The organism is Ruegeria sp. G10 (assembly GCF_056533645.1).
Genome location: NZ_JBQFOQ010000008.1, coordinates 167,896 through 222,371, shown reverse-complemented (window position 1 = coordinate 222,371; position 54,476 = coordinate 167,896). Strand labels below are relative to the sequence as shown.

Here is a 54,476-nt window from a genome sequence, read left to right as displayed (position 1 = left end):
CCAGGGAACAGGCACGCATATTGCTCCCCGTCTCCGATATCGCAGATAGATGCCTGGAACAGCCGAGAACCTGCATCAAGGGAACCTTCCAGGAAGGCGCTGCGCACCCTTGACGCAGAACCTCAGCCGCCCCTTAGACGGCATCAGCGATGGCGGCTCCGGGGAACAGGCTACAGTTCGAAGCCTTCATCACGCTCACGATCTTTGACGGATCGTTCCTTGTCGACGGATGCAACAGGTCTGTCGGAATTAAGCGCGGCGTCTTCACCACGGACATCGAGATAACTAGCTACGTCTGAACGCAAGGCGGTAACCTCATTGCGGTGCTTTTCTCTCGCTTCGTTCAGTTGATCTTGCAGGGCTCGACGCTCCTCGAGCTGTTCCTGGCGCTGATCTTCGCGTTCCTTATCGTCACGCTTCATTGCCTGAAGCGCTTCTTGCTCATTTTCTTTTGCCGTTTTCCTGGATTTGCCGGTGATCCAATCCCAGAGGGCCGCAACACCCCGGCGGAAACGAGCTGACCGGACTTTGGTTTCCTCTACCCAACGCCGCGCATGTTGTTCGTTGAGTTTCTCACGCGCCGTGACATGGCGTTCCTTTATTCGGGCTTTCTGCTGGCGGATGTTGTCTTCCTTAGCCTTCAACGCCTCTTCCGCATCACGAATGTAACGCTTGATCAGAACGGTCATGCGTTCTGCGATCATTGCTTTTGTCTGATCGACACTCGAAAGCGAACCGGGATCGCCTAGCTTGGCTTTCAGATCTTTTGTCTTTTGCACTGTCCACCTGGAGACAGCGTAGACTTCGCCCTTGTAATCCAGTGCCACAAAACCGCGTTTGCCGTTCGCAAGATAGAACCCGCGCTCTTCAAGGGCTTTCTCAAACGCAACGCGTCCGTCAGAGGATCGCCAGCATTCCTGGAACATCGCCTTGAGCGCCTTCGGGTCTTGCTTTGCACGCCTTGCTTGTTGCCATTCCTCTCGCGTGAAGCTGAGAGGGTCTTTCGCTGATTTGTACAGCAGGCCGTCCGGCAGGTCCCAACCATGTTCCAGGTAAAGCTGTTTTGAGAGATCGGTAAGTTTGATTTTGAAGTGCGGCAGGTTGATCGCCTTCATCTCTTCCACGTCTATCCTCGACCAGACGACATGCGCGTGACGCCGCCCTTCCTTTTCATGAAAGACTATAGCGCGCGGCTGGTCAGACAGTCCCAACCTCTCTTCGGCTTGGTCGATTGCTGCCTCGAAGCTGGAAATGGGCACACTTTTTTCCGCAGGGGGGTTCACGCTCAGCGAAAAGAGCATCTGCTGGCATCGTGTGCCTTTAGAGATGGCAACGACTTCTTGCAAAGCGCTGCGAAGGGAGCCTTCCGTCGCGAAGCCGCGCAGCTCATAGACCTCAACATGCTCGTTCTCTTCGGCATTCATCAGATGCCGCGCTAGTTGCTGTGCGCCGCCGCGTTGTGAGCCTTTCAAGATCATGATGGCTCCTTCGATTCAGAGAACCCGAGCGCGTTCATCAAATCTGTTCGCATTTTGCGAATTTCATCGCACGCTGTCTGCAATTTCTCTTCTAGGTCGGGCGTTACCGGTAGGGCACCCATGTTGGCGGCCTTGGCGATTTGATTCAGATTGCTGGAAAGACGGCTTGCGCCAAGCGCTCCAAGAACACGCCCGAGTTCTTTGTGGTCCTTGATTGGTTCATGCCCTCGTGTGCGGCGCGGTGTCAGATCACCCTCAAAGAGTTTTTCACGAATGAATGCACCGAGCGGTTTACTTCCCGCTGCTCTCTCAAGCTTTGCGCGCTCTTCGAATGTGAAGCGGATCGAAAAAGGTGCTGGGCTTTGTTGCTTAGCGCTATCCTCCTCAGGAATTTGCAGCGCTGTAGCCAGCATTTCGTCTGAAAGGCGCAGAGTTTTGTCTGGATGATCTTTCCTGATTTCTTTCATGGCCCAGCCTCCGGACCATCTGAAAACTCAGGAATATCAATGTGTTTTAGCTGTGCTTCCCAGTCTGAGAGGGTTTCGAAGAGTTCATCTGGAGTGTTCGAGGTTTCACCGCTTGGGCGCGCCATTTACCCCTTCTGACTGATCATACGAACAGGCAAAACAAAACCCCCGTCAGAATAATCTGCGGGGGCAACATTCATTAACAGCAAGAACGCGTTGGTTAGCCGCGCCATGTGCGGATATCGCCGCAATCCATATGGACAAAGTTCGAGCGATAGTACTGTCCAACGCCCCCAGCGCGGCACGACATAGCGGCCTTGGCCATCTGAGAGACCGAGCGGGATGACAGGCGCAGGTCTGCGGCCTGACCCTTCATGTGGAGTGAGTTTTTGGCAACGCCGCGTGATCTTGAGCGCAACATCGCGTTGGTCTGTGGCGACCGATAGCCTGAGAGCAGCATGTAAGGCTCACTGACGTCCAGCATGTTGTGCGCGGCAGCCATAATGTCGATGGTGCGCAGATCCATGGATTTGACTTTGTCATTTCGCCAGTCGCGCATGAAGTGGTTCACTTCTTTGACAGCGTCCTTGATGTACTTGCCGTCAACCCAATATATCATATCGATACGTTCGCCAGTGCGACCCGAATACATGCGAATGCGGCGAATATCACCGCCGCCACGAAGGAATCCCGCTGCTTTGGAATAGGTCGGAGCTGCGACGACTGCCGTTGCTGCGAATGCGCCCAATAGGGCACGCCGGGTCACGCCCGATGCACTGCTCTTGGTCATTTTCTGTTTCGTCCCGTACTGTTCCTGCCTGCGCACGATGTTACGCGCGCGATCTTAATTTTTTCCCATCCCAGATGCGGGTTTTATGGCACAGTCGGATTCAACAGCCAAGAATTCTTTGGTCGCAGGTAAATCAAGGGGGAATTTTCGGCAGTTTTTTGCGCAACTGATGCAAGTATGCTTGGATTTGACGCATTTAGCCCCGGCCCGATGCAAACGCGCACCACGGCGAAAAAGATGCCCCTCGGTGATGCATTTGTGAATAGACAAGCGGCCCACCGCTTAACATTATCTTTGGACGCGCCCGAGTTATGCGCGCCAAGTCATTGAATAACCAAGGCCATCTTATGTCACTTGTATCTCGTACCCGTGTATTACTGGTTGCTCTGCTCGCATCGACAGCGCCCGCAGCGCAGGCTGGTGTCGAAAGCACGGCCTTTCAGATGGCCGTTGCTGAACATACGGCCTCGGCGCCGGGCGTGGCCGAGTTCTATCGCAGCAACGGCTTTGACCCGATTTGGGTCGGCGAGACACCTGAACATCAGCAGCGACGCGCCGCGCTGATCAAAGCGCTATCGACAACCGATTTGCATGGCCTGCCCGCGGCCCGGTATGATGCACAGTCTCTGTTGCAGCAGATGCAGCAGGCGCGGACAACGCGTGATCTTGGGCTGGTTGAGGCAGAGATGACGCGCGTTTTCCTGCGGTATGCCAGCGATCTGCAATCTGGCACGGTCACCCCTTCGAAGGTTGACGCCGGGCTGGTGCGCAAGGTCGAGAGGCGCTCGGCTGAAGAGCATCTCAATCGTCTTACGGCTGCAGGAAGCACGAACTATATCCAGACACTTATGCCGCAGACGCCGCAGTACCGGGCGCTGATGAAGCACAAGCGTGAGCTGGAAGACCTGATCGCGCAGGGGGGCTGGGGGGAAACCGTTCCCGCCGCCAAGTTGGAGCGCGGCGACTCAGGGCCCAGCGTGATCAAGCTGCGCAATCGGCTGGTTGCCATGGGGTATCTGAAGCCCACCGCAAGTCCGGTCTATGACGATGCCCTGATCGCCGCCGTGCAGGCCTTTCAATCCGCCCATGGGCTGGAGCCGGATGGCGTAGCCGGGAAAGGCACCATTGCCGAGGTCAACCGGCCAGCATCCCATCGCCTGAAAGCGGTCCTTGTCGCCCTCGAGCGGGAGCGCTGGTTGCCCGAAAACCGCGGCGAGCGCCACATCCTGGTGAATCAGGCGGATTTCTCGGCCAAGATCGTTGATGACGGCCAGGTCACCTTCGAGACGCGCGCTGTGATCGGTAAGAACACCCATGACCGCCGCAGTCCTGAGTTCTCGGACGTGATGGAGCATATGGTGATCAACCCAAGCTGGTATGTCCCGCGCTCGATCATCACCAAGGAATATTTGCCCAAACTGCAGTCGAACCCGAACGCTGTTGGCCATATTCAGATCACCGACCGCAGCGGGCGGCAGGTTAATCGCGGTGCTGTGGATTTCACCCAGTTTACCGCACGGAACTTCCCTTTTGCGATGCGCCAGCCACCGAGTCAGAGCAACGCTCTGGGTTTGGTGAAGTTCATGTTCCCCAACAAGTACAACATCTATCTGCATGATACGCCTAAGAAATCTCTGTTCTCACGCGAGGTTCGGGCGTTCTCGCATGGCTGTATCCGTCTGGCACAGCCGTTCGAATTTGCCTATGCGCTGCTCGCCAAACAAGAAGAAGACCCCAAAGCGTTTTTCCACCGTGTCCTGAATACGGGCAAGGAGACGACTGTGAAACTGGACAAGCATGTGCCGGTGCATCTGATCTATCGCACCGCCTATGTCGGCCCGAAGGGCGAGGTGCAGTATCGCCGCGACGTTTATGACCGCGACGCCAAGATTTGGGATGCGCTACAAAAGGCAGGGGTGGTCCTGCCGGACGTTCAGGGGTAATCACGGGGGCACGTCCTGCCACCAAGGAAGCCCGAACATGCAGTTCACCGTTGAGCAAATCGCCGAAGCCATTGGGGCCGAGGCCGCCGGTCAGACCGGCCTGACCATCCTGCGCGCCGCCGAGCCGGGCGATGCTGGGCCGACCGATCTGGCGATGGCGATGTCGCCGAAATACGCGGAAACGCTGGAAAACGGGGCTGCGCGTGCTGCAGTTTTGTGGGACGGGGCCGATTGGCAGTCGCTGGGGCTTGAAGCCGCGATCTTCGTGAAACGCCCGCGGATGGCGATGGCCGGGATCACCGCGATGCTGGACCGGGGGCAGGGGATTGAGCCGGGTATTCACCCCTCGGCTGTCATTGACCCGACCGCCGAGATCGGTGCGGACGTTTCCATCGGCCCGCTGGCAGTCATTGGCGCCCGGGCCCGGATCGGGGCGCGTTCGCTGATTGGTGCGCATTGCGTGGTGGGCATGGACGTGGTGCTGGGCGAAAACGCCTTGCTGCGCGAAATGGTCAGCATCGGCGCACGCGCCCAGATCGGAGATCGTTTTACCGCGCAGCCGGGTGCTCGTATCGGTGGCGATGGATTCAGCTATGTGACACCAGAGGTTTCGGGCGCGGAAAATGCCCGCAAAACGCTGGGGGATCAGGGCGATGCCAAGGCGCAAAGCTGGCTGCGTATCCACTCGCTGGGCGCGGTTGAGATCGGTGACGACGTCGAGGTTGGATCGAACTGCACCGTCGACAATGGCACCATTCGCAATACGGTGATCGGCAGCGGATCCAAGCTGGATAACCTTGTGCATGTGGGCCACAACACCCGCGTGGGGCGCGATTGCCTGCTGTGTGGGCAGACCGGTGTGTCCGGGTCGGTTGAGATTGGCAATAACGTCGTGCTGGGCGGTCAGACTGGGGTGGTCGACAACATTTTCATCGGTGACGGGGTTATTTCCGGTGGTGGCACGAAAATTCTGTCAAATGTGCCCGCTGGCCGTGTGATCATGGGCTATCCCGGTATCAAGATGGAAAGCCATACTGAAATATACAAGTCGCAACGCCGTCTGCCGCGTATGGCCCGTGACGTCGAGGCGTTGAAAAAGGCTGTTTTCAAACAGCCGCCGAGTGATTAAATCATCCCCAACGCGAAAATCAGGGGATCGACATGAGCATCAGCGACCGCGTCATTGCAATCATTGCCGAACAGGCTGTGCTGGAGCCTTCGGATGTGACGCCCGAAAGCACGCTCGAAGATCTGGGCATTGATAGCCTGGGTCTGGTCGAGAGCATCTTTGCCATCGAAGAAGAGTTCGACATCTCGGTACCCTTCAATGCCAATGAACCGACTGCCAGCGATTTCGATATCACAAATGTCGCCGCAATCATCGCGGGTATCGAAAAGCTTGTGGCGGAAAAGGTCTGACGCCGGGTCATGAAACGCGTTGTCATTACCGGTGCGGGCACCATCAATTCGTTGGGCCATTCCGTGCCAGATACTCTGGAGGCGATGCGCGAGGGCCGTTGCGGCATCTCCGAGCTTGAGTTCCGGGATGTGGACCGTCTGTCGATCAAGATTGGCGGCCAGGTCCGCGGTTTCGAGGCCGAGGGGCGGTTCAACCGTCAACAGATGACACTGTACGACCGGTTCACCCAGTTCACCCTGACCGCAGCCAAAGAAGCGATTGAACAATCGGGCATCGTGTTTTCCGGCGAGACAGCCGCACGGTCTGGCGTGGTTCTGGGCACCGCTGGCGGAGGAGTGTCGACCTGGGACGACAATTACCGCTCGGTCTACGAAGATGGCAAAAACAGGGTTCACCCTTTTGTTGTTCCGAAGCTGATGAACAATGCCGCCGCGAGCCATGTTTCGATGGAACATAACCTCAAAGGCCCCAGCTTCACGGTCTCGACCGCGTGCGCCTCTTCGAACCACGCGATGGCACAGGCCTTTCAGCTGGTCCGCAGTGGGGCTGCGCCTGCGATGATCACGGGCGGTTCGGAATCCATGTTGTGCTTTGGCGGAGTCAAGGCGTGGGAGGGGTTGCGGGTCATGTCGAAAGACGCTTGCCGGCCTTTCAGCGCCAACCGCAACGGAATGGTACAAGGCGAAGGTGCCGGTATTTTTGTGTTCGAGGAATACGAGCATGCCCGCGCGCGCGGCGCAGATATTCTGTGCGAGGTCGTGGGCTTTGCAATGTCCTCGGATGCGGCTGATATCGTGATGCCCAGCAAACAAGGGGCGTCACGCGCGATGGCCGGGGCGCTGCAGGATGCGCGGCTGAATGCCAGTGATGTGTGTTACATCAATGCGCATGGCACCGGAACAGCGGCAAACGACAAGACGGAATGCGCGGCGGTTGCTGACGTGTTCGGCCCCCATGCCGATGACCTGATGATCTCATCCACGAAATCAATGCACGGCCATTTGATCGGAGGGACCGGCGCGGTCGAGTTGCTGGCCTGTATTATGGCGCTGCGGGATGGGGTGATTGCGCCCACCATCGGCTATGAAGAGCCCGACCCGGAATGCGCGCTGGATGTGGTTCCTAACGAGGCGCGCGAGGCCAAGGTGGATGTCGCGCTGAGCAACGCATTTGCGTTTGGGGGCCTGAACGCTGTCTTGGCGTTGAAGCGGGTATAAAAAAGCCGCCGTGTCGGAACGGCGGCTTCTCGCTAGACTGTTGGACGCTTATTGGACGGACACATTTACGCCGTCAAAGCCTGCGGTGAACCCGCTGAGCGACATATCCATGTTCAGAATCTGATCCGGGAAACGCGCCGGAACCAGTGACAGAACCGCCTTGGAACCCGCTTTCATCGCATCGATGTCGCCTTGGGTCAGACCAAGCTGAGCCACGCAGCCAACCGGGACGCAGTGGTGATAGTTGTACAGTTTGCGCGGTGCGCCATCGATCGAAAGCGCCAGTTGCGCCTGCAGCAACGTTTCAAGTGGCACGACCACGTTGGCCCATGCCACTGCGGCGCCACCTGCGGGAAGCTTGCCAATCGAGACTTCGGCAATCGGATCACCCTGCTGGTTGTTCAGAACCTGCACAAGGGCACAGGGATCCTCATCACCTTCTGTCTTGATGCACGAGACATTCCAGTCACCGGCCTGTTCGCGCACATATTGCTCACCAATCCGGGGACCGGCCTGACCCAGATCCAGTCCGCTGCCAACCTCAGCCCCGCTTTCGGGGGCGTCCGTGGTTTCCTGCGCGAAGGCTGCGCCGGATACCAATCCTGCAGCCACCAAAGTAAGGGGAAGAAGTTTCCTGATCATGAATGCCTCATATTGCTGATCCAGCTTTTTGCCCGGTCTATCACCACGCGTCTTTGGTGTCAGTGTCAAACCGCAGGGCCAAAGTGGAAATGGACGCTTTTTTGCCGAAAGCAAGCCGAAACAGTGTTGGCACAAAGAAGAAGGGAGCCGGTGGAGCGGCCCCCTTCATGAAAATTTTCTCCCCGTCGGACTGGCCGACTTATTTATGCACGGACGTTACGAAAGGGGACACCGGTGGTCAACTGCTATCCCGAAGAAATTGAACCAACAGGCCCGAAATTTGTCATATTTCGGAAAAAAGCCGTGCCCTAAGGCACGGCCAGTCGACAGGGAGGAAATGGCCCCGTCACAGCGCAAGCCGAAACGAGACCAGATTTACCCTCGCAGCCAAAGGTTAACTTTGTATGCTTGGGGCGGATCGTAGACTTCGGAACAGGTATTGAATGGAAAACGAGATATTTATTGGCGGTGCGGGCGAAGGTTACACGCACCCGCAGGGGCTTGCGTTGAAGTATGCCAATCGCCACGGTTTGATCGCGGGGGCAACCGGGACCGGCAAAACTGTGACTTTGCAAATTCTGGCCGAGGGCTTTTCGCAGGCTGGTGTTCCCGTTTTTCTTGCCGATGTCAAAGGCGATCTGTCCGGCCTGGCGCTGCCGGGCAGTGAGGAGCACAAGCTGCACCAGGCCTTTCAGGATCGCGCGACCCGGATCGGGTTTGACACGTTTTCCTACGCGGCATGCCCGGTGACGTTCTGGGACCTCTTCGGCGAACAGGGCCATCCGGTACGCACTACCGTGACCGAGATGGGGCCGCTGCTGCTGTCGCGGCTGCTGGAGCTGAGCGAGGCGCAAGAAGGGATTCTGAACATCGCCTTCCGCGTCGCGGATGAAGAAGGGATGCCGCTGCTGGACCTTAAGGACCTGCAGGCGTTGTTGGTCTGGATCGGCGAGCACCGGGCGCAGTTGTCGCTGCGCTATGGTAATGTCTCGACAGCTTCGATCGGAGCCATTCAACGACGGCTGCTGGTGATCGAGAATCAGGGCGGGACGAATTTGTTTGGTGAACCGGCGCTGGAACTGTCGGACCTGATGCGCACCGATGAGGCAGGGCGCGGCATGGTGAACATCCTCGCTTCGGACAAACTGATGGGTGCGCCGCGTCTTTATGCGACCTTCCTGCTATGGCTGCTAAGCGAGCTGTTTGAGGAGTTGCCCGAGGTTGGGGACCCCGAGAAACCAAGATTGGTCTTCTTTTTCGATGAAGCACATTTGTTGTTCGAGGACGCCCCCAAAGTGCTGGTCGACAAGGTGGAACAGGTCGCCCGATTGATCCGTTCCAAAGGTGTTGGCGTCTATTTCATCACGCAAAACCCGGCGGATATCCCCGAAGACATCCTTGGCCAGCTTGGCAATCGGGTTCAGCACGCCTTGCGGGCCTTCACCGCGCGTGATCGCAAGAACCTGCGTCTGGCTGCTGAAACCTATCGTGAGAATCCTGCCTTCGATACCGAAGCCGCCATCCGCGAAGTGGGCGTTGGCGAAGCGGTGACCTCGATGCTGCAGAAGAAGGGCGTTCCCGGCATGGTCGAGCGGACACTGATCCGGCCACCGGGCTCGCAGCTTGGGCCGATTACCAAAGCGCAGCGCCAATCGGTTGTCGATGCATCGCCGATGCAGGCGAAATACGGGACGCCGGTGGATCGTAAATCGGCCTTCGAGATTTTGCAGGCGCGCGCTGATGCGGCTGCACAGGCTGCGGCAGCGGCCGAAACAGATGATGCTCTGGAACAGCAAAGCCCGATGGAACGGGAATATGCCTCGGCACGCCGCTATTCCGGCAGTCGCGTCGGCCGGTCATCCGCCCGGATGTCGCGCCAGAAAGACACCTTTGCAACGGCGATGAGCGAGGCGGTGATCAAAGAGCTGAAGGGAACAACCGGCCGCCGTATCGTACGCGGTATTCTGGGCGGGTTGTTCCGCAATCGCTAACGAAAGAGATCAGCGCCCGGGTGTACGGGCGCTGAACCGATCAACGTTTCAGGCGGCGTTGACCTTCCTGACGGCAGTAATTGTCCGCCTCTGCCACCGACATTTTGGTGGCGGGGAAATCAATGGCGCGGTCCCAGGTCACCCGGTCATGACGGTACAGCTGGCAGGTCACCACACCTTTCGGAGTCTGGACCTGAACCGGAGTGGTTTCCAGATCTTCGGGCGAAGGGATACATCCGGTCAATATGGCCGCAAGCGGGATCATGACCAGAGCGGTTCTGAGTGGTCGGTTCATGGTGCCTCAACAAATTATGCAATGGTTAACTTGGTGTTGGTAGGTTTGCCAATCCAACAGGCCGGACATTGCGGTCATCCTGCCAAACCGGAATTGGTAAAGGGTCGTCTACAAAACAAACCGTCAACAATCAACAAACCGCGCAGTTTGACCTGGGCGGTTTGATAAATTCTGCGAGAAACGCGTCTATTTCTCGGGGATCAGGCCCCTTGGGCTGAACCTGAGAACAATGAGCAGAATCAGGCCCATGGTAAACAGCCGCATATGGGCCGCACTGTCGATCAGATGCGTTTTCAGCGCGCTTCCATCTGGCATTCCGGCGGTGATCAGGTTCATCAGCCACAATCCGATGGGTTCGACCTGAACCCATAGGAACCAGATCAGGAACGCGCCCAGAACGGCCCCGAAATTATTGCCCGATCCGCCAACGATCACCATCACCCAGACAAGGAAGGTAAAGCGAAGCGGGTTGTAAGTGCCCGGCGTCAGCTGCCCGTCCAACGTGGTCATCATCGCACCCGCTATGCCGCAGATGGCGGATCCCAGAACGAAGATTTGCAGGTGACGGCGGGTGACATCCTTTCCCATCGCCTCGGCCGCGACCTCATTGTCGCGAATGGCGCGCATCATGCGGCCCCATGGGCTTTTCAGTGCCATCTGTGCCATCCACAGCAACACCAGCAGCACGATGAGGAACAGCAACGAATAGCCCAGCTTGACCGAAAGCGTCGATGCCGTAACCGGATCAATGCCAAACCATTCAGCCCGTGCAATGAACGCAGGGTCTTGCTGCAGCTCGACCTCATAACCGACAACGGGCGAGGGGCGCGGGATGCCGTAGACGTTCTTGACCCCACGGGCCAGCCAGTCCTCGTTCTTCATGATCGCGATGATGATTTCTGCAATCCCCAGCGTTGCAATCGCCAGATAGTCCGAACGCAGACCCAGCGCGGTCTTGCCGATCAGCCACGCGGCACCCGCGGCCAGCAAACCTCCGGCCGGCCATGCCAGCAGGACCGGCAGGTTCAGACCGCCGATATTGCCTGCCACGGCGGGATCGATTTCCTCGATCGCGGCGATGCTGGGGTCAAAAATCGCGCGGTAGACGAAGAACCCGACGACAAGGATGCCGATGATCGCCAGCGTCTGCACACGCCCTTTGGGCATCTTCTGCGCTACCATCACCGCAGCCACAACCGTGGCCGCCCCCAGCAGCAGGGCAAGCGCGACGCCAAAGCCACCCGCCGACCACGCTCCGGGCGTTGGCGGGGTTGAAACCAGCACAACCGCCAGCCCGCCCAGCGCGACAAAGCCCATGACACCGACGTTGAAAAGGCCCGCAAAGCCCCATTGCAGGTTCACGCCAATGGACATGATGGCCGAGATCAGGCCCATGTTCAGGATCAGGATTGCCGCATTCCAGCTTTGCGTGAAACCGGTCAGTAGGATCAGCCCGCCGACGACAACGAAAAGCAGCGTGTTTTTGACAGTCTCGGTCATACCACTTTCCCTTTGAACAGGCCTGTCGGCTTAAACAGAAGCACGATCAGCAGAATGACGAAGCTGACGGCGAATTTGTAATCGGTGGATAGAAGCTGAACCAAGCCCGACGGCTCAAGGCTTTCAGGCGCCAGATAGGTCAGCACTTTTTTCCAGGCATAGGTGATCGTGACCTCGGAAAACGCGATGATGAACCCGCCTGCGATCGCCCCGATCGGGTTGCCCAAGCCACCTACGATGGCCGAAGCAAAGATGGGCAGCAGAAGCTGGAAATAGACGAAGGGTTTGAAGCTTTTGTCGAGGCCGTAAAGCACACCCGCCGTGGTCGCCAGTGCCGCGACGATGATCCATGTGATCATCACCACCCGCTCGGGGTTGATGCCCGACAGCAGCGCCAGATCCTCGTTATCCGAATAAGCGCGCATCGACTTGCCGGTGCGCGTTTTGTTCAGGAACCAGAACAGTAGCAGCACGGCGACAACGGCCACGATCACTGTAATGCCCTGAGAGGTCTTGATCGCCAGCCCCTCGCGCAGCCCGGTCATCGCTTTGAAATCCCGTGCCGAGACGATGAACCGCGCACCGTCCGAGAAACGCTGGTCATCCGGTCCGATGATGAACCGCACAAGGCCGTTCATGATGAACATCACGCCCATGGACACGATCACCAGAATGACCGGTTTGGCCTTTTGTTCCCGGTAGAATCTGTAAACCAGACGGTCGGTGATCAGCACCAAAACGATACAGCCCAGAATGGCAAACGGCAGGGCGACGAGAGCGGTTGGGAGCGGACCGCCCATCACTCCGAATGGGGTCAAAAACCAAGACATAACCCCGTTAACTAAGCCAAACTGACTTTCTAGGGTCCAAGCAAGCAGCAACGGAATTCCCCAAGTCACCAGTACCGCAATCATCGCGCCAAATGCCATTGTGTCGCCATGGGCAAAGTTCGAGAACCGAAGGATGCCGTAGATCAGCGTCACCCCCAGAGCACCCAGCGCCAACTGGCTGCCATAGGCGATTGCGGGAACAAGAACGAAGTTGGAGAGCGCCACAAGGGCGTTGAGGAAGTCCATTATTTGCTTTCACACCCCTGAAACTCTACGAGAAATTCGGAGAGACCGGAATTTTTGAAGTTCCGCTCGATCCATTCGTATCCGCGTGGAACGTAAGCTAGAAACAGCACGCCGCTTTCGAGTTCGAACTCGTCACCGCCTCGAAAGTCAACTGCGTGATCGTCGGGTACTGATGTCGAAAAGTCGTGGTTGGGTTTCCCGTGTAAGCCATCATCGAGAAGCTGAATTCTCGTATAGTAGCCATTCTCGGCGGGCGAATGACCCAAATAGGCACCCTCATTTCCATCATGTCTGACCAAGAGAAAATGAAGGGCGCGCGCCATACTTTTGCACTCACCGTCGATTTCGCATACTGAAACGCTTCGACAGTCCAACGTGAGCGCATAGTCAATTGCTTCTTCGAATGCGAATACAGGGCTGGCTGTAACGGTAGCGAGTGCAATTGGGTAAATTGATCGCATCCTCACCCCCCCAAAAAACTCTTACGCACTTCGGGATCGGCCAGCAGTTCCTTGCCCGTGCCGGTATAGGCGTTCCGCCCCTGAACCAGCACATAGCCCTTGTCCGCAATCTCCAACGCCTGACGGGCGTTCTGTTCGACCATCAGGATCGGCAGGCCAGTGCGGGAAACCTCGATGATCCGGTCGAACAGCTCATCCATCACGATGGGCGAGACCCCGGCGGTCGGCTCGTCCAGCATCAGCACCTTCGGCTGAGTCATCAGCGCGCGGCCCACGGCGACCTGTTGGCGCTGACCACCTGACAGCTCTCCGGCGGCTTGATTGCGCTTGTCGCGCAGGATGGGGAACAGGTCATAGACCTGCTCCATCGTTCCCGAAATATCGTCGCGGCGGATGAAAGCGCCCATCTCAAGGTTCTCTTCCACCGTCATCGAGGTGAAGATGTTCGAGGTCTGCGGCACAAAGCCCATCCCGCGCACCACGCGATCCTGCGGGGTCAGCGCGGTGATGTCTTCGCCATCCAGCCGCACCGCGCCCGAACGGACGTCCAGCATCCCGAACACGGCCTTCATCGCGGTGGATTTGCCCGCGCCGTTGGGGCCGACGATCACCGCAATCTCACCCTTGTCGACAGCGATGGTGCAATCATGGAGGATGTCGGGCCCTTTGCCATAGCCGCCGGTCATGGTGTCACCGATCAGGAACGGGCCGCCCTCAACCCGATGCGTCTCACCGCTTTTGCGATGCGCGGGGGTCATGGTGCCGACCCCGTGCGGGTTGGTGATCGAGGCGTCCTTGTTGCCCTTGTCGTCCTGGTAGGGGTTGTCACTCATGCGCCCGCCTCCAGCTTGTCTTTGTTCTTCAGGCCGGTGCCCAGATAGGCTTCGATCACTTGCTCGTTCGCCTTGATCTCGTCCAGAGTGCCCTCGGCCAGCACCTTGCCTTCGGCCATACAGATGACCGGGTCGCAGATCTTGCCGATGAAATCCATATCGTGCTCGATGACCACGAATGTATAGCCGCGTTCCTTGTTCAAACGCAGGATCGTGTCGGCGATGGTCATCAGCAGGGTGCGGTTCACGCCCGCGCCGACCTCGTCCAGAAACACGATCTTGGCGTCGACCATCATGGTGCGGCCAAGCTCCAACAGTTTCTTCTGCCCGCCCGAGACCTGACCGGCCTTGTGGTCGGCCAGGTGTTCGATGGTCAGGAATTCTAGCACTTCGTCCGCCTTAGCCCGCAACGCGCGTTCCTCGTCGGCGATACGCTTGCGTCCGAACCATGTGTTCCAAAGCGTTTCACCCGATTGCGCGCCGGGCACCATCATCAGGTTCTCGCGGCAGGACATCGATGAGAACTCATGCGCGATCTGGAAGGTGCGGAGCAAGCCCTTGTGAAACAGCTCATGCGGGGGCAGGCCGGTGATATCCTCACCATCCATCACCACCTTGCCGCTGGTCGGCGGCAAGACACCCGCGATCACGTTAAACAGGGTGGTTTTTCCGGCACCGTTCGGCCCGATCAGACCGGTGATCGAGCCCTTTTGGATTTCCAGCGATGCCCCGTCCACCGCATGAAACCCGCCGAAATGCTTGTGCACGTCTTCGACGACGATCATCTTTTCCCCCAGCCGCCGTTTTCCGGCGTTGTTGCCACATCCCTGTACGAATGGTGCGGGCTTTTGTCATTGAAACAGCCCGGACACAAGGTCCGGGCTGCTTGTTTTTATGACTGTTAACCTTGGATCAACGGAAGTTGACGGTTTTGTTCTCGCCGTCGGTGACTTCGATCTCACGATAGGAGCCAGCGCTTTCACCGGGGCCGATCAGCTCAACACCGGACGCGCCGACATAGTCGATCTCCTGACCGGCCGCGAGCAGTTCCAGACCCTTGGCCAGTTCACCCGGATAGATCTTTTCACCCGGAGCGTTGGCGACATCCATGATCTTCGCGCCATACTCGGCCGGGCTGGTCGAGCCTGCGGCCTGCATGGCCAGCATGAACAGCGCCGCCGCGTCATAGGATTCAGGCGAGTAGGGCGACGAGCCGTCGAAACCTGCCGCTTCGGCCATGGCAAAGTACTTCTCGGCACCTTCACCACCCGAGCCAGCGATCTGACCGAACGAGCCGTTCAGGTCCGGACCCACATTGTTGGGCAGCGAGTCACCAATCATGCCGCCGGGCAGACCGAACGTGTCAAACGCGCCGCTGTCCAAGGCCGACTGGATGATGCCTAGGCCGCCTTGGTCCAGATAGCCCGCCACGACCAGAATGTCGCCACCGGCCGAGGCCAGTGCGCCAACTTCAGCCGAGTAGTCGGCCTTGCCGTCTTCGTGCGCTGCGACGATGGTCACTTCGCCACCCGAAGCCTCGAACGAGGACTGGATCGCGTCCGCCAGACCCTTGCCATAGTCGTTGTTGGTGTAGGTCAGAGCGATCGAGCTGATACCACGATCGTTCAGGATGTCTGCCATCACCTGACCTTCACGCGCATCCGATGGGGCCGTGCGGAAGAACAGGCCGTTGTCTTCCATGGTCGACAGACCGGGCGAGGTGGCCGACGGAGAAATCATCACCATGCCATTCGGGATCGCGACGTTCTGCAGAATCGCACCAGTCACGCCCGAGCAGTCGCCGCCGATGATACCGGCAACGCCGTCTGCAATCATGCGCTCACCGTTCGAGGTGGCCAGACCGTTGTCGATGCAGCCCGTGTCGGCGCGGGTTCCGGTGACGGTTGCGCCATCCAGCAGCTTGCCGGATTCGGTGACCTCGGCCATCGCCATCTCGGCGCCCGAACCCATCGCCGGTGCCAGCGATTCGATCGGGCCTGTAAAGCCGAACAACACGCCCAGTTTCACATCCTCGGCCATTGCGGTGCCCGCCAGCAAGGCGGTGGCTGCAGTAGCAGTCAGCAGCTTTTTCATATGGTTACTCCCTATTGTTGTGTGAACGTCTTCGTTCTGGGCATGACCCTAGGCAAGCAATGCAGAAAAGAAAAGTCCTAACGCAAACGTGTTTTTGCAGATCACAAACCTATTTATTCTCATGACGATAGGGCAGTGCACCCGAAGGAGAGATCATGACGTTCCGAGCATTTGCGATTCTTGCCTTGCTGTTCGCCGCTGGTATTACCCGCGCCGATATTCTGGAAACCTCTGAGGGTCCGGTGCGCGTGGATGCGGTGGTAACCGGCCTTGATACGCCTTGGGCGGTCGGGATCATGCCAGATGGTTCTTTTCTGGTAACCGAGCGCGACGGACGCCTGCTTTATATTTCAGATGGCGCGTCGCAAGAGGTTCGCGGGGTTCCCAAAGTCGCTGCAAATGGGCAAGGCGGCTTGCTGGATGTGACCATCGCGCGGGATTTCGCTCAAACGCGCGAGGTGTTTCTAACCTTCTCGAAACCCCAAACAGGGGGCGGTGCGGGCACTGCGCTTGCGGTCGCGCGCCTGTCTGAAAACGGCAAACGTCTGACCAATCTTCGGGTGATATTCGAGGCGAACCCGGGTGGCAGTGGTGGGCGCCATTTCGGTTCGCGCGTGGTCGAGGCAAATGACGGTACACTGTTTGTAACCATCGGAGACCGCGGTGACCGGCCCGAGGCACAGAACAGGTCGAACCACATCGGGTCTATCATTCGGGTCAATAGCGATGGGACGGTGCCATCCGACAATCCTTTTGTCGATCAGGCCGGGGTCAAGCCAGAAATCTGGACCTATGGGCATCGCAATCCGCAGGGCGCCGATCTGGATGCCCGCGGTCGGCTCTGGACCGCCGAACATGGGGCGCGTGGAGGCGACGAAATTAACCTGATCGTGCCGGGACGGAACTATGGCTGGCCGGTAATCTCGTATGGCCGACATTACAACGGTGGTGCGATCGGAGAAGGAACTGCCAAAGAAGGGATGGAGCAGCCACAACACTATTGGGATCCGTCGATCGCGCCGTCGGGTCTGATGATTTATTCCGGAAAACTGTGGCCGGATTGGACGGGTGAACTGTTCGTAGGCTCGCTCAAGTTCGACTATATCTCGCGCCTTTCGGGTGCGTCGCTGCGCGAGGTTGAACAGATCAAGGGCCCCGAAACCGAGCGCGTGCGCGACATCGTCGAGGCCCCGGACGGGTCGATCTGGTTTATCTCGGTCGGGCAGGGGGCGGTGTACCGGATGACATCGGGTTAAACCGAAAGCCGCCCGCTTTGCGCCCCACGCTCACGATAAGGCGTGGTGTTATAGTGCGCCCGGTAGCATTTCGAGAAATGGCTGGGTGATGCAAAACCGCAGGCCAGAGCCACGTTGATCACGCTCATATCCGTCTGCATCAGCAGATTGCGTGCTTTGTGCAGGCGCAACTCCATGTAGTACCGCTTGGGTGAGCGGCTCAGGTAGCGGCGGAATAGCCGTTCTAGCTGCCGGGTCGACATGCCGACGTCTTTGGCCAGGGTCGAGGGCGAGATCGGTTCTTCGATGTTTTTTTCCATCATCAGAATGACCTGGCTCAACTTCGGATGCCGGACGCCGATGCGGGTGGGCGTCGACAAGCGTTGCGTGTCCTGATCGGTGCGGATCGAGGAATAGATCATCTGATCCGCAACCGCGTTGGCAAGATCCTCACCATAGTCATCTGCGATGATCTTGAGCATCAGGTCAATTGACGAGGTCCCGCCCGCTGTGGTCATCCGATTTCCATCAACCTGAAAAACCGATTTGGTCAACTCGACCGAGTCGAATTCTTCCGAAAAACTGTCCGAGTTTTCCCAGTGAATCGTGGCCCGCTTGCCATCCAGCAAACCCGCCTTGGCCAGCGTGTAAGCGGCGGTACACAGACCGCCGATCTTCAGCCCTTTGCGCGCCTCGCGACGGACCCAGTTCAACACGCGTTTGGTGGTAGCGGCCTGCACGTCGACGCCGCCGCAGATCATAATCACTTCGTCGCGCTGCAATTCCGACAGATCCGAATCCAGCTTGAACGTCGTTCCCGCCGAGCAATGCACCACTTCGCCGCCTTCACCGGCCAGCGTCCATGTATAGAGATCCCGGTTCGCCATACGGTTGGCGATACGCAGACTGTCGAGAGCTGATGCGAAGGACAACAGCGAGAACTTATCCAGCAGTACAAATACAAAATTATGCGGCTTGCCCGCGTCGTTATCCACGGTGACAACTTGGCGTTGCTCTTGCATGGCGATGTGTCCTTGATTCGGTGCGCGCCGGGTATAGCACGGCGGCGGATGTGCCTGCCAACATGTTCAAAGCTTGTTTGCGGCGTCAAGAGGCGCAAATGGGATATGGTCTCTCATCAATGCTTTTTGTATAGAGACCACCTGAAATACCTCAGCGGAGATCAAGGCTATGACCGAATGGCAAAAAACGAACTGGCGCAATAAGCCCCGGGTTCAGATGCCAGACTATACCGACGCGGCCGCGCTGGCCAAAGTCGAGGCGCAGCTTTCGCAGTATCCCCCGCTGGTTTTTGCGGGCGAGGCGCGGCGGCTCAAGCAGCATCTGGGGGCCGCAGGCCGGGGTGAGGCGTTCCTGCTGCAAGGTGGCGATTGCGCTGAAAGCTTTGAGCAATTCAGCGCGGATGCGATCCGTGACACGTTCAAGGTGATGCTGCAGATGGCGATGGTGCTGACCTATGGGGCTAAGGTCCCGGTGGTCAAAGTGGGCCGTATGGCGGGTCAGTTCGCCAAGCCGCGCAGCGCCCCGACCGAGGTTGTGGATGGCGTGGAACTGCCCAGCTACCGTGGTGACATCATCAACGAGTTGGACTTCACGCCCGAGGCCCGCATTCCGAATCCATCCAAGATGCTGCAGGCCTACACGCAGGCCGCCGCCACGCTGAACCTGCTGCGGGCTTTCTCGACCGGTGGTTTCGCTGATATGAGCCACGTGCATTCCTGGACCTTGGGCTTTGCCGACGGGCAGGATGTTCAGAAGTACTCCGAGATTGCCGACCGCATTCAGGACTCGATCGATTTCATGGGTGCTGCGGGAATTACCGCCGACACCACGCATGAATTCTCGTCAGTTGAGTTCTACACCAGCCATGAAGGACTGCTGTTGGAGTATGAAGAGGCGCTGACGAGGCTTGATTCCACGTCCGGCAACTGGCTGGCGGGGTCCGGCCACATGATCTGGATCGGTGACCGCACCCGTCAGCCTGACGGCGCGCATGTTGAATTCGCCCGCGGCGTTCTGAACCCGATCGGCCTGAAATGTGGCCCGACGACCAGTGCAGAAGACCTCAAGATTCTGATGTCCAAACTGAACCCCGAAAACGAAGAGGGTCGCCTGACCCTGATCGCACGTTTTGGCGCTGGTAAAGCGGGTGAGCATCTGCCCCGCCTGATCAAGGCCGTCAAAGAAGAGGGAGCCAAGGTCACCTGGGTCTGCGATCCGATGCATGGCAATACGATCAAGTCGGCCACAGGCTATAAGACCCGGCCGTTTGACTCGGTCCTGCGCGAGGTGCGCGACTTCTTTGGCGTGCATCAGGCCGAGGGCACCATCCCCGGTGGTGTGCATTTCGAGATGACCGGTCTGGACGTCACCGAATGCACCGGCGGCGTCCGCGCCGTGACCGAAGAGGACCTCTCGGACCGCTACCACACCGCCTGCGATCCGCGTCTGAACGCGTCGCAATCGCTGGAACTGGCCTTCCTCGTGGCCGAAGAGCTGACCCAGCTGCGCCGTGATCGGAATAAACGCGCGGCAAGCTAAGCGATCACTCAGAACAAATTGAAACGGCGGGTCAGGAACCCGCCGTTTTACTTAATCCTCTCGTGAGGACACCAGTCTCAGATGACGTGGGCGACCGGTGAATTCACTGGGGTCTTCGGCGAAACCCATTGCCGTTTCTGGTGTGGATATTGGCCGCCGGCTCAGATCGGACACCGCGCGCACCCGCTGATCAGCGACCGAGAACCGCCGCGGCGTTGCGCCAATCGCGCCGTCGCTGACCATCACGCCCAGCACCCGACTGACATCGCCTAGATCGCTTTTGAGTGGCAGCAAGATCATCCGTGCCTGCAGGTTGGCACGGCCCAGTTTGCCCTTCGAGACCAACCCAAGCTCGGCCACGGCGGGGGTCGAGAAGACGCGGTTCAGATGGCTTTGGACATCATCCCGCGCGCCGGGTTCAAAGAACGCGGTTAGCGGCATGCCCCGTACCTCCATCCCGGCTAGCTTGTTCAGATGGCTTCCAGCCAGCCGAAACCGTGCCAGACCCGGCGCGATGCGTTCGAGAATGAAGGTATATTCCAGAATATTCTCAAGCCCGCGCGGATCGATCTGCGACCGCATCGGCACATCGTCGCCCCTGAGCAGGGCGGTCCAATAGGCCTCGGCCTGACGGATGGGGGACAGGCTGCGCCCGCTGTCAAATCGGTCCATTGCGACGATCTTTCCGAACTCTGAGCCAGCACCAGTTCCAAAAAAGGTTTTCATTTCATCACCCTACCGTCAATCAGTCGCGATTTTCGTAAAATGCCATCTACCGGGCAAAGCTGGCCTTCACCAGCGTTTCCGACTGTCAAATTGACATGGGTTAATACAATTTTGGAGCAATTCTTTAACGAATGGTTAACCGATCCGCCCTCAGCCGGAAATGAGCAAGGTCTTGCCCCCCACCCGCCGATGGCATTAGGTGCGGCGAGCGGTTTTGACGGAAAGGGCAGGCATGATCAGATCCATGACCGGATTTGCCTCGGGCAAGGGGGCGTTTGGTCCGCATAGCTGGGGGTGGGAGCTGCGCAGTGTAAACGGCAAGGGGCTGGATATGCGCCTGCGCGTGCCGGACTGGCTGACCGGGCTTGAGGCCGCGCTGCGCGCCGATCTGTCGAAGCAAGTGAGCCGGGGCAATGTCACGCTCTCGCTGCGGCTGAACCGGGAAGAAAGCGCGTCAGACATCAAGATCAACATCTCGGCGATGGAGGCCGCGCTGGACGCCCTTGCCCAGACCGAAACAATGGCCGGTGCCCGTGGTATTGCGCTGGCTCCGTCGAAAGCCAGCGAACTTCTGGCACTGAAAGGTATGCTTGAGGCTGGCAGCGAAGAGGATGATCCCGCGCCGCTGGTCGCGCAGTTGCAGGCCGAGTTCGCAGGACTTTTGGCTGCGTTCCTCGACATGCGGCAAGCCGAGGGGCAGGCGCTGGCGGGTATTCTGGAAGGTCAGTTGGACCAGATCGCGCAGCTGACGGACAAGGCCGGCCTTCTCGCCGAGCAGCGGCGGGACGAGATTGCACAGGCCCTGAAGGACAATCTGGCGCGCGTGGTCGACAATGCGCAGGGCGTCGATGCCGAACGGGTGGCGCAGGAACTGGCGCTGATCGCCGTGAAGGCCGACATCACGGAAGAGATCGATCGCTTGGCCGCGCATGTAGTGGCCGCCCGCACGCTGTTGATGCAAGACGGTCCGGTCGGCCGCAAGCTGGATTTCCTGATGCAGGAATTCAACCGCGAGGCCAACACGCTCTGTTCGAAATCGCAAAATGCCGAATTGACTTCAGTTGGGCTGGAGCTGAAGGCGGTGATTGATCAGATGCGCGAACAAGTTCAGAACGTGGAATAGAAACGGGGGCATACTCATGGCGGATCGCCGAGGTCTATTAATCATCCTGTCCTCGCCCTCGGGCGCAGGCAAATCCACACTGGCGCGTCGTTTGATGCAATGGGACAGCGATCTGGAATTCTCGATCTCGGCCACCACCCGCGCCCCGCGTCCCGGCGAGGAACATGGGCGCGAGTATTATTTCCTGTCCGAAGACGCGTTCAAACAACAGGTGGCCGACGGCCAGATGCTGGAACACGCCCACGTCTTCGGCAATTTCTATGGCTCACCTGCCGAGCCGGTGCGCGAGTCGATCAACAAAGGCCGCGACGTGCTGTTCGACGTGGACTGGCAGGGGGAAGTGCAGATCCGAAACTCGGATCTGGGCAAGCACGCACTGTCGATCTTCATTCTGCCGCCCTCGATCCCCGAACTGCGGCGCAGGCTGGAAGGCCGGGGACAGGACAGCGAAGAGGTGATCGCCAAACGGATGCTGAAAAGCTGGGACGAAATCAGCCACTGGGGCTACTACGACTATGTCCTGATCAACGATGATCTGGATGCGACCGAGGAAAAGCTGAAAACCATCGTCAGCGCCGAACGGATGCGCCGCATTCAGCAGCCACGCCTGCAGAACCACATCCGTGCCTTGCAAACGGAATTCGAGGGGCAGTCATGACGATTTACGCCTTGGGCGAACACACGCCGCAAATCCACGAAGACACATGGATCGCCCCGGATGCCAACCTGATCGGGAAAGTTGTGATCGAGCAGGGTGCCTCGGTCTGGTTCGGCTGCACGATCCGCGCTGATCACGAAGAGATTCGCGTCGGCGCGGGCAGCAATGTGCAGGAAGACTGCGTGATGCATGTCGATCCCGGATACCCGCTGACGATCGGTGCCAATTGCACCGTAGGGCATAAGGTGATGCTGCACGGCTGCACCATCGGTGAAAACACTTTGATCGGGATGGGGGCGATCGTTCTGAACGGTGCGAAGATCGGTAAGAACTGTCTGATCGGGGCAGGGGCTTTGATCACCGAGAACAAGGACATCCCTGACAATTCGCTGGTCATGGGGTCGCCCGGCAAGGTGGTTCGGCAGGTGGATCAGGATACCGCCAACCGTCTGACGCTAAGCGCGCTGCATTATCAGGAAAACATGCGCAAGTTTCGCGAAACGCTGAGACCGGTCTGAAAACGCATGACCGACGCTTCTCTTGCCGAGCTGGTTGCAGCCATCCCGATGCCCGCGCTGCTGGTGGACCAGTCCGAGCGGATCGTCGCCGCAAATGCCGAGGCTCGGACGCTGCTGGGTCCGGTGATCGAAGGGCGGCACTTTGCCACGATCCTGCGGCAACCGCAGGTGATTGAGGCGATTGAACAAAGTCTGCGCGCGCGTCAGGGACGCACGGCGCGGCACCTGTCCAATGACGGCGCGCAGGATACGACTTTCGAGGTGCAGTGCCGCTACGTGCCCAGCGCTGGCGCGGTTCTGGCGGTGTTTCAGGACGTCACGCACTTGGAACAGGCTGGCCAGATGCGGCGCGATTTTGTGGCCAATGTCAGCCACGAATTGCGCACGCCGCTGACCGCGCTGATGGGATTCATCGAAACCCTGCGCGGCCCGGCGCGCGACGATACCGCCGCGCGCGAGCGGTTTCTGCAGATCATGGCGGATGAGGCCAACCGGATGAACCGGCTGGTGGGCGACCTGCTATCGCTGAACCGGGTCGAAAGCGAAGAACGGGTGAGGCCCAAAGAGCCACTGGAAATGACCGGCCTGATCCAGTCGACCTTGAACACGCTGCGGCCTCTGGCCGATGATGCCGGGGTGCAACTGTCGCTGGATGCTCCGGACACACCGGTCGAGATGGTCGGCGACAGCGACCAGTTGCGGCAGGTCGTCACCAATCTGGTCGAGAACGCGATCAAATACGGCGGCAGCGGTGGGTCGGTCGAGGTGGTCGTGACGCTGTCCGAGCGCGATACCGCCATGCGTGGCCCTGCCGTGCGGATCAGGATCATCGACCGGGGACCGGGTATCGACGCCACCCATCTGCCGCGCCTGACCGAGCGATTCTATCGCGCCGACAGCCACCGCTCGCGCGAGCTGGGCGGCACGGGGTTGGGGCTGGCGATCGTCAAACATATCGTCAATCGCCATCGCGGTCGGCTGCGCGTCGAAAGTGAGCTGGGGCAAGGGGCCGTATTTACGGTCATCCTGCCGCGCTGACCCATCGTCAAGTTAAGAGATTCTGAGAAAATCCTATCTTGTCATAAAACCGTTACACACTTGTCACAAAAGGCTTACGAGCGCCTTCTAGGGGTTCGCGCAGATCATCATGGGGATGATCAGCACATATCCTTTCAAGGAGACTGAAATGTCCTTTGTTAAACTGTCGGCTTCTGCGCTGGCAATCGCCGCCGTTTCCGCAACCGCTGCTGCTGCACGTGACAACGTTCAGGTTGCTGGCTCGTCCACCGTTCTGCCTTATGCGTCGATCGTCGCCGAGCTGTTTGGCGAAAACACTGACTTCCCGACGCCGGTTGTTGAATCGGGCGGCTCTTCGGCCGGTCTGAAGCGTTTCTGTGAAGGTGTCGGCGAAAACACCATCGACGTTGCAAACGCCTCCCGCGCCATCCGCGAAAAAGAAATCAAAGCCTGCGCCGAAAACGGCGTGACTGACATCATGGAAGTCCGCATCGGCTATGACGGCATCGTATTTGCAAGCCAGCAGACTGGCCCGGCCTTCACCGCGTTCGAGCCGGCTGACATCTACAACGCCATCGGCTCGAAAGTCATGAAAGACGGCGCGCTGGTCGACAACAGCTTTAACTCATGGGCCGAATTCAACGGCGATCTGCCGGACGTTGAAATCGCGATGTTCATCCCGGGCACCAAGCACGGCACCCGTGAAGTGTTCGAAGACAAGGTTCTGCTGGCAGGTTGCGAAACCACCGGCGCTATGGAAGCCATGATTGCTGGCGGCATGAGCGAAGATGACGCCGAAGACGCCTGCCTGGACGTGCGCACCGACGGCAAGTCGGTCGACATCGACGGTGACTACACCGAGACCCTGGCTCGCATCGACACCAACCCCAACGGCATCGGCGTGTTCGGTCTAGCGTTCTACGAGAACAACACCGACAAGCTGAAAGTGGCCACCATGGGCGGTATCGCACCGTCGACCGAGACCATCGCCTCGGGTGAATACCCTGTCTCGCGCCCGCTGTTCTTTTACGTCAAGAAAGCGCATATCGGTGTGATCCCCGGCCTGAAAGAATACGCTCAATTCTTCACCGCTGACGAGATTGCAGGTGGTTCGGGTCCGCTGGCCAACTATGGCCTGGTTGCCGATCCCGAGCTGGCAAAAACTCAGGACGCAATTGCGAACGAAGTGACCATGGGTTCGGGTAGCTGATCCCAATCCCCGTTTGAAATCATCGGGGGTGGCGGTTTCGTCACCCCCGTTTTTTCCCAAATCCCGATCAAGACCTGTGGGGGCGCCATGCCGATTCTTTGGCTCATACTGATCGTGCTTGCGATCGCGGCAATCGGCTATGTACTGGGGCGGACACGCGCCCTTCAGAGCGCCGGAGGCGACAGCCGCAATCTGCATTCCCTGCCATCTTTTTATGGCGCGAATGTTGCGCTGAAAACAATCGTACCGGCCTTTGGTCTGCTGATCATCTGGCTGCTGGTGCAGCCACTTGTCGTAAATTCTCAGGTTTCGGGAATGATCCCCGAAACTGCGGTGAAAGAAGGGTCCTCGCTCAGCCTTGTTATGGCCGAGGTGCGTCGGACCGCGGCGGGTCTGGACAATGCGGTGGCAAGTGGTGCCATCACCGATGATATGGCCCGAAATGCACGGGCTGACGTTACCGATATGACCACGCGGCTTAAAGATGCCGGACAGGTTGTAACCTCTAGCATCACCCAACCTGTCCTGCGCGCCGCACAAAGCTATCGGGTTATGAACGCCACCGGCTATTCGATTATGTCGATTGCCGTTATTGTGGTTGCCCTGCTCGGTGCTGCATTCAGCTGGTTTCAGACGCATTTGGATTACCGCGCCCGCAACGTGGTCGAACAGGGCATTCGCGTGCTGCTGCTGGCGGCGGCGTCGGTTGCGGTTCTGACCACGGTCGGGATCGTGCTGTCCCTTGTGTTCAACACCTGGGAATTCTTCAAGCTATATCCCGCGACGGATTTCTTCTTTGGAACCACTTGGGCGCCCAGCTTCTCGGGCCGTGGTGGTGCCTCGGACCTGGGTATCATACCGCTGCTTTGGGGCACTTTCTACATTTCTCTGGTCGCATTGCTGGTCGCCGTACCCATCGGTTTGTTTGCAGCAATCTATCTCAGTGAATATGCGTCACCTCGCGTGCGCTCGTTTGCCAAGCCGCTTCTGGAAGTGCTCGCCGGTATCCCGACCATCGTCTACGGCCTTTTTGCGCTGCTGACGGTCGGACCGCTGCTGCTGAGCGTTTTCGGCGACAATGGGCTGGGGTGGATGAAAGCCGGTACCGCGGTGATGACCGCCGGGCTGGTCATGGGGATCATGCTGATCCCGTTTGTATCTTCTCTGTCCGATGACATTATCAATGCCGTGCCGCAGGCGATGCGCGACGGATCTTACGGGCTGGGTGCCACGCAGTCCGAGACTATCCGTCAGGTGGTTCTGCCAGCCGCCTTGCCCGGGATCGTCGGGGCGATTCTGCTGGCGGCATCGCGCGCCATCGGCGAGACGATGATCGTGGTTCTGGGGGCGGGGGCCGCAGCGCGCCTTGACCTAAACCCGTTCGAGGCCATGACCACTGTGACCGCCAAGATCGTCAGCCAGCTGACGGGTGACGCAGATTTCGCCTCACCCGAAGCGCTTGTCGCCTTCGCGCTTGGCATGACCCTGTTCGTCCTCACGCTGGGGCTGAACGTCTTCGCCCTTTATATCGTGCGCAAGTATCGGGAGCAGTACGAATGACCGACGCCAGCATGCAAAGCCCCGAATCCGGTCGCCATGCGATCTCGCTAACCGCAACGGATGCGCGCACCAAGAAACGCGCTGCCGCCGAAAAGCGCTTTCGCGCCTATGGGATCGTGGCCATCGCGACGGGCCTGTTCTTTCTGATCGTGCTCTTTGCCTCGATCCTGTCCCAAGGGATACCGGCCTTCCAGCGCACGGTCGTCAGCGTGGAGTTCACCCTGACGCCCGCGCAGCGCGATGAGGCTGAAGGGACGCTGTTCAAGACCAAGGCCTATTCCGATCTGTTTATTTCCGCGCTGAACAAAGAACTCGCCGAAAGCGGCATCAGCGTCGATTTCGACGAGGCCGCGATCGAGCGTCTGCTGGGCAAGGTGGGCGGAACAATCCGTACATTCTATGCCGATAATCCAAGCGCGCTGGGTGAGCCGATCATGTTCGATCTGGCGGCCTCAAGCCGGGTAGACGGGTACTTCAAGGGCCGCGTGTCGCGGGACACGTTGCAAGACAGCCGTTTCCTGCAGCTGAGCGATCTGGATCTGGTCGATGCGCTGAAAGAGGCCGGTATCATCAAACAAGCTTTTAACTGGCCCTTCATCACCGGCGCGGACTCAGGGGTGGACAACCCCGGTGGCGCGGGCATTGGGGCCTCGGTCGTCGGCTCGTTTTTCATGATGCTGGTGGTGCTGGCGCTTTCGCTGCCCATCGGTGTGGCCGCATCGATCTATCTTGAGGAATTCGCGCCGCAGAACCGCTTCACCGACCTGATTGAGGTGAACATCTCGAACCTTGCTGCGGTTCCGTCCATCGTGTTCGGTATCCTTGGTCTGGCGGTGTTCATCCAGTTCATGCACTTGCCGCAATCGGCCCCTCTGGTCGGTGGTCTGGTGCTGACGCTGATGACGTTGCCGACGATCATCATCTCGACCCGCGCTTCGCTGAAAGCCGTGCCACCATCGATCCGGGACGCGGCGCTGGGGGTAGGGGCCTCGAAAATGCAGGCTGTGTTCCATCATGTCCTGCCGCTGGCCGCGCCCGGTATCCTGACCGGAACGATCATTGGTCTGGCGCAGGCGCTGGGGGAAACCGCACCGCTGTTGCTGATTGGGATGGTTGGCTTTGTCGCCCGTGGCTACCCCGATGGCTTCCTTGCCGGATTCACCGAACCGAACTCGGCGATGCCAGCACAGATTTACACTTGGGCCGCACGTGCCGACGTCGGCTTTTATGAGAAAGCCTGGGGCGGCATTATCATCCTTTTGATGTTCCTGCTGACCATGAATATCATCGCTATCATCCTGCGCCGCCGCTTTGAACGCCGCTGGTAAATGGAGGCCAACATGAACGACATGACACGAGTGGAGAGAGCCGTGGACTCCAAAGACATCAAGATAAACGCCAAAGGGGTTCAGGTCTATTACGGCGATACCCACGCCATCAAGGACGTTGACGTCGAAATCGAAGACAAGACCGTCACCGCGTTTATCGGCCCCTCGGGCTGTGGGAAGTCGACCTTTCTGCGCTGCCTGAACCGGATGAACGACACCATCGATATCTGCCGGGTGCAGGGTGACATTCTGCTGGACGGCGAAGACATCTATGACAAGCGCGTCGACCCGGTGCAGCTGCGCGCCAAGGTAGGCATGGTGTTTCAGAAACCCAACCCGTTTCCCAAGTCGATCTACGACAATGTGGCCTACGGCCCGCGAATCCACGGGCTTGCAAAGAACAAGGCGGAACTGGACGAGATCGTGGAAAAATCCCTGCGCCGTGGCGCGATCTGGGATGAGGTCAAGGACCGTCTGGATGCGCCCGGCACCGGCCTTTCGGGCGGTCAGCAGCAGCGTCTATGCATCGCCCGCGCCGTGGCGACCGAGCCCGAGGTTCTGCTGATGGACGAACCGTGCTCGGCGCTTGATCCGATTGCAACCGCGCAGGTTGAAGAGCTGATTGACGAGCTGCGCTCGCGCTATTCGGTGGTGATTGTGACGCATTCGATGCAGCAGGCTGCGCGGGTCAGTCAAAAGACGGCGTTCTTCCATCTGGGTAACTTGGTTGAGTTTGGTGAAACCGGGCAGATCTTCACGAACCCCGAAGACCCCCGGACCGAAAGCTATATCACCGGCCGGATCGGCTGAGCACAGGAATACTGCAATGAGCGAACAACATATTGCATCGGTTTTCGACCGGGATCTCGAGGCCATTCAGGCGCATATCATGAAGATGGGCGGTTTGGTCGAGGCCGCCATCATGGGGGCCGCGCGGTCGCTGGAAACCCGTGACGAGGAACTGGCGAAAGAGGTGCGTCAGGGCGACAAGGCCATTGACGCTCTGGAAGAGGTGATCGACGAAGAAACCGCGCGTCTGATCGCGCTGCGGGCGCCAACGGCAGGCGATTTGCGTCTGGTGTTGTCGGTTCTGAAAGTGTCGGGCAACCTTGAACGGATTGGCGATTACGCCAAGAACATCGCCAAACGGACCACGGTTCTGGTCAATGCCGGTGAAATCAACGGCAGCGCTGCTGCCCTGCGCCGGATGGCGCGTGAGGTCGAGCTGATGCTGCGCGACGCGCTGGACGCTTATATCCAGCGCGATGCCGAACTGGCAGAGGATGTGATTGAACGCGATCTCGAGGTGGACCAGATGTATAATGGCCTGTTTCGCGAGTTCCTGACATTTATGGCAGAGGATCCGCGCAACATCTCGTCCTGCATGCATTTGCATTTCATCGCCAAGAACATCGAACGCATGGGTGATCACGTCACCGCCATCGCCGAGCAGGTCGTCTATCTGGTCACTGGCGAGCGCCCCTCAGAGGCGCGCCCCAAGGCCGACAACACCTCGCAAACGATCTAGGAGGCCGACATCATGTCTGCTGAGCAACCGACGGTGCTGGTGGTTGAGGACGAATTGGCTCAGCGAGAGGTGCTGGCCTATAATCTGGACGCCGAGGGTTTTCGCGTCACGCGCGCCGAAAATGGTGAAGAGGCGTTGCTGCTGGTTGAAGAAGACCGCCCGGATATCATCGTCCTGGACTGGATGATGCCAAACCTCAGCGGGATCGAGGTCTGCCGCCGCCTTAAGACGCGGCCAGATACCCGCTCGATCCCGATCATCATGTTGTCGGCGCGCTCCGAAGAGGTCGACAAGGTGCGGGGGCTGGAAACCGGCGCGGATGACTATGTGGTCAAGCCGTATTCGGTGGTTGAACTGATGGCCCGCGTGCGGACGCAACTGCGCCGGGTGCGCCCGGCGACGGTGGGCCTCCGTCTGGAATTCGATGACATCATCCTTGATTCCGAGACCCACAAAGTGAGCCGGGACAACAAGCCGCTGAAGCTCGGCCCGACCGAGTTTCGCCTGCTCAGCACCTTCATGGAAAAACCGGGCCGGGTCTGGAGCCGTGAGCAGTTGCTGGATCGGGTCTGGGGCCGCGATATCTATGTCGATACCCGTACCGTGGACGTCCATATCGGCCGCTTGCGCAAGGCTCTGACTCAGCATGGCGGCGAAGACCCGGTGCGCACGGTGCGCGGGGCAGGGTACGCTTTGGGCTAACGCGGTAACGCCTCGTCGGTCTGGGCCTGAGAGGCGAGCCAATGTCGGAACTGACGCAACGACTCGTCGTGTGATTTGTCATGAGGCCAAACCAGATAATAGGCGCCCATCGTCTCAATGGCGTCCGGAAAGGCCGCGACCAGCTTGCCGGTGGCCAGGTCCTGTTCGATCAGATAGTTCGGCAGCAGTGCCACGCCCAGACCATGCAGCGCGGCCTGGTTTATTGTGTTGAACTGATCATGCACCGTGCCGGGCAGCGGGTGCGGTGGCGTGACTCCCATCTGTCGGAACCAGTCCTGCCAGGCCTGCGGACGCGTCTGGATATGCAGCAATGGCAATTTCAACAAATCGCCAGGAGATGACGGCGCCCCCTGCGGCAACAATTCGGGCGCGCAGACCGGCAGCACGCGTTCCATCCTAAGCAGCAACCGATCCGTTCCCGGCCAATCTGGTTCGCCGAAATGTAGTGCAGCATCAAAAGGTTCTGATGCAAAGTTGAACGGCCTCAGCCGTGTGGTCATATTGATGGTGATGTCGGGATGCAAACGCGCGAAGTCCGGCAGGCGCGGCACCAGCCAGCGCATCCCGAAGGTGGGCAGGATGGCAAGGTTCAAGGTCCCGCCAACCGGTGAGACATGCAGTTTCAGTGCCGCCTGCGCTATTTGCGCCAAAGCAGGCCGAATTTCCTCTACATAATCCTGTCCAACCTTGGTCAGCGATAACCGCTTTCTGTCACGGCTGACGAGCTCTGCGCCCAGATGCGCCTCAAGCGTTTGCAACTGCCGACTGACCGCGCTCTGCGTCAATGCCATTTCATCGGCAACCGCCGAGGCTGACCCCAGCCGGTCCAGCGCCTCTAGGGCGCGCAGGGCGGAAATCGGGGGCAGGATAGGGCGGCGCATGCTCATCTATGCGTTTTACTCATGGAAATGTGCAAATGTCTCGATGTTTTTTGCGTAAATATCAGATTATGCTGCGCGCGACACCATATTCGGAGACACAGTATGAACGCGCCAGAGACCAAACCTGTTCTGCGGGCCAAAGACGCGCCTGAACTGGGCAACTTCACTTGGGATGATCCGTTTCGCCTGGCCGACCAACTGGAAGAAGAGGAACGCCTGATCGCCGACAGCGCCCGTGCTTATGCTCAGGAAAAACTGCAGCCGCGTGTTACGCAGGCGTTCCAGAATGAGGAAACCGACCCGGAAATCTTCCGTGAAATGGGCGAAATGGGCCTGTTGGGAACGACAATCCCCGAGGAATACGGCGGCATCGGCGCGGGATACGTAAGCTATGGCTTGGTCGCGCGAGAGGTTGAGCGCGTGGATTCAGGCTATCGCTCGATGATGTCCGTTCAAAGCTCGCTGGTGATGTATCCGATCTATGCTTATGGCAGCGAAGAACAACGCCGCAAATATTTGCCGAAACTGGCCAGCGGTGAATGGATCGGTTGTTTTGGACTGACCGAGCCGGATGCCGGTTCGGACCCCGCCGCGATGAAAACCCGGGCCGAGAAGATCGATGGCGGCTATCGTCTGACCGGGACCAAGATGTGGATCTCGAACGCTCCGATCGCCGATGTGTTTGTTGTCTGGGCGAAGTCGGATGCCCATGACGGCAAAATCCGCGGCTTTGTTCTGGACAAAGGCATCAAAGGCCTGAGCGCGCCGAAAATCGAGAACAAACTGAGCCTTCGGGCCTCAATCACCGGCGAGATCGTTATGGATGGGGTAGAGGTCGGTGAAGAGGCGCTGTTGCCTTATGTTCAGGGCCTGAAAGGGCCGTTCGGCTGCCTGAACCGCGCACGCTATGGCATCAGCTGGGGCGTTATGGGCGCGGCCGAGGCCTGCTGGTACGGCGCGCGGCAATACGGTCTGGACCGCAAACAGTTCAATCGACCATTGGCGCAGACACAGCTGTTCCAGCGCAAACTGGCAGAGATGCAGACGGAAATCGCTCTGGGTCTGCAGGCCAGCCTGCGTGTTGGACGTCTGATGGATCAGGCTGAAGCTGCGCCCGAGATGATTTCAATCATCAAACGCAACAATTGCGGCAAGGCATTGGACATCGCGCGTATGTCACGGGACATGCACGGCGGCAACGGTATCTCGCTGGAATTCCAAGTGGTGCGCCACATGATCAATCTGGAAACGGTGAACACTTATGAGGGGACGCATGACGTGCACGCGCTGATCCTGGGGCGGGCACAGACTGGGTTGCAGGCGTTTTATTGAAGGATTCTATAAAACGTATAATCATGATTATGTAAAATCAGGACCACCGTTAGGACATCTGCACTAGCGGTGGTTTTTCAACCTGTTACGCTGCATTCTGGACATGAGCTGAGACAGAGATGCATCTGAAAGATAAGACAGTTGTCGTCACCGGCGCTGCCGGCGGAATTGGCAAAGGACTTGCCGAGCGTTTTGCTGAAGAAGGTGCGCGTATCGTTTGCGCGGATATCGATTTGGCCGGCGCGCAGCGCGTTGCGGGGCAAATCGACGGCCATGCAATCCGCTGTGATGTTGCGGTTGAAGACGATATCCGCGACCTGATCGAAACTGTCGAAGACACCATCGCGCCGATAGACCTGTTTTGTGCGAATGCTGGTATCCTGACACTTGGCGGGCTTGATGTTGCTGACGCTGAATGGGATCGTATCTGGCAGATCAACGTCATGTCGCATGTCTGGACCGCGCGCCATTTGATACCGCGTATGATCGCACGTGGCGCCGGATATCTTATGGTGACCGCGTCGGCTGCCGGGCTGCTCAATCAACCGGGTGCCGCGCCTTATGGCGTGACGAAACATGCAGCCGTGGGGTTCGCCGAATGGCTGGCCTTGACCTACGCGCACAAAGGACTCAGGGTTTCGGTTCTTTGCCCTCAGGCGGTGCGCTCGGATATGACGCGCGGACATGAGAACTCGGTCGCGGCAATCGACGGTATGCTTGAGCCCGCCGCGGTGGCACAAGCCTGCGTCGAGGCGCTGGCGGACGAAAGGTTTCTTATTTTGCCGCATCCTCAGGTGCTGGACTATCTGCGTCTGAAGGCGGCTGACTACGACCGTTGGATTGAGGGGATGTCGAATTTAAATCAAAAGTTTAGCAGAGAAAACTAACGTCTTTTGCGGCGTCTCAGCAAGCCTTCCTGTGCCACAGATGCAACCAAGGTACCGTCCTGCGCATAGATTGACCCTCGGTTGAAGCTGCGCCCCTGCCCCGTCCACGGCGATTCCATCGCATAGAGATGCCAATCCTGAAACCGCACCGGTGCATGGAACCAGATCGCGTGATCCAGACTGGCACCGTCAATCTCTCCGGTGAACCAGCTCAGGCCATGCGGTCGCATGCCGGAACTCAGCAAGCTCATGTCAGACGCATATGCCAACAGCAGGTGTTGTGTAACCCGATCGGCCTGCGCGGCGGCCTTCATGCGAAACCAGACATGGTTGCGGTCTTCCGCTTTTTCCGGTGAGAACAGGTCCAGCGGCGCAACATCCCGCACTTCAATCGGGCGCTCACGCAGAAGCTCGGTTCTGAGCGAGTCCGGTACCCGATCGAGGTATCGCTTTCGTAATTCGTCGCGTGAGGGGTGCGTTTCGGGCGCCTCAATTGCGGGCATTGGATGTTGGTGATCCCAACCGTCATCCTGTTTGTGAAACGAGGCTGACAGGTTCAGGATTTGCTTTCCGTGTTGGATCGCGACAACCCGACGGGTGGTGAAAGATCCGCCATCCCGCGCGCGATCTACTTGATAAATAACCGGAATTGACGGATCACCGGGTCGGATGAAATAGGCATGCAATGAATGACACAGCCTGTCGTCGACCGTTCTGTAGGCTGCGGCTAACGCCTGTGCGATCACCTGCCCGCCGAAGATGCGCGTGGGCGTTTCTCCGCCAGAGCCGGTGCCGCGAAACAGGTCAACCTCAAGCGCTTCGATGTCGAGTAGGTCAAGCAGAATGCGTTCAGCTTCGGTCATATGCGGGTCTCCGGTATGGTCGCGTCTTCCGCTATCATCCGTGCTGGGATCATTCAACGAGGGCCCCGTGCACAAGCGCCTTCAATTCGGCCCGCGAAGGGTATGAGCTGGACGGCGACAGCTGGGTAAAGAAAACCACCGAGAAATCGTGAACTGGGTCCACCCAGAAATAGGTCGAGGCCATGCCGCCCCAACCGAAATCACCGACCGAGCCCGGACACCGCAGGCGCGCCGGGTCAAGCACCACGGCCCCCCCGATACCAAACCCTGTACCCTCCATGGGTTGTTCGGCAAAGCTCTGCGGTCCCATTGATGCAATGTCGCCCGGCAAGTGATTGCGCATCATGAATTCTATGGTCTTTGGCCCCAGTATCCGCTGGTTTTTCCCGGCGCCCTTTTTGCGCAGCATCTCCGCGAAACGGCCGTAATCGTCGATCGTGCTGATCAACCCGCCACCGCCAGAAAAAGTGGTTGCGGCTTCAAACGGCGACTTGCCAGCACAGTCCACAAGGCGCAGTGTATCGCCCCCCGTTTTGGCTGTGTTCAACGCCATCGCATCGCCTTCCAGCGGAGTGTAGAGCGAGGCGAACCGATCCCCTGCCCCGTCCGGCACCGAAAAACCGGTTTCATGCATGCCCAGGGGCACGAATATATGTTCGGCCAGAAAACGGTCCAGCGGCTGTCCTGATGCGACCTCGATCACGCGACCGATCACGTCGATACCAACCGAGTACTCCCACCGCGGACCGGGCTGAAAAGCCAATGGCAACGTGGCCAGCAGCTTCACACGATCCGCAAGAGGGCCCTGCGCCGGTGAGAATATCAAATCCAGCTCATCCATCGCCTTGGGCAGCAACCCCGGATTAAACGGATAGCTCAGCCCGCTGGTATGAGTCAGCAACTGATGCAGGGTTGGCGTCGGCGCGGGCTCGGTCTGGTCCAGATGCGTGGCGTCCGCGATCAGGGCTTGCATCGATTGAAACTCGGGCAGGAACTCGGACACGGGCGTGTCGAGATGGAACATGCCCCGTTCGACCAACATCATAAGCGCGACCGAGGCCACGGGTTTGGTCATCGAGTAGATGCGTACGAGACTATCACGCTGAAACGGTAGGTTCTTTTCCAGACAGCGGCGGCCGCAGGAATGAAAGTACGCTTCTTTCCCCTCCTGCTGGATCAGCAAGCTGCTACCGGCGTATTTTCTCTCGTCCACATATCGCTGCATCCAGTCCTGAATGCGCGGCAGTGCCGATGCATCGAATGTCATGGTCTATTCCTCCAGCGCCGACAGGCCATGTTGCGCAAAGACCGGTACATAGGCACCGAAGGCGCGTGCCCGTGCGGGGTCCGACGCGTTGCCGTCCAGCGACCGTTTGTAGACCCCTTGAAGAATCGCCGCCATACGGAAGAAGTTGAAGGCAAGATAGAAGCCGAAATTGTCGATGCCTGGCAGGCTGCGTCGGCGACAATATTCGGCGATAAACGCTTGGTCAGACGGCAACCCGAGAGCGTCCCGATCCACCCCCGCCAGTCCGCGCCCTTCCTTGCCCGGTGGCAATTGCCACTGCATGATCACAGCCGCAAGATCTGCATAGGGGTGGCCAATGGTCGATAGCTCCCAATCCAGCAGGCCGACACAGGTCGTTCCATTGTGTTCGAACAGCATATTGTCGATACGGTAGTCGCCGTGAACCAGTGTTCTCTGACCGTCATCTGCTGGAATCTGAAGTTCAAGCTTGTCAATCAAGCTGTTCATTTTGCTTATGCTTTCGGTTTCCGATGCCCGATACTGCTTGGTCCAGCGCCCGATCTGCCGCTCGAAGTAGTTTCCCGGAGGGCCGAAATCTGACAAGCCTGCAGTGTCGATATCAACCATGTGCAGCTCGGCCAGAACGCGGTTCATCTCGTGCAATATGCCTGTGCGGGTGGCGTTGTCCTCGCCTTTCATGACGGGGTCTACGAATGAACGCCCGTCCAGATGCTCCATCACATAAAAGGCCGAGCCGATGATATCGTCGTCTTCGCACAGCAGGTGCATACGCGGCACCGGTACCTTGGAACGGGTCAGAGCGTTTTGAACGCGGAATTCTCTGTCCACTGCATGGGCAGACTTAAGCAACACGCCCGCTGGCTTGCGCCGAAGAACATAGGTCTTGGTTGGCGTTCGCAGCAGATAGGTTGGGTTTGATTGACCCACCGTGAATTTTTCTGCTTCAAGCGGGCCCTGATAGCCGGGGAGATGTTGTTTAAGATAGGCATCTACTGCATTAATATTAAGTCTGTTTTGTTGATCACTCATCCCAAGCCCAAACGTTTGAAACCGCTATAGCGCGTCGGCAAATATGTTGCCGCCGCTTTGCACATTGATCCCACCTGAAACAGGCAGGACCGCCCCGGTCACATAGCTGCCGCCGCGCCCACAGAGAAACAGCACGCAGCCACCGATATCTTCGGCGCGCCCTACGCGGCCCAGCGGGACGGATTTGCCGACACGTTCGCGCTTGTCGACATCTTCGGTGGCAAATGCCGTCATGCGCGACACAAACGGCCCCGGTGCAAGCGCATTCACCGTGACGCGGTAGGGTGAAAGCTCTTTGGCCATGATTTTGGTCAGATGGATCACAGCCGCCTTCGAGGCAGAATAGCTGTAAGCGCCGTCCCCCATTGGTGTTTCTCCCATTACCGAGCCCACGTTGATCACACGCGCCGGGTCGTCGTCCGAGGCGGATTTCATCAGCAGCGGCAGCAGTTTTTGGGTCAGATCGAAAATTCCCGCGACATTGACTGACATCACCTTGTCCCATGCCGCATACGGGAACTGGCCCATTGGTGCGCCCCAGGTCACGCCTGCATTATTCATCAGGATTTCAAGTGTTTCCACGCGGCCCTTCACTTCGGACACCAGCGCATCTATGCCGTCTTCACTGCCGATGTCTGCGGCGAACCCTTCGGCGGATCCCGGCGCATTCAATGCGTTTAACTCTGCTGCAACATCTGCGCATGCATCGCCCTTGCGCGAGGCGATCAGCACATGCGCACCGGCACGCACCAGGGCTTCTGCGGCCATCCGGCCGATGCCCGTCGCGCCGCCCGTGACCAGCGCGGTTTTGCCATCCAATGAAAACAATGCTTCAGGCGTCATGAGCTCTCCTTTGCCCGGATACCGTTACGGAAGGTGGAACGTCATCTTCTTGACAACCCCCGCCTGTAATCCAACGATTTCAGGACCACCGAAGCAAGGGGCAACAGAAAACATGCAGACATTACTCAGCGTCACAGCAGGCGGCCCTGAAACCCTTGAACTGAGCGCCCTGCCCGATCCGGCGCCCGCTCGGGGTGAATTGCTGATCCGCGTGCATGCGGCTGGTGTGAATTTTCCCGACACCCTGATCATACGCGATCTGTACCAGATGAAGCCACCGCGCCCGTTTGCGCCCGGCGGAGAGATTTCCGGTGAAGTGATTGGGGTTGGCGATGGTGTAAAGGGCTTCGCGCCGGGCGATCGGATTCTGGCGCTTACCGGACATGGGGGGTTCTCGACCCACTTGACGATCAAGGCCGCGACTGCGGTGAAAATCCCTGATGCCATGCCATTTGACGATGCGGCCTGTTTTGTTTTCACCTACGGCACCTCTTATCATGCGCTCAAAGATCGCGCGGCTTTGAAGGCCGGAGAGACGGTGCTGGTGTTGGGTGCCGCCGGTGGTGTTGGATCCGCTGCGATAGAGCTTGCCAAGGCGATGGGTACACGCGTGATCGCGGCGGTGTCTTCTGCAGACAAGGCAGAGTTCTGCAAAGAGATCGGCGCGGATGAAACGCTGATCTATCCGCGCGACCCGGACCGGGATGCTCAAAAGGCGCTTTCGGTCGAGATCAAATCGTTGGCTGGGGGCGAAGGAGTGGATGTGGTTTATGACGCCGTGGGCGGAGCATATGCCGAACCCGCTTTGCGCAGCATGGCTTGGGAAGGTCGCTATCTGGTTGTTGGATTTCCGGCCGGCATCCCGAGCCTGCCGCTGAACCTGACCTTGCTGAAAGGCTGCCAGATCGTCGGTGTATTCTGGGGCGCTTCGGTGTTTCGCGATCCCAAGGGGCATGCCGAGAATCTTGCGCAACTCTTCGCGCTATATGGTGCCCAGAAGATCGCACCACGGATCACCGCGCGGTTCCCGCTTGAGCGCGCGTCCGAGGCTCTGGTGGTTTTGGAGCAACGTTCGGTCCTTGGCAAAATCGTGGTTACGATGCCCAGTATGTGACCAAGTCACTTTTCAGAAATAAATCGTCTGCCAATATTCGGCAAAGCGGTTGTCCTGCCGGTATTGAGGTCGCTGGACGCCCACCCGTTTCGGGTTTATGAAAAAAAGGGAGATAGGGACAGTAAAAAAGATGCACAAAATTCTGGTTCTGAATGGCCCGAACCTCAATCTGTTGGGCACAAGGCAGCCCGAGGTCTATGGCCATACGACACTGAAAATGATCGAAGATCTGTGTGTCTCGCATGGTCAGATGCATGGGCTATCGGTCACGCATTTGCAGAGCAATCATGAAGGTACGCTTATCGATGCGATCCACGGTGCCCGTGGGGTGCAGGATGGTATCGTTTTGAATGCCGGGGCATTTACCCATACCTCGGTCGCGTTGATGGATGCCATATCTTCGGCCCAGGTGCCCGTGGTCGAGGTGCATTTGTCCAATATCCACGCACGCGAAGCGTTTCGACATAAGTCCTACATCGCTCCGGTTGCGATCGGGCAGATTTGCGGCTTTGGGGCCCAGGGCTATGTCTTGGCACTGGACGCGCTTGCTGCCTTTCTTGCCGAAAGGGACACCGCATGAACCTCAGGGAATACCTCAACTTTCTGAGCTATACCAAGACCCTTGAGGAGCTGTGGGATGCACATTGCCGGCAGATGGCAGAGTATGGGTTTGACCGGCTGCTGTATGGCTATACGCAGTATCGCACGGCCACCTCGCTTGGCGATCCTGAGGATTTTGTGATTCTGACCAATCACTGCTCGGACTATCTGGAAGGTTTCATTCGATCCGGCCTGTATTTCCACGCACCAATGCTGAAATGGGCCTTGAATAATGAAGGCGCAGCCAGCTGGAGCATGATCCGCGATATGATGTCGAGCGGTGTGATGTCGGCGGAAGAGCTCAAGGTTTATGAGTTCAACAAGTCTCGCGGGGTGACTGTCGGCTATACCGTCAGTTTCAACTCGGTCTCGATGCGGTCGAAGGGGGCGATCTCGCTTGCGGCGCACGAAGGAACGCAGGAAGAGTTGGACGAGGTCTGGAAAGAACACGGCGACGACATCTTACTGATGAACAATGTCGCGCATCTGAAGATCCTGACCCTGCCCTATAACGCACCCAATCGTGCGCTGACCAAACGCCAGCGCGAGGCGCTGCAGTGGGTCGGCGACGGCAAGACAACACAGGATATCGCGTTGTTGATGGGATTGACCTCGGCCACTGTCGAAAAACACCTGCGTCTGGCGCGCGAAGCTCTGTCGGTCGAAACCACGGCGCAGGCGGTGTTGAAAGCGGCGCTGCAGAATCAGATGTTTGTGATGGAAGCTTAACGTTGATTTGACGCTAACTTGCGTCAAATTGACCTAGGGTAAGGAAATCATGACTTCCAAATCCTCACGGGAAATTGCACATTAAAGAAGTTCCGTGAGTGGTGGCTTTAGCCAGGGAACGTTTTGGTCAGACCTTTGTGATACCAAAGCTCTCTGATCGCTCTGACTAAGGGGCGCCTATTCGTCCGCGTCGCTTTGTTGGAATTTTTGAGGGACCCTGTCCATCCCCATCATGCGGGGTCCCTCAATCCCCACCCTATCACATCAAGGTCCCTATCGCGCAGCGTGCAGCGCCAAGTAGTTGTTTGGCATGAAAAAAAACCCGGCTGCGCGCGGCAACCGGGTTCTTTTGTTTTTCAGTAACAGGTTGGCCTTAGCCTTGTGCGGCCTTGGCAACCTCGGCTGCGAAGTCTTCTTTTTCGACCACGATGCCTTCTCCAACTTCCATGCGAACAAAGCCGGTGATGGTTGCACCTGCTTCTTTCGCAGCGGCTTCCACGGTCAGGTCAGGGTTCACAACAAACTGCTGGTTCAGCAGAGTCGATTCGGCGACGAATTTCTTCATGCGGCCTTCGATCATCTTCTCGATCACCTGCTCCGGCTTGCCGGATTCGCGGGCGATGTCCATCTGAACCTGCTTTTCTTTCTCGACAACAGCTGGATCCATGTCGGCCTCGGACAGGGCCGCAGGGTTCACAGCCGCGATGTGCATCGCAACCTGCTTGCCGATCGCTTCGTCGCCGCCGGTCAGAGCAACCAGAACGCCGATCTTGCCCATGCCACTGGTGGCTGCGTTGTGGACATAAGACACAACCGTGTCACCCGACAGTTTCGACATGCGGCGTACCGACATATTCTCACCAATGGTGGCAATCTTGTCGGTCAGAGTGTCTGCAACGGTTTTGCCGCCCAGATCAGCGGCCAGCAGAGCGTCGATATCATCAACGCCTTCCGCTGCGTATGTGATCTTGCCGACCATTTCCTGGAACTCAGCGTTCTTCGCCACGAAGTCGGTTTCCGAGTTCACCTCGACCGCAACACCGTTGCCGCCGTTGACGTGAACAGCAACCAGACCTTCTGCTGCGGTACGGCCCGATTTCTTGGCCGCTTTGGCCAGGCCTTTGGTGCGCAGCCAGTCAACGGCCTCGTCCATGTTGCCGCCGGTTTCGGTCAGCGCTTTTTTCGCGTCCATCATGCCTGCGCCGGTCGAGTCGCGCAGTTCTTTCACCATTGCTGCTGTGATTGCCATCTCTTGGCTCTCCTCAATTCAAACGGATTAGGGGCAGGTCTACCCTGCCCCATATGTCATTAACGTAACGGGCAGCTTACGCTTCGGCTTTGGCTTCCGGCGCGGCTTCTTCTGCAGGTGCTTCTTCAGCAACCACTTCCTCAACCGGCGCTTCTTCGAAAGCACCCAGGTCAACGCCAGCAGCACCCATCTGAGCGGTCATGCCGTCCAGAGCGGCACGTGCGGCCAGATCGCAATACAGGGCGATGGCGCGGGCTGCGTCGTCATTGCCGGGGATGATGTAGTCTACGCCGTCGGGCGAGCAGTTGGTGTCGACAACAGCCACAACCGGGATACCCAGCTTGTTGGCTTCGGCGATGGCCAGTGCTTCTTTCTTGACGTCGATGACGAACAGCAGGTCAGGGACACCGCCCATCTCACGGATACCGCCCAGCGAAGCCTGCAGCTTGGCCTGGTCACGTTCCATGCCCAGACGCTCTTTTTTGGTCAGGCCTTCAGCGCCCGATTCCATGGCTTCGTCGATCTGGTTCAGACGGTTGATCGACTGGGAAACGGTTTTCCAGTTGGTCAGCGTGCCGCCCAGCCAGCGGTGGTTCATGAAGTACTGAGCCGACTTTTCAGCCGCTTCCGCGATCGGCTGAGCCGCCTGACGCTTGGTGCCAACAAACAGAACGCGGCCACCTTTTGCAACGGTGTCACGAACGGCCTGCAGCGCCTGATCCAGCATCGGAACGGTCTGGGTCAGGTCCATGATGTGGATACCATTGCGCGAGCCGTAGATGAACGGGCCCATGCGGGGATTCCAACGCTGTGTCTGGTGACCAAAGTGAACGCCAGCTTCCAACAGCTGACGCATGGTGAACTCGGGAAGAGCCATGCTTTACTTTCCTTTTCCGGTTTACGCCTCGGCGGGGGTGAAAGAAGCGGATGCTCCAACCGGCGGGCCAGATAAGGATGTCTCCCCTATACAGCCCAAACCCCGCCTGCGGGTTTGAATGGCGCGCGTATACGGCAGGTTTGACGACGGTGCAAGGGCCAATGCCCTTATTTTTCAAGCCGCGCCAAGGAATGCGCATGGCGCACCGCCTGTTCGCAATGAGCCGCCAGCGCCTTACGGTTTGCAAAATCGCTGACCTTGGCCGGGGCGTGATAGATCAACTCGACCCACCCCTGTTTTCGCGCGCCAAGAGTTTTTAGCAAATGCGGCCCGAACTCCATATCGCCCCACCAGCCGTAGAAGCGATCCGGTTGACCTTTGGGTGCATGAAAAACCACCGATACCGGCTGAACATACATGAAATCGCGCAGCTCATCTGTGAAGAATGCGGCAAAAAGCGTTGTTTTAAATGGCAAAACGCGCAAGCCATCGGTTGATGTGCCTTCGGGGAAAAACAGCAACTTATGCCCGGCTTTCAGGCGGGTCTCGAAAATCCGCGTCTGTTCGCGCGCCTTCTTGGGATCACGTTCGATAAACACAGTCCCCGTCGCCCGAGCCAGCCACCCGATCCCCGGCCATTTCGCCACTTCGGCTTTCGAGACGAAATACACCCGCTTGCGCGCATTCAGCGCAAATATATCCAGCCACGAGGTATGGTTGGCCACGACAGCCCCGCGTTGCTGCATCAATTCTCCCGAAGTGCGAAAGCCGATCCCAAGGATTCGGAACGCATTGCGACAGACAAACTGAGTGATGAACGGCGTGACCGGGCGCTGCACCCCGAACAGAGGGCGCTCGATCAGGCGGATGGTCAACAGAATGATCAGCCCGCCAAAGACCAGAATGGCCAGCGGCACGCCGCGCAGAACCACCAGAAACCAGCCGATCAGGCCCAGCGTGATCGGATCGGGCGCATCATCACTTTGCCACGAAGGGTCGGCCACCGGGTTACGTCCCACTATAGATGCGCCGCTGGCGTTCGTTCATGCGGGCGGTGTCGAGAATCAAGCACACATCGGTCGTGTTGAAGGCATGATCGATAAAGGCCCCCTCGCCCACGAAACCGCCCAGCCGCAGATAGGCCTTGATCAGCGATGGCACCTGCACCATGGCCGCGCGCCGGTCCAGCGCATCCGGCTCCAGCAGGTCCATGGGTTCAAAAACATCAGGCTGCGCACGTACTCTCAGATCGGGCGGGGCCAGATGGTTGTGATGCAGCATCGACAACGGCTGCGCCAGAGCCTGCACGTCGGTGCCGTGAAAGCTGGCGACGCCAAACAGAACCTCGATCTTGCGCTCTGCGACATAGGCTGCCAGCCCGTTCCACAGGTGGTACATTGCGGTGCCACCACGGTAATCCGGGTGCACGCAAGAACGGCCAAGTTCCAGCAACTTACGACCGCTTTGCTTCAGAACGGTCAGGTCGTATTCGTCTTCGGAATAGAACTGCCCCACTTCGGCCGCCCGATCGCCGGGCAGCAACCGATAGACGCCTATTACGTCGCCCGTTGCGTCGTCGCGCGCGATCATATGGTCGAAATAAGGATCGAACCGATCTTTTTCGAGCCCGGCTTCGTGGTCCACCATCGCGCCGCCACCGCCCAGTTCGCGCACAAAGACATCGTACCGCAGCCGCTGAGCTGCGTGCAGTTCCGCCTCTGTCTCGACGAGTTTTACGGTGAATGAGCGGCCTGCGTCCGGCATCAGAACTGTGTCCGTTGTTCCTGTTGCGCGCTGATAGCGCGTTTGCGCGGCGAAAGGCAACAAGCGCGCATTTCGCCCCGGTTGTTAACCATTCCTAAACCAGTTTCACGGATCAAAGACCGGCATCAGGGCTATGCGTGTCCCGTCGATTACCACTTTCCCCTGCTCGCGAAAGTTAACGGTGATCTTGCCGCCGATATTGGACTGCACCTGTCCAACGCCCCAATCGGGGAAATCGGGGTGGCGGACATACATGCCCGGTGCAAGAATGGCATTCAAATCTGTCATATCGGGGCTCCGGGTCCTGCGGCAGATGCAGCAGGAGGTACGCATGGGTGCAACAGACGTCAACCTGGCCGAGCTGATCGGGTCGCGAATCTGTCACGATCTGATCAGCCCGATCGGGGCCATTACCAACGGGCTGGAACTGCTTGAAATGGTGGGCGCTGCACAGGGTCCCGAGATGGAGCTGATCTCGGGCAGCGTCGGCAGCGCGGGTGCGCGCATCCGGTTCTTTCGCGTGGCCTTTGGCTCGGCCAGTGACCAGCCGTTGGGGCGGGCCGAGGTAAGCGAGCTTTTGCGCGACGTTGAGCGCGCGGGCCGGGTCCGGGTCAACTGGAACCTGACCGAGGCGGTGCCGCGCAATCAGGTCAAGCTGGCCTTTCTGGCGATGATGTGCTGCGAAAGCGCGATGCCTTTGGGTGGTGAGGTCGACATCAGCACACAAGGCGGCGGCTGGACCGTTACTGGCGTGGCCGACAGGCTGAACGTCGATAGCAACCTGTGGAAAGGTGTCGCGACCGGGCGTTTCAGCGACAAACTCAGCCCGGCGCAGGTACAATTTGCGCTGCTGGCCGAAACAGCCACAGCGATGGGTCGCAGGGTCGCGGCAGAAACCACCGCAACCCGCGTTACCCTGCGGTTTTAGGCGCGGGTCGTACCGTTGCCGCGCACCAGATATTTGAAACTGGTCAGCTGAGCGGCCCCGACCGGACCACGCGCATGCATCTTGCCGGTGGCTATGCCGATCTCGGCACCCATGCCGAACTCTCCACCATCGGCGAACTGTGTTGACGCGTTGTGCATCAGGATCGCGCTGTCGAGCCGTTCGAAGAACCGCGCGGCGGCAGCAGTATCTTCGGTCATGATGCAATCGGTGTGGTTCGAACCATACTTGCGGATATGCGCAACCGCGGCATCGATATCCGCGACGGGTCGCGCCGCGATGATGCTGTCGAGATACTCCTTGCCCCAATCCTCAGCCGTGGCGGGGATGGTATTTTCGCCTGCCAACACACCCTCGGCATGCACCTCGACACCGGCGGTCTGAAGCGCAGAAATCAGATCACGGCCAAGAGTTTCGGCCACATCCTGATGGATCAGCAGGCATTCCGCCGCACCACAGATCCCGGTGCGGCGGGTCTTGGCGTTCAGCACCACGTCGAGGGTCTTTTGCGGGTCAGCAGCCTTGTCGATATAGATATGCACGATGCCTTCAAGATGGGCAAAAACCGGCACCCGCGCCTCACGCTGCACGAGACCGACCAGACCTTTGCCACCACGCGGAACGATGACGTCCACATAGTCGGTCATGGTCAGCAATTCCTGCACCGCCGCACGGTCGCGGGTGGGCACAAGCTGAATGGCATCCTCGGGCAGGTTGGCCGCTTTCAGCCCCTCGACCAGACAGGCGTGGATCGCGCCCGAGGAATGAAAGCTCTCGGACCCGCCGCGCAGGATCACGGCATTGCCAGACTTCAAACACAACGCGCCTGCATCCGCAGTCACGTTCGGGCGGCTTTCGTAGACCACGCCGATCACACCCAGCGGCGTGCGCACGCGCTGAATGTTCAGACCGGACGGCATGTCCCATTCGGCGATCACCTCTCCCACCGGATCGGGTTGATCGGCCACAGTCCGCAGCCCGTCAACCATGCCCTGCACGCGGGCCTCGTCCAGCATCAGGCGGTCCATCATGGCCGGGCTGAGGCCCTTATCACGCCCGAACTCGAGGTCTTTCTTATTAGCCTCAATAATGTTCGCACGGTTATGCCAGACGGCGTCGGCGGAGGCGATCAGCGCGGCGTGTTTACGCTCGGCACTGGCAAAGGCAAGCTTGGCCGAGGCCGCTTTGGCGCGTGCACCAAGGTCGGCCATCATTGCGGGAATGTTGTCGAAATCCTTCATCTCATGCGCCTTTCGGTCTCAGTATATCAGGTCGCGCCCTCACAGCGCCAGATCGTCCCGGTGGATCAAGGCCGCGCGGCCCGGATAGCCCAGTGTCGCCTCGATCTCGGACGATTTCCGCCCTTTGATCGCGTCCGCCTCTTGCGCAGTATAGCGGCTGAGGCCTTGCGCCAGCCAGCGCGCCTGCGGGTCCAGAATGGCCACCGGATCGCCGCGGCCAAAATCACCCGTGACCTCGACTATCCCCGCAGGCAGCAGGCTTTTACCATTGGAAAGCGCCTTCGCTGCGCCATCATCGATCACAATTTCTCCACGCGGTTTCATTGCCGAGATCCAGCGTTTGCGAGCCGCATGCGGATCAAGTGTTGCCGTGAACCAAGTGCAATTCGCGCCGTTTTCAAGCATTTTCAGCGGGTTCAAAGGCGACCCTTCGGTGATCGCCATATCGCATCCCGCAGCCGTGGCCATCTTTGCCGCCAGCAGTTTGGTCTTCATCCCGCCCTTGGACAGCCCCGAGCCGGCATCGCCTGCCATCGCCTCGATCTCGGGCGTGATCTGTTCGATCACCTCGTACCGGGTGGCGGTTGCGTCCTCGTTGGGGTTGCCGGAATAGAACCCATCCACGTCGGACAACAGGATCAATTGATCCGCCCCAATGGTCACCGCGATCTGAGCCGCCAGCCTGTCATTGTCTCCATATCGGATCTCATCCGTGGCAACTGTATCGTTTTCGTTGACAATCGGAACAACGCCCAGCCCTAGCAGGGTTTCCAGCGTCGCCCGTGAGTTCAGATACCGTCGCCGATCTGCGCTGTCTTCCAGCGTCACCAACACCTGAGCGGTCTTGATCTGATGCGGGGTCAGCGCCTCTTCGTAGGCGCGCGCCAGGCGGATTTGCCCGACCGCCGCGGCGGCCTGAGACTGTTCCAGCGGCAGGTTCTGCATCGGCAGGCCCAATACACCTCGGCCCAAGGCGATTGACCCGGATGAGACCAGAACGACATCCGTTCCATGTTCTTTCAACCATGCCACATCCTGCGCCAGTGATTTCAGCCAGTCCGATCTGAGCAAACCCGTATCCCGGTCGACCAGCAAGGCCGAGCCGATCTTGACCACCAGTCGTTTGGCCGCGGTCAGGGTTGCCAAGGTGCGGCCTCCTCGGCGGGTTTCTGGCGCAGACGGTTTTCGTCGATCTGTGCCCGTAAGGCGCGCAGCACCTCGGTCACGCCCAGATGCGCAACGCCGGACATGGTCATGACGGGGCCGCTGACGGCTTCCTCAAGTTCGGTCTTGGCAAAATCTCGTTCTTCATCATCCAGCGCGTCGACCTTGTTCAAAACCGTGATGCGTGGCTTTTCCGCCAGTTCTCCGCCGTAGGCTTCGAGTTCATGGATGATAGTGCGATAGTCTTCGGCCACCGTGTCCGAGGTACCATCGACCAGATGCAGCAACACCGCACAGCGCTCAACGTGACCGAGGAACCGGTCTCCGATGCCGCGCCCTTCGTGCGCGCCTTCGATCAGGCCGGGAATGTCGGCCACGACGAATTCCACGTTGTCGACGCCGACGACGCCCAGATTTGGGTGCAGCGTGGTGAACGGGTAGTCGGCGATCTTGGGTCTTGCATTCGACGTGGCCGCCAGAAAGGTCGACTTGCCCGCGTTGGGCATACCCAACAGGCCCACATCGGCGATTAGTTTCAGCCGCAGCCAGATGGTCCGATCAATACCCGCCTGCCCCGGATTGGCGCGACGCGGGGCCTGATTGGTGGCCGATTTGAAATGCAGGTTGCCGAAGCCACCGTTGCCGCCTTTGGCCAGCAACACCCGCTGGCCAACCTCGGTCAGGTCGCAGATGACGGTCTCTTCGTCTTCGTCCAGAATCTCGGTGCCCACCGGTACGCGCAGGATGATGTCGTCACCATCTTTGCCGGTGCGCTGCTGACCACGCCCGGGCTGGCCGTTCTTTGCAAAGAAATGCTGCTGATAGCGGAAGTCGATCAGGGTGTTCAGCCCGTCCACGACCTCAGCCCAGACGGACCCGCCTTTGCCACCGTCCCCGCCATCAGGGCCGCCGTATTCGATGTATTTTTCGCGTCGGAAGCTGACGCAGCCGCCACCGCCGGCCCCGGACCGGATGTAGACCTTTGCAAGATCGAGAAATTTCATGGTCTGTCCCCTACTGCAAAGGCCCCATCGGCCACAAGTCAGAGTTTCTTTGTATAGGTCCAGGTGGGCACATTCGCATCGCGCGCCACGGAATATGTCTCGGCATCGCCAAGATACTGAAACCCGCAATGGGTCAGCACCCGAGCCGAGGCCGGGTTGTCCTGAAAGACGCTTGCGAACATGGTCGCATTCTCAAGCGGGTTTGCGTTTACCAGCGTCTCAACCGCAAGCGATGCGATGCCGGTATTCCAGTAGACCGGAGCCACCCAATACCCGACCTCAGACTGATTGCGATCCAGCCGGGTCAGCGAGATCAGACCAATCAATTCGGGCCCGCCTTCCTTTGTGGCATCCATAGCCCAGACATCCTCGTCCCGGTCTTCGGCCATCGAGCGGGTCACGAACGCGTCGATCGAGCCGGGTGGCAACGGGTGTGGAATCCGAGTGGTCATCCGCGCCACGCGCTCATCGCCTGCATAATGTTCGATGAGACCCATATCCGACCGGCGCAGGGGGCGCAGATCGAACCGCTCGGTTTCGATGACCGGCTGATTGATTATCGTCTCAAGTTTCATGAGTGCGTTCCTCCTCCGAACAACACGAAAAATACGGACGCGACGGTCAGACCCGCCAAAGTCCACATCAGATATTTTTCAATGGGGCGACCTTCAACCGCATGCGCGATCCGGTCCCCGGCAAACGTCCAGATCGGGTGCAACACCATCTGGCAAAACAACAAACAGAGAGCGATCGTGAGCGTCGCCTCAAAACTCGACGTTCCCGCCGCGACAAAACCGGTAAATCCGGCGATGATCATGGCCCAGGCCTTTGGGTTCAGCGGGTGAACGATCAGACCGGCCCAGAACCCGGGCGCATCGCCCTCAACGGTGCCGCGCGACAGGCGCAGATTGGCGATCTTCCACGCCAACCAACATATATACATGGCCGAGGCGTATTTCAGCACCTCAAACGCCAACGGAGCCTGCTCGGCCACCTGCATCAGGCCAAAACCTACGGGCCAAATGATCAGCTGCTTGCCCAGCACCACGCCCGCCACAAAGGGCAGCGCCGCCCGAAAGCCATAGCGCGCACCGGTGCCCAGCAGGACCATATTGGCCGGTCCCGGCGTGCCGACCTGGCTGGCGGCAAAGATCAGGAAACTGGTGGTTGCGACGGTCATCGGTTTTGGTGATCACGACTGCGTTAAAACGAAAAAGGGACCGGCATTTTCTGCCGGTCCCCCATGAATTTTTTACTAAACCTTCTGGGTCTCGGCTTACTCTGCGGCCTCCGCCACTGGCAGGACCGAAATGAAGGTGCGGTTTTTGAGTCCCTTGTGGAACTTCACGGCGCCATCGACGGTTGCAAAGATGGTGTGATCTTTGCCCATACCTACGCCTTCGCCCGGCCAGAACTTGGTGCCGCGCTGACGCACGATGATGTTGCCTGCGATGGCCGCCTGGCCACCATAAAGTTTCACGCCAAGGCGGCGACCTGCTGAGTCGCGACCGTTACGGGAGGAACCGCCAGCTTTCTTATGTGCCATTCTCTCTCTCCTTAGCCTTGAGCCAGCTCTTTGGCTTGCTCAACCCATTCGGGTTTCACTTTGATGGTGTCGATAGCAGCAATCTGCTCGTCCGACAAGGCGGCCAGAGCGGCAAAGCTCTCGATACCGGCCTCGGCCAGCTTTTTGGCAGCGGCAGGGCCGACACCGTTCAGCTTGGTAAGATCGTCAGCGGCAGCGGCAGCGGCAGCGGCGGCGGGTGCTTCTGCTTTAGCTTCAGCTTTCTTAGCAGCAGGCTTTTTCGCTGCCGGAGCAGCTTCGCCAGCCGGAGCCGAACCGGTTGCAGCTTTGATGCCCGACTTGTCAGCGCCCGACGACAGGATGTCGGTGATTTTGACCAGAGTCAGCTTCTGACGGTGGCCAACGGTACGCTTCGAGCTGTGCTTACGACGGCGCTTGACGAATTTGATGACCTTGTCACCTTTGATCTGTTCGATCACTTCGGCCTGTACGCCTGCGCCTTCAACGAAAGGTGCGCCAACAACCGGAGCGTCACCGCCCAGCATCAGAACATCGTTGAATTGAACTTTTTCACCTGCGTCGGCAGCCAGTTTTTCAACGCGGAGCACGTCGCCCGCCTGAACCTTGTACTGCTTGCCGCCAGTCTTGAGGACCGCAAACATGCGTCTTTCCTTTTCCAGCCGCGTTCTGTGGTCCCCGTATGGGTGTTGCTGGCTTTCGCCACCTCGAACAGCGCGCCCTTTTCGGGCTGTGTGACGACCCAAGGGCAATGCCCGATGGATCAATAATAACGATACCCGGCGCGGAGAATCCGGCCGGGATGCGGGCTTATCCAAACATTCGGGGGTAAAGTCAACCCAATTCAGAACCTATAGGTCCGAGGCCTGCATGGCCTGCGCAACCGCCGCGCCCAGCTGGTATGAAATCTGGTTGATCATCTGATCAAACCCTTCAAACAAAGCTTGATTCAAGGCACGTCCGGTTTCCGTCCGCGAAAAGGCAATATTCTCGCGCATCTGGGCTTCGGTGAGTGGCCTGTAGGCCAGCAGCAGGAACGCATACATCCATTCGGTCGTCTCTTGCGTTGTTTCGTCCTGCTGGTCAAACAGCTCTTGCAACCACGCTTCCTCATTGGTCAAGACGTCCTGCCCACTGGCCAAACCGCGATAGAAGTTCAGATCAGCGCTCAGGGTGCCCTGCACATTCTGCGTGATGAGGTCATTGACCTGCACATACTCGTCCACCAACCGGAAAAACCCATCGTCACGGTCTGCTTGATTGTAAGCTGCGCGCGCCATCTCTTCGATTGTTTCATCGGCCAGCGCGCGACGGGCCGAGTTTTCCAGCGAAACGAGCGTCTGGCCGAGATCGCTTTCGAAGAAGATCGCCGCTTGCTCAAGTTGTGTATCGGTCATGATGTCTTCGACAGCGCCCGACAGCGTCTCTTGCATCCAAACCGGATCGTAAAGCTGGTTAACCTGCGCTTCAAAATACGAGCCGCCCGCACCCCCCAACATCGACTGATTGATCGATTGACCCTGCGCGCGGCCTTCTGAGCTGAGAATGTCGATGAAGTCGGATAGATGCATGGCCTGCATCAATCGTGTCGCCTGTTCGCTGGTCGCCGCCGGGACAGCCCATAGAACAAGCGCCGTTGCAGCAGCCAGCACCCGCATCAGATATCCTGTGCAGGCCGCAATTCAGCCATGCGCGTGGCCAGAACCTCAAACCGCATGGCCATGATCTCGTATTGGATCGCATTCAGCAGCTCATAGACCTCTTGCATCAAGGGCTGCTCCAGCGCTTCGACATAGGCATCAACATCGGCGTCCGAGAAATCCTTGTAGGTATGCGCAGCCCCCGCCAGCGCTGAAATCTGCAATGATCGGCGCATTTCGCCTTCGTTGCGTCTCAGCATCTCGCGCAGTTCATCGCCATTCAGTTGCAGTTCAATTATGCCTGACGCGCTGGCGGCCATCAGGAACCTGACCTGGATCTCTTGCAAGGCCCGTAACGAGGTCCCGCTGGCATCCACGGCGCGGTTCATCCGCTTCAAACTCTCGACACGCGCCGAGCCGGTCCGGATAAGCTCGGAAACGATCTCCTGCCCCTGTTGTTGCTTGCTTGCGTCATCTTCGTCCAGATGCGCGGCGTTCTCGGCCACGACCAGACGCTGACCCAGATCCGAGGCATAGAACTCCACCGCGTGTGTCAGCGCTTCGTCGCTGAGCGTCTGTTCAAGAATGGCAACGGCGGTTTCATGCATGCTTTCGGTATCGAACACTTCTTCGGTCAGGCGCGCCCAGTCCGAGCCAAACCCGTCCGCATCGATCCCCAGCATCTGGGGCGCCGAGGCCGATGCCAGCGCGATACTCTCAAGCGCGACATCAAAGCCTGTCGTGGTCAGGAAGGCTTCGATCCGGTCGCGATTGGCGGCGTTTGCAGCCGAGGCGGCAACTAAAAGAGGCACGAGAAGGCAACAGGCGATATGGCGCAGAGTATAGGTCATAGGAAATAGCCTAGGTGTTTTCGGCGCTCTGGCAATGGAAAATCCCGCGATCACTGAATTGAGGAATTTTCTGCTTGCACCCCTGCGCGTTCCCCACTAAATCCCCCCCTCACCAGACCCCCGCGGAGAGGTGCCGGAGTGGTCGAACGGGGCGGTCTCGAAAACCGTTGTGGGTGCAAGCCCACCCAGGGTTCGAATCCCTGTCTCTCCGCCACTTTGCCGCTGTTTCGATCTTCAGGCGGTCTGCTAGACTTGATCCACTCTATCCAGCACATGAAGGTGGCGCAGCGGCTTGCCCTGTTCCGCGTGAACACCTTGAAGGAGGTTAGGCTTATGTTTCAGCATCTTGAGGTGATAAACGAAAGGCCAGCGCTTTTTGGCCATAACACCGTCGATGCGCTTTGGGCTGATGCCTATCGCGCGCGTCAGATGTTGGCGTTTCATCTGAACGAGACGCTGGATCTTGCATCCCGCAACCATGAGTTCATCGACAGATCCGCCAATTGGTTCGCCGAGCGCTTTCAATTGGATGCGGGCAAGTCTGTTTGTGATTTCGGTTGCGGGCCGGGGCTTTATACCTCTCGCTTCGCAGCGACGGGTGCACAGGTGACCGGAGTAGATATTTCGCAAAGCTCTTTGCGTCATGCACGGGATCAGGCCGAACGCGACGGGCTGAACATCAATTATGTGCAAGCGAATTACCTTCAGTTCACGCCTGCGGAACGGTTCGATCTTGTCACGTTGATCATGTGTGATTTATGCGCCCTCAGTCGACCTCAGCGGAGAACGCTTTTGGCCAAAGTGCACGAGTGTCTTCGCGACGACGGCGCACTGGTGCTGGACGTGTATTCGATGGCGGCCTTCGAAAATCGTGAAGAAGTCAGTTCTTACGAGCGCAACCAACTCGACCATTTCTGGTGCGAGGAAGAGTACTACTGCTTCGTGAACACATTCAAATACGATGCCGAGGCCGTCGTGCTGGACAAATACTCGATCTTCACCGAAAGCGGCAGGCAGGAAACCGTGTATAACTGGCTGCAGTATTTCAGCCCGGACAGCCTGACCAGCGAACTGGCCGAGAGCGGCTTTGCGGTGACGCATACCTATCAGGATGTCTGTGGGCGGCCATTTTCGGCGCAGCATCCCGAATTTGCGGTTGTTGTGAAAAAACGCTGACCTGATTGCGCAGGCTGCGGCACACAATCAGCCGTGCTGAACAATGGCGTTTTCAAGTCCCCCGGTCTGAAAACCGACACCAAAGCCCGGTGGCGGCATGAACCCGCCACTTGAATCGCTCGTCATCAGCGTACAGCGGCTCAAACCCGGATTGTGCTGAAATTTCACGGGTTTTCCCCTTTGCGGCGGGCTATTTTCATCCCATCTCGGCGACAGATCATTTGAAGGAGACAGTCATGTCACGTCTATTGCTTATCGTTGCCATCGCCGCCATCGGCGGAGGCGCTTATTATTACGCAACCAAACCCGAACCCACCCCGGCGGAAAAGCTGCAGGCCGCTGCCGAAGACGCAAGTGACGCGCTAGGTGAGGCCGCCTCTGCCGCGCAGGAAGCCGCAACTGAAGCCGTAAATGCCGCGACCGAGCAGGCCTCGGAAGCGGCATCTTCGCTCACCGATCAGGCCAGCGAGGCCGCATCTTCGGTTGCCGATCAGGCCGCAGACACCGCCACAGAGGCGGGAGATCAGGTTGCAGCCCTTGCCGCGCAGGGGCAGGAATTGCTCAATGGCTGGGTGCAGGACGGAATGCTGACCGCCCAGAACTTTGACTATGACGCGATGATGCAGTCGGTGCAGGACAGCGCGCTGGCGCAAGATGTCAAAACACAGGTCATTCAGATCCTCGATGACATCAAGGCCGCGCCCGAGACCGTCGCGGTCAAGATACAGGAACTGCGGACGTTGCTATCGCAGCAATGAACGGACCCTTGGGGCTGGCTTGCGTTGGTCAGCCCCCTCCAGTTCCGCCACGTTACGGGTCTGTCCAATTGACGCTGTCACCGTTTTTTGGTTGCATCGCGCCATGTGCACCTTGGAATTCCAGCGCCTTGTCAGCGACTTCCGCTGCACAGTTCACATAACAAAGGATGGCCCGATGACCGCTCTGCCCGATACCATGTTTGCCGTAGTACAGACCCACGACGGATATTCGGGAACCGCGACGGGGCCAACTCTGACAGATGCCTCGGATTGGTTGGCCGAGGCCGAACTGCCGGTGCCCGCTCCGGGACCGGGGCAGG

At 58.7% G+C, this 54,476-nt stretch carries 58 protein-coding genes and 1 tRNA gene (1 of these 59 running past the window's edge); 27 read left to right on the top strand and 32 right to left on the bottom strand.

Features of this window, described 5'->3' with window-relative positions; translation table 11 throughout:
- Positions 1-170: 170 nt before the first annotated feature.
- From ACR0KM_RS15085 to mepK, 3 genes are all read right to left on the bottom strand, one after another.
- Positions 171-1,478 (bottom strand): relaxase/mobilization nuclease domain-containing protein, encoded by a 1,308-nt coding sequence (locus tag ACR0KM_RS15085; protein ID WP_480859287.1) that lies wholly within the window; start codon positions 1,476-1,478, stop codon positions 171-173.
- Positions 1,475-1,945 carry a hypothetical protein gene (locus ACR0KM_RS15080; protein WP_480859289.1) on the bottom strand — a complete coding sequence of 157 codons (471 nt, stop codon included), beginning with the start codon at positions 1,943-1,945 and terminating at the stop codon, positions 1,475-1,477. The genes ACR0KM_RS15085 and ACR0KM_RS15080 overlap by 4 nt, the downstream gene beginning before the upstream one ends.
- Positions 1,946-2,165: 220 nt before the next feature.
- Entirely contained in the window at positions 2,166-2,735 is a 570-nt protein-coding gene (gene mepK, locus ACR0KM_RS15075) for a peptidoglycan L,D-endopeptidase MepK (RefSeq protein ID WP_480822323.1), read from the bottom strand.
- A 347-nt stretch (positions 2,736-3,082) separates the two neighbouring features.
- On the opposite strand from mepK, the gene ACR0KM_RS15070 reads away from it, so the two are divergent.
- The 4 genes from ACR0KM_RS15070 to ACR0KM_RS15055 are packed head-to-tail and all read left to right on the top strand — an operon-like array spanning position 3,083 to position 7,315.
- Positions 3,083-4,678 (top strand): L,D-transpeptidase family protein, encoded by a 1,596-nt coding sequence (locus ACR0KM_RS15070; RefSeq protein WP_480859292.1) that lies wholly within the window; start codon positions 3,083-3,085, stop codon positions 4,676-4,678.
- Between the two features lie 37 nt (positions 4,679-4,715).
- Positions 4,716-5,807 carry a UDP-3-O-(3-hydroxymyristoyl)glucosamine N-acyltransferase gene (gene lpxD, locus ACR0KM_RS15065; RefSeq protein WP_480859294.1) on the top strand — a complete coding sequence of 364 codons (1,092 nt, stop codon included), beginning with the start codon at positions 4,716-4,718 and terminating at the stop codon, positions 5,805-5,807.
- 32 nt (positions 5,808-5,839) lie between these two features.
- Entirely contained in the window at positions 5,840-6,097 is a 258-nt protein-coding gene (locus ACR0KM_RS15060) for an acyl carrier protein (protein ID WP_480822317.1), read from the top strand.
- A gap of 9 nt (positions 6,098-6,106) precedes the next feature.
- A complete protein-coding gene (locus ACR0KM_RS15055) occupies positions 6,107-7,315 on the top strand; it encodes a beta-ketoacyl-[acyl-carrier-protein] synthase family protein (RefSeq protein WP_480822315.1) in 1,209 nt (402 codons plus the stop codon).
- A gap of 48 nt (positions 7,316-7,363) precedes the next feature.
- On the opposite strand, the gene ACR0KM_RS15050 is transcribed toward ACR0KM_RS15055, so the two are convergent.
- A complete protein-coding gene (locus tag ACR0KM_RS15050) occupies positions 7,364-7,957 on the bottom strand; it encodes an invasion associated locus B family protein (protein WP_480859296.1) in 594 nt (197 codons plus the stop codon).
- 443 nt (positions 7,958-8,400) lie between these two features.
- On the opposite strand from ACR0KM_RS15050, the gene ACR0KM_RS15045 reads away from it, so the two are divergent.
- Positions 8,401-9,948: a helicase HerA-like domain-containing protein gene (locus ACR0KM_RS15045; protein ID WP_480822311.1), complete on the top strand. Its 1,548-nt coding sequence runs from the start codon at positions 8,401-8,403 to the stop codon at positions 9,946-9,948.
- Between the two features lie 40 nt (positions 9,949-9,988).
- Here ACR0KM_RS15045 and ACR0KM_RS15040 read toward each other — a convergent pair whose 3' ends face one another.
- The 7 genes from ACR0KM_RS15040 to ACR0KM_RS15010 all read right to left on the bottom strand — a co-directional run bounded on the left by ACR0KM_RS15040 (position 9,989) and on the right by ACR0KM_RS15010 (position 16,207).
- Positions 9,989-10,243, bottom strand: coding sequence for a hypothetical protein (locus ACR0KM_RS15040; RefSeq protein WP_480859298.1), 255 nt, complete (start codon positions 10,241-10,243; stop codon positions 9,989-9,991).
- A gap of 186 nt (positions 10,244-10,429) precedes the next feature.
- A complete protein-coding gene (locus ACR0KM_RS15035; RefSeq protein WP_480859300.1) occupies positions 10,430-11,743 on the bottom strand; it encodes a branched-chain amino acid ABC transporter permease in 1,314 nt (437 codons plus the stop codon).
- The gene (locus ACR0KM_RS15030) at positions 11,740-12,819 is read right to left on the bottom strand and encodes a branched-chain amino acid ABC transporter permease (protein ID WP_480859301.1); all 1,080 of its coding nucleotides are present in this window, start codon (positions 12,817-12,819) and stop codon (positions 11,740-11,742) included. Before ACR0KM_RS15030 ends, ACR0KM_RS15035 begins: the two co-directional genes overlap by 4 nt.
- Complete coding sequence (locus ACR0KM_RS15025; RefSeq protein WP_480859303.1) at positions 12,819-13,280, bottom strand: hypothetical protein; 462 nt, start codon at positions 13,278-13,280, stop codon at positions 12,819-12,821. Before ACR0KM_RS15025 ends, ACR0KM_RS15030 begins: the two co-directional genes overlap by 1 nt.
- A 2-nt stretch (positions 13,281-13,282) precedes the next feature.
- The gene (locus ACR0KM_RS15020) at positions 13,283-14,113 is read right to left on the bottom strand and encodes an ABC transporter ATP-binding protein (RefSeq protein WP_480859305.1); all 831 of its coding nucleotides are present in this window, start codon (positions 14,111-14,113) and stop codon (positions 13,283-13,285) included.
- The gene (locus ACR0KM_RS15015; protein WP_480859307.1) at positions 14,110-14,898 is read right to left on the bottom strand and encodes an ABC transporter ATP-binding protein; all 789 of its coding nucleotides are present in this window, start codon (positions 14,896-14,898) and stop codon (positions 14,110-14,112) included. The genes ACR0KM_RS15020 and ACR0KM_RS15015 overlap by 4 nt, the downstream gene beginning before the upstream one ends.
- 127 nt (positions 14,899-15,025) lie before the next feature.
- Entirely contained in the window at positions 15,026-16,207 is a 1,182-nt protein-coding gene (locus ACR0KM_RS15010; protein ID WP_480859309.1) for an ABC transporter substrate-binding protein, read from the bottom strand.
- A gap of 155 nt (positions 16,208-16,362) precedes the next feature.
- Here ACR0KM_RS15010 and ACR0KM_RS15005 point away from each other — a divergent pair, with 155 nt between their 5' ends.
- The gene (locus tag ACR0KM_RS15005) at positions 16,363-17,463 is read left to right on the top strand and encodes a PQQ-dependent sugar dehydrogenase (protein ID WP_480859311.1); all 1,101 of its coding nucleotides are present in this window, start codon (positions 16,363-16,365) and stop codon (positions 17,461-17,463) included.
- Here ACR0KM_RS15005 and ACR0KM_RS15000 read toward each other — a convergent pair.
- Positions 17,460-18,464, bottom strand: coding sequence for a GlxA family transcriptional regulator (locus ACR0KM_RS15000; protein ID WP_480822295.1), 1,005 nt, complete (start codon positions 18,462-18,464; stop codon positions 17,460-17,462). The genes ACR0KM_RS15005 and ACR0KM_RS15000 overlap by 4 nt on opposite strands.
- A 169-nt stretch (positions 18,465-18,633) precedes the next feature.
- On the opposite strand from ACR0KM_RS15000, the gene ACR0KM_RS14995 reads away from it, so the two are divergent.
- Positions 18,634-20,004, top strand: a complete 1,371-nt coding sequence (locus tag ACR0KM_RS14995) for a class II 3-deoxy-7-phosphoheptulonate synthase (RefSeq protein WP_480822293.1) — start codon at positions 18,634-18,636, stop codon at positions 20,002-20,004.
- A gap of 51 nt (positions 20,005-20,055) precedes the next feature.
- Here the strand turns inward: ACR0KM_RS14995 and ACR0KM_RS14990 are convergent, their stop codons facing one another.
- Positions 20,056-20,730 carry a PAS domain-containing protein gene (locus ACR0KM_RS14990; protein WP_480859313.1) on the bottom strand — a complete coding sequence of 225 codons (675 nt, stop codon included), beginning with the start codon at positions 20,728-20,730 and terminating at the stop codon, positions 20,056-20,058.
- 232 nt (positions 20,731-20,962) lie between these two features.
- On the opposite strand from ACR0KM_RS14990, the gene ACR0KM_RS14985 reads away from it, so the two are divergent.
- The 10 genes from ACR0KM_RS14985 (at position 20,963) to phoB (ending at position 30,374) form a co-directional block, all read left to right on the top strand.
- The gene (locus ACR0KM_RS14985; RefSeq protein WP_480859315.1) at positions 20,963-21,853 is read left to right on the top strand and encodes a YicC/YloC family endoribonuclease; all 891 of its coding nucleotides are present in this window, start codon (positions 20,963-20,965) and stop codon (positions 21,851-21,853) included.
- A 16-nt stretch (positions 21,854-21,869) separates the two neighbouring features.
- On the top strand, positions 21,870-22,511 hold the full coding sequence (gene gmk, locus ACR0KM_RS14980; RefSeq protein ID WP_480822287.1) for a guanylate kinase: 642 nt from the start codon (positions 21,870-21,872) through the stop codon (positions 22,509-22,511).
- Positions 22,508-23,029: a gamma carbonic anhydrase family protein gene (locus tag ACR0KM_RS14975; protein ID WP_480859317.1), complete on the top strand. Its 522-nt coding sequence runs from the start codon at positions 22,508-22,510 to the stop codon at positions 23,027-23,029. The genes gmk and ACR0KM_RS14975 overlap by 4 nt, the downstream gene beginning before the upstream one ends.
- Before the next feature lie 6 nt (positions 23,030-23,035).
- A complete protein-coding gene (locus ACR0KM_RS14970) occupies positions 23,036-24,067 on the top strand; it encodes a sensor histidine kinase (protein WP_480859319.1) in 1,032 nt (343 codons plus the stop codon).
- Positions 24,068-24,215: 148 nt separating this feature from the next.
- Positions 24,216-25,256 (top strand): substrate-binding domain-containing protein, encoded by a 1,041-nt coding sequence (locus ACR0KM_RS14965; protein ID WP_480859321.1) that lies wholly within the window; start codon positions 24,216-24,218, stop codon positions 25,254-25,256.
- A gap of 87 nt (positions 25,257-25,343) precedes the next feature.
- Complete coding sequence (gene pstC / locus ACR0KM_RS14960) at positions 25,344-26,816, top strand: phosphate ABC transporter permease subunit PstC (RefSeq protein WP_480822279.1); 1,473 nt, start codon at positions 25,344-25,346, stop codon at positions 26,814-26,816.
- Positions 26,813-28,144, top strand: coding sequence for a phosphate ABC transporter permease PstA (pstA, locus tag ACR0KM_RS14955; RefSeq protein ID WP_480822277.1), 1,332 nt, complete (start codon positions 26,813-26,815; stop codon positions 28,142-28,144). Before pstC ends, pstA begins: the two co-directional genes overlap by 4 nt.
- Positions 28,145-28,156: 12 nt before the next feature.
- Positions 28,157-28,954, top strand: a complete 798-nt coding sequence (pstB, locus tag ACR0KM_RS14950; RefSeq protein WP_480822275.1) for a phosphate ABC transporter ATP-binding protein PstB — start codon at positions 28,157-28,159, stop codon at positions 28,952-28,954.
- A gap of 16 nt (positions 28,955-28,970) precedes the next feature.
- Positions 28,971-29,672, top strand: coding sequence for a phosphate signaling complex protein PhoU (phoU, locus tag ACR0KM_RS14945; RefSeq protein ID WP_480822273.1), 702 nt, complete (start codon positions 28,971-28,973; stop codon positions 29,670-29,672).
- Between the two features lie 12 nt (positions 29,673-29,684).
- Positions 29,685-30,374, top strand: a complete 690-nt coding sequence (gene phoB / locus ACR0KM_RS14940) for a phosphate regulon transcriptional regulator PhoB (protein WP_480822271.1) — start codon at positions 29,685-29,687, stop codon at positions 30,372-30,374.
- Here the strand turns inward: phoB and ACR0KM_RS14935 are convergent.
- Positions 30,371-31,282 (bottom strand): LysR family transcriptional regulator, encoded by a 912-nt coding sequence (locus ACR0KM_RS14935; RefSeq protein WP_480859323.1) that lies wholly within the window; start codon positions 31,280-31,282, stop codon positions 30,371-30,373. The two genes, phoB and ACR0KM_RS14935, sit on opposite strands and share 4 nt — an antisense overlap.
- 96 nt (positions 31,283-31,378) lie before the next feature.
- Between ACR0KM_RS14935 and ACR0KM_RS14930 the strand changes: the two genes are divergently transcribed.
- Both ACR0KM_RS14930 and ACR0KM_RS14925 read left to right on the top strand, forming a co-directional pair.
- Complete coding sequence (locus ACR0KM_RS14930) at positions 31,379-32,608, top strand: acyl-CoA dehydrogenase (RefSeq protein WP_480859325.1); 1,230 nt, start codon at positions 31,379-31,381, stop codon at positions 32,606-32,608.
- A 119-nt stretch (positions 32,609-32,727) separates the two neighbouring features.
- Positions 32,728-33,495, top strand: coding sequence for an SDR family oxidoreductase (locus tag ACR0KM_RS14925; RefSeq protein WP_480859327.1), 768 nt, complete (start codon positions 32,728-32,730; stop codon positions 33,493-33,495).
- On the opposite strand, the gene ACR0KM_RS14920 is transcribed toward ACR0KM_RS14925, so the two are convergent.
- Genes ACR0KM_RS14920 through ACR0KM_RS14905 form a run of 4 tightly spaced genes read right to left on the bottom strand, consistent with a single transcriptional unit; the run spans position 33,492 to position 37,500 of the window.
- Positions 33,492-34,358 (bottom strand): acyl-CoA thioesterase, encoded by an 867-nt coding sequence (locus tag ACR0KM_RS14920; protein ID WP_480859329.1) that lies wholly within the window; start codon positions 34,356-34,358, stop codon positions 33,492-33,494. The two genes, ACR0KM_RS14925 and ACR0KM_RS14920, sit on opposite strands and share 4 nt — an antisense overlap.
- 49 nt (positions 34,359-34,407) lie before the next feature.
- Entirely contained in the window at positions 34,408-35,625 is a 1,218-nt protein-coding gene (locus ACR0KM_RS14915) for a serine hydrolase domain-containing protein (RefSeq protein WP_480859330.1), read from the bottom strand.
- A 3-nt stretch (positions 35,626-35,628) separates the two neighbouring features.
- The gene (locus ACR0KM_RS14910; protein WP_480859331.1) at positions 35,629-36,657 is read right to left on the bottom strand and encodes a phosphotransferase family protein; all 1,029 of its coding nucleotides are present in this window, start codon (positions 36,655-36,657) and stop codon (positions 35,629-35,631) included.
- Between the two features lie 24 nt (positions 36,658-36,681).
- Complete coding sequence (locus ACR0KM_RS14905; RefSeq protein ID WP_480859332.1) at positions 36,682-37,500, bottom strand: SDR family NAD(P)-dependent oxidoreductase; 819 nt, start codon at positions 37,498-37,500, stop codon at positions 36,682-36,684.
- A gap of 112 nt (positions 37,501-37,612) precedes the next feature.
- On the opposite strand from ACR0KM_RS14905, the gene ACR0KM_RS14900 reads away from it, so the two are divergent.
- The 3 genes from ACR0KM_RS14900 (at position 37,613) to ACR0KM_RS14890 (ending at position 39,943) form a co-directional block, all read left to right on the top strand.
- Positions 37,613-38,614 (top strand): NADPH:quinone oxidoreductase family protein, encoded by a 1,002-nt coding sequence (locus ACR0KM_RS14900; RefSeq protein WP_480859333.1) that lies wholly within the window; start codon positions 37,613-37,615, stop codon positions 38,612-38,614.
- A 130-nt stretch (positions 38,615-38,744) separates the two neighbouring features.
- Positions 38,745-39,194 carry a type II 3-dehydroquinate dehydratase gene (gene aroQ, locus ACR0KM_RS14895; protein ID WP_480859335.1) on the top strand — a complete coding sequence of 150 codons (450 nt, stop codon included), beginning with the start codon at positions 38,745-38,747 and terminating at the stop codon, positions 39,192-39,194.
- The gene (locus ACR0KM_RS14890; RefSeq protein WP_480822251.1) at positions 39,191-39,943 is read left to right on the top strand and encodes an autoinducer binding domain-containing protein; all 753 of its coding nucleotides are present in this window, start codon (positions 39,191-39,193) and stop codon (positions 39,941-39,943) included. The genes aroQ and ACR0KM_RS14890 overlap by 4 nt, the downstream gene beginning before the upstream one ends.
- A gap of 373 nt (positions 39,944-40,316) precedes the next feature.
- Here the strand turns inward: ACR0KM_RS14890 and tsf are convergent, their stop codons facing one another.
- The 5 genes from tsf to ACR0KM_RS14865 all read right to left on the bottom strand — a co-directional run bounded on the left by tsf (position 40,317) and on the right by ACR0KM_RS14865 (position 44,121).
- The gene (gene tsf / locus ACR0KM_RS14885) at positions 40,317-41,192 is read right to left on the bottom strand and encodes a translation elongation factor Ts (RefSeq protein WP_480822249.1); all 876 of its coding nucleotides are present in this window, start codon (positions 41,190-41,192) and stop codon (positions 40,317-40,319) included.
- 76 nt (positions 41,193-41,268) lie between these two features.
- On the bottom strand, positions 41,269-42,069 hold the full coding sequence (gene rpsB / locus ACR0KM_RS14880) for a 30S ribosomal protein S2 (RefSeq protein WP_480859337.1): 801 nt from the start codon (positions 42,067-42,069) through the stop codon (positions 41,269-41,271).
- 167 nt (positions 42,070-42,236) lie between these two features.
- Entirely contained in the window at positions 42,237-43,073 is an 837-nt protein-coding gene (gene olsA, locus ACR0KM_RS14875) for a lyso-ornithine lipid O-acyltransferase (RefSeq protein WP_480859339.1), read from the bottom strand.
- 4 nt (positions 43,074-43,077) lie between these two features.
- Entirely contained in the window at positions 43,078-43,833 is a 756-nt protein-coding gene (gene olsB, locus ACR0KM_RS14870; protein WP_480859341.1) for an L-ornithine N(alpha)-acyltransferase, read from the bottom strand.
- Between the two features lie 105 nt (positions 43,834-43,938).
- The gene (locus ACR0KM_RS14865; RefSeq protein ID WP_010440107.1) at positions 43,939-44,121 is read right to left on the bottom strand and encodes a DUF3553 domain-containing protein; all 183 of its coding nucleotides are present in this window, start codon (positions 44,119-44,121) and stop codon (positions 43,939-43,941) included.
- Positions 44,122-44,164: 43 nt separating this feature from the next.
- Here ACR0KM_RS14865 and ACR0KM_RS14860 point away from each other — a divergent pair, with 43 nt between their 5' ends.
- On the top strand, positions 44,165-44,761 hold the full coding sequence (locus ACR0KM_RS14860) for a histidine phosphotransferase family protein (RefSeq protein ID WP_480859342.1): 597 nt from the start codon (positions 44,165-44,167) through the stop codon (positions 44,759-44,761).
- On the opposite strand, the gene ACR0KM_RS14855 is transcribed toward ACR0KM_RS14860, so the two are convergent.
- From ACR0KM_RS14855 to ACR0KM_RS14815, 9 genes are all read right to left on the bottom strand, one after another.
- A complete protein-coding gene (locus ACR0KM_RS14855; protein ID WP_480859344.1) occupies positions 44,758-46,020 on the bottom strand; it encodes a glutamate-5-semialdehyde dehydrogenase in 1,263 nt (420 codons plus the stop codon). The two genes, ACR0KM_RS14860 and ACR0KM_RS14855, sit on opposite strands and share 4 nt — an antisense overlap.
- A gap of 39 nt (positions 46,021-46,059) precedes the next feature.
- Positions 46,060-47,166, bottom strand: coding sequence for a glutamate 5-kinase (proB, locus tag ACR0KM_RS14850; protein ID WP_480822238.1), 1,107 nt, complete (start codon positions 47,164-47,166; stop codon positions 46,060-46,062).
- Positions 47,154-48,188 (bottom strand): GTPase ObgE, encoded by a 1,035-nt coding sequence (gene obgE / locus ACR0KM_RS14845; protein WP_480822236.1) that lies wholly within the window; start codon positions 48,186-48,188, stop codon positions 47,154-47,156. The genes proB and obgE overlap by 13 nt, the downstream gene beginning before the upstream one ends.
- A gap of 38 nt (positions 48,189-48,226) precedes the next feature.
- Positions 48,227-48,763 (bottom strand): GNAT family N-acetyltransferase, encoded by a 537-nt coding sequence (locus ACR0KM_RS14840; protein ID WP_480859346.1) that lies wholly within the window; start codon positions 48,761-48,763, stop codon positions 48,227-48,229.
- Positions 48,760-49,368, bottom strand: a complete 609-nt coding sequence (locus ACR0KM_RS14835; RefSeq protein ID WP_480859348.1) for a LysE family translocator — start codon at positions 49,366-49,368, stop codon at positions 48,760-48,762. Before ACR0KM_RS14835 ends, ACR0KM_RS14840 begins: the two co-directional genes overlap by 4 nt.
- A gap of 96 nt (positions 49,369-49,464) precedes the next feature.
- The gene (gene rpmA, locus ACR0KM_RS14830; RefSeq protein ID WP_010440093.1) at positions 49,465-49,734 is read right to left on the bottom strand and encodes a 50S ribosomal protein L27; all 270 of its coding nucleotides are present in this window, start codon (positions 49,732-49,734) and stop codon (positions 49,465-49,467) included.
- A gap of 11 nt (positions 49,735-49,745) precedes the next feature.
- Complete coding sequence (locus ACR0KM_RS14825) at positions 49,746-50,375, bottom strand: 50S ribosomal protein L21 (RefSeq protein ID WP_480859350.1); 630 nt, start codon at positions 50,373-50,375, stop codon at positions 49,746-49,748.
- Between the two features lie 207 nt (positions 50,376-50,582).
- Positions 50,583-51,389 (bottom strand): DUF2059 domain-containing protein, encoded by an 807-nt coding sequence (locus ACR0KM_RS14820; RefSeq protein ID WP_480859351.1) that lies wholly within the window; start codon positions 51,387-51,389, stop codon positions 50,583-50,585.
- Positions 51,389-52,222, bottom strand: coding sequence for a DUF2059 domain-containing protein (locus ACR0KM_RS14815; RefSeq protein ID WP_480822226.1), 834 nt, complete (start codon positions 52,220-52,222; stop codon positions 51,389-51,391). The genes ACR0KM_RS14820 and ACR0KM_RS14815 overlap by 1 nt, the downstream gene beginning before the upstream one ends.
- A gap of 124 nt (positions 52,223-52,346) precedes the next feature.
- Between ACR0KM_RS14815 and ACR0KM_RS14810 the strand changes: the two genes are divergently transcribed.
- The 4 genes from ACR0KM_RS14810 to ACR0KM_RS14795 all read left to right on the top strand — a co-directional run.
- Positions 52,347-52,436: transfer RNA gene (locus ACR0KM_RS14810), tRNA-Ser, on the top strand.
- A gap of 119 nt (positions 52,437-52,555) precedes the next feature.
- On the top strand, positions 52,556-53,398 hold the full coding sequence (locus ACR0KM_RS14805; RefSeq protein ID WP_480859353.1) for a class I SAM-dependent methyltransferase: 843 nt from the start codon (positions 52,556-52,558) through the stop codon (positions 53,396-53,398).
- A gap of 236 nt (positions 53,399-53,634) precedes the next feature.
- Complete coding sequence (locus ACR0KM_RS14800) at positions 53,635-54,156, top strand: hypothetical protein (protein WP_480859355.1); 522 nt, start codon at positions 53,635-53,637, stop codon at positions 54,154-54,156.
- Positions 54,157-54,331: 175 nt separating this feature from the next.
- Positions 54,332-54,476: the 5' end (the start) of a zinc-binding dehydrogenase gene (locus tag ACR0KM_RS14795; RefSeq protein ID WP_480859357.1), read on the top strand. 884 nt of this gene lie beyond the right edge of the window; only the first 145 of its 1,029 coding nucleotides appear in the window; its start codon is at positions 54,332-54,334; its stop codon lies off the right edge, out of view.

Excerpts from the sequence above, each read along its gene's own strand:
- ACR0KM_RS15085 (WP_480859287.1), bottom strand. The coding sequence starts at position 1,478 with ATGATCTTGAAAGGCTCACAACGCGGCGGCGCACAGCAACTAGCGCGG.
- ACR0KM_RS15080 (WP_480859289.1), bottom strand. The coding sequence starts at position 1,945 with ATGAAAGAAATCAGGAAAGATCATCCAGACAAAACTCTGCGCCTTTCA.
- mepK (WP_480822323.1), bottom strand. The coding sequence starts at position 2,735 with ATGACCAAGAGCAGTGCATCGGGCGTGACCCGGCGTGCCCTATTGGGC.
- ACR0KM_RS15070 (WP_480859292.1), top strand. The coding sequence starts at position 3,083 with ATGTCACTTGTATCTCGTACCCGTGTATTACTGGTTGCTCTGCTCGCA.
- lpxD (WP_480859294.1), top strand. The coding sequence starts at position 4,716 with ATGCAGTTCACCGTTGAGCAAATCGCCGAAGCCATTGGGGCCGAGGCC.
- ACR0KM_RS15060 (WP_480822317.1), top strand. The coding sequence starts at position 5,840 with ATGAGCATCAGCGACCGCGTCATTGCAATCATTGCCGAACAGGCTGTG.
- ACR0KM_RS15055 (WP_480822315.1), top strand. The coding sequence starts at position 6,107 with ATGAAACGCGTTGTCATTACCGGTGCGGGCACCATCAATTCGTTGGGC.
- ACR0KM_RS15050 (WP_480859296.1), bottom strand. The coding sequence starts at position 7,957 with ATGATCAGGAAACTTCTTCCCCTTACTTTGGTGGCTGCAGGATTGGTA.
- ACR0KM_RS15045 (WP_480822311.1), top strand. The coding sequence starts at position 8,401 with ATGGAAAACGAGATATTTATTGGCGGTGCGGGCGAAGGTTACACGCAC.
- ACR0KM_RS15040 (WP_480859298.1), bottom strand. The coding sequence starts at position 10,243 with ATGAACCGACCACTCAGAACCGCTCTGGTCATGATCCCGCTTGCGGCC.
- ACR0KM_RS15035 (WP_480859300.1), bottom strand. The coding sequence starts at position 11,743 with ATGACCGAGACTGTCAAAAACACGCTGCTTTTCGTTGTCGTCGGCGGG.
- ACR0KM_RS15030 (WP_480859301.1), bottom strand. The coding sequence starts at position 12,819 with ATGGACTTCCTCAACGCCCTTGTGGCGCTCTCCAACTTCGTTCTTGTT.
- ACR0KM_RS15025 (WP_480859303.1), bottom strand. The coding sequence starts at position 13,280 with ATGCGATCAATTTACCCAATTGCACTCGCTACCGTTACAGCCAGCCCT.
- ACR0KM_RS15020 (WP_480859305.1), bottom strand. The coding sequence starts at position 14,113 with ATGAGTGACAACCCCTACCAGGACGACAAGGGCAACAAGGACGCCTCG.
- ACR0KM_RS15015 (WP_480859307.1), bottom strand. The coding sequence starts at position 14,898 with ATGATCGTCGTCGAAGACGTGCACAAGCATTTCGGCGGGTTTCATGCG.
- ACR0KM_RS15010 (WP_480859309.1), bottom strand. The coding sequence starts at position 16,207 with ATGAAAAAGCTGCTGACTGCTACTGCAGCCACCGCCTTGCTGGCGGGC.
- ACR0KM_RS15005 (WP_480859311.1), top strand. The coding sequence starts at position 16,363 with ATGACGTTCCGAGCATTTGCGATTCTTGCCTTGCTGTTCGCCGCTGGT.
- ACR0KM_RS15000 (WP_480822295.1), bottom strand. The coding sequence starts at position 18,464 with ATGCAAGAGCAACGCCAAGTTGTCACCGTGGATAACGACGCGGGCAAG.
- ACR0KM_RS14995 (WP_480822293.1), top strand. The coding sequence starts at position 18,634 with ATGACCGAATGGCAAAAAACGAACTGGCGCAATAAGCCCCGGGTTCAG.
- ACR0KM_RS14990 (WP_480859313.1), bottom strand. The coding sequence starts at position 20,730 with ATGAAAACCTTTTTTGGAACTGGTGCTGGCTCAGAGTTCGGAAAGATC.
- ACR0KM_RS14985 (WP_480859315.1), top strand. The coding sequence starts at position 20,963 with ATGATCAGATCCATGACCGGATTTGCCTCGGGCAAGGGGGCGTTTGGT.
- gmk (WP_480822287.1), top strand. The coding sequence starts at position 21,870 with ATGGCGGATCGCCGAGGTCTATTAATCATCCTGTCCTCGCCCTCGGGC.
- ACR0KM_RS14975 (WP_480859317.1), top strand. The coding sequence starts at position 22,508 with ATGACGATTTACGCCTTGGGCGAACACACGCCGCAAATCCACGAAGAC.
- ACR0KM_RS14970 (WP_480859319.1), top strand. The coding sequence starts at position 23,036 with ATGACCGACGCTTCTCTTGCCGAGCTGGTTGCAGCCATCCCGATGCCC.
- ACR0KM_RS14965 (WP_480859321.1), top strand. The coding sequence starts at position 24,216 with ATGTCCTTTGTTAAACTGTCGGCTTCTGCGCTGGCAATCGCCGCCGTT.
- pstC (WP_480822279.1), top strand. The coding sequence starts at position 25,344 with ATGCCGATTCTTTGGCTCATACTGATCGTGCTTGCGATCGCGGCAATC.
- pstA (WP_480822277.1), top strand. The coding sequence starts at position 26,813 with ATGACCGACGCCAGCATGCAAAGCCCCGAATCCGGTCGCCATGCGATC.
- pstB (WP_480822275.1), top strand. The coding sequence starts at position 28,157 with ATGAACGACATGACACGAGTGGAGAGAGCCGTGGACTCCAAAGACATC.
- phoU (WP_480822273.1), top strand. The coding sequence starts at position 28,971 with ATGAGCGAACAACATATTGCATCGGTTTTCGACCGGGATCTCGAGGCC.
- phoB (WP_480822271.1), top strand. The coding sequence starts at position 29,685 with ATGTCTGCTGAGCAACCGACGGTGCTGGTGGTTGAGGACGAATTGGCT.
- ACR0KM_RS14935 (WP_480859323.1), bottom strand. The coding sequence starts at position 31,282 with ATGAGCATGCGCCGCCCTATCCTGCCCCCGATTTCCGCCCTGCGCGCC.
- ACR0KM_RS14930 (WP_480859325.1), top strand. The coding sequence starts at position 31,379 with ATGAACGCGCCAGAGACCAAACCTGTTCTGCGGGCCAAAGACGCGCCT.
- ACR0KM_RS14925 (WP_480859327.1), top strand. The coding sequence starts at position 32,728 with ATGCATCTGAAAGATAAGACAGTTGTCGTCACCGGCGCTGCCGGCGGA.
- ACR0KM_RS14920 (WP_480859329.1), bottom strand. The coding sequence starts at position 34,358 with ATGACCGAAGCTGAACGCATTCTGCTTGACCTACTCGACATCGAAGCG.
- ACR0KM_RS14915 (WP_480859330.1), bottom strand. The coding sequence starts at position 35,625 with ATGACATTCGATGCATCGGCACTGCCGCGCATTCAGGACTGGATGCAG.
- ACR0KM_RS14910 (WP_480859331.1), bottom strand. The coding sequence starts at position 36,657 with ATGAGTGATCAACAAAACAGACTTAATATTAATGCAGTAGATGCCTAT.
- ACR0KM_RS14905 (WP_480859332.1), bottom strand. The coding sequence starts at position 37,500 with ATGACGCCTGAAGCATTGTTTTCATTGGATGGCAAAACCGCGCTGGTC.
- ACR0KM_RS14900 (WP_480859333.1), top strand. The coding sequence starts at position 37,613 with ATGCAGACATTACTCAGCGTCACAGCAGGCGGCCCTGAAACCCTTGAA.
- aroQ (WP_480859335.1), top strand. The coding sequence starts at position 38,745 with ATGCACAAAATTCTGGTTCTGAATGGCCCGAACCTCAATCTGTTGGGC.
- ACR0KM_RS14890 (WP_480822251.1), top strand. The coding sequence starts at position 39,191 with ATGAACCTCAGGGAATACCTCAACTTTCTGAGCTATACCAAGACCCTT.
- tsf (WP_480822249.1), bottom strand. The coding sequence starts at position 41,192 with ATGGCAATCACAGCAGCAATGGTGAAAGAACTGCGCGACTCGACCGGC.
- rpsB (WP_480859337.1), bottom strand. The coding sequence starts at position 42,069 with ATGGCTCTTCCCGAGTTCACCATGCGTCAGCTGTTGGAAGCTGGCGTT.
- olsB (WP_480859341.1), bottom strand. The coding sequence starts at position 43,833 with ATGCCGGACGCAGGCCGCTCATTCACCGTAAAACTCGTCGAGACAGAG.
- ACR0KM_RS14865 (WP_010440107.1), bottom strand. The coding sequence starts at position 44,121 with ATGACAGATTTGAATGCCATTCTTGCACCGGGCATGTATGTCCGCCAC.
- ACR0KM_RS14860 (WP_480859342.1), top strand. The coding sequence starts at position 44,165 with ATGGGTGCAACAGACGTCAACCTGGCCGAGCTGATCGGGTCGCGAATC.
- ACR0KM_RS14855 (WP_480859344.1), bottom strand. The coding sequence starts at position 46,020 with ATGAAGGATTTCGACAACATTCCCGCAATGATGGCCGACCTTGGTGCA.
- obgE (WP_480822236.1), bottom strand. The coding sequence starts at position 48,188 with ATGAAATTTCTCGATCTTGCAAAGGTCTACATCCGGTCCGGGGCCGGC.
- ACR0KM_RS14840 (WP_480859346.1), bottom strand. The coding sequence starts at position 48,763 with ATGAAACTTGAGACGATAATCAATCAGCCGGTCATCGAAACCGAGCGG.
- ACR0KM_RS14835 (WP_480859348.1), bottom strand. The coding sequence starts at position 49,368 with ATGACCGTCGCAACCACCAGTTTCCTGATCTTTGCCGCCAGCCAGGTC.
- rpmA (WP_010440093.1), bottom strand. The coding sequence starts at position 49,734 with ATGGCACATAAGAAAGCTGGCGGTTCCTCCCGTAACGGTCGCGACTCA.
- ACR0KM_RS14825 (WP_480859350.1), bottom strand. The coding sequence starts at position 50,375 with ATGTTTGCGGTCCTCAAGACTGGCGGCAAGCAGTACAAGGTTCAGGCG.
- ACR0KM_RS14820 (WP_480859351.1), bottom strand. The coding sequence starts at position 51,389 with ATGCGGGTGCTGGCTGCTGCAACGGCGCTTGTTCTATGGGCTGTCCCG.
- ACR0KM_RS14815 (WP_480822226.1), bottom strand. The coding sequence starts at position 52,222 with ATGACCTATACTCTGCGCCATATCGCCTGTTGCCTTCTCGTGCCTCTT.
- ACR0KM_RS14805 (WP_480859353.1), top strand. The coding sequence starts at position 52,556 with ATGTTTCAGCATCTTGAGGTGATAAACGAAAGGCCAGCGCTTTTTGGC.
- ACR0KM_RS14800 (WP_480859355.1), top strand. The coding sequence starts at position 53,635 with ATGTCACGTCTATTGCTTATCGTTGCCATCGCCGCCATCGGCGGAGGC.